At 61.2% G+C, this 57,671-nt stretch carries 50 protein-coding genes, 1 tRNA gene, 3 pseudogenes and 2 riboswitches (2 of these 56 only partly in view); of the genes and pseudogenes, 20 read left to right on the top strand and 34 right to left on the bottom strand.

Annotation, left to right across the window (positions count from 1 at the left end; translation table 11 throughout):
• Positions 1–81: the final stretch of a replication protein RepA gene (locus tag PWM43_RS08330; protein ID WP_289842025.1), read on the top strand. It extends 615 nt beyond the left edge of the window; only the last 81 of its 696 coding nucleotides appear in the window; its start codon lies off the left edge, out of view; the stop codon is at positions 79–81.
• A 110-nt stretch (positions 82–191) separates the two neighbouring features.
• On the opposite strand, the gene PWM43_RS08325 is transcribed toward PWM43_RS08330, so the two are convergent.
• The 3 genes and pseudogenes from PWM43_RS08325 to PWM43_RS08315 all read right to left on the bottom strand — a co-directional run bounded on the left by PWM43_RS08325 (position 192) and on the right by PWM43_RS08315 (position 2,105).
• Complete coding sequence (locus tag PWM43_RS08325) at positions 192–1,271, bottom strand: IS5 family transposase (protein WP_116704383.1); 1,080 nt, start codon at positions 1,269–1,271, stop codon at positions 192–194.
• A 36-nt stretch (positions 1,272–1,307) separates the two neighbouring features.
• Positions 1,308–1,472 (bottom strand): annotated as a pseudogene (locus tag PWM43_RS08320) (DUF4142 domain-containing protein); the annotation flags it as partial.
• Positions 1,473–1,820: 348 nt separating this feature from the next.
• Complete coding sequence (locus tag PWM43_RS08315; protein ID WP_289842024.1) at positions 1,821–2,105, bottom strand: hypothetical protein; 285 nt, start codon at positions 2,103–2,105, stop codon at positions 1,821–1,823.
• 197 nt (positions 2,106–2,302) lie between these two features.
• On the opposite strand from PWM43_RS08315, the gene PWM43_RS08310 reads away from it, so the two are divergent.
• Both PWM43_RS08310 and PWM43_RS08305 read left to right on the top strand, forming a co-directional pair.
• A complete protein-coding gene (locus PWM43_RS08310) occupies positions 2,303–3,262 on the top strand; it encodes an IS481 family transposase (protein ID WP_289842023.1) in 960 nt (319 codons plus the stop codon).
• An 81-nt stretch (positions 3,263–3,343) separates the two neighbouring features.
• A pseudogene (locus tag PWM43_RS08305) lies at positions 3,344–4,603 on the top strand (IS701 family transposase); the annotation flags it as partial.
• Positions 4,604–4,686: 83 nt separating this feature from the next.
• Here PWM43_RS08305 and PWM43_RS08300 read toward each other — a convergent pair.
• The 10 genes and pseudogenes from PWM43_RS08300 to PWM43_RS08255 form a co-directional block, all read right to left on the bottom strand.
• Positions 4,687–5,082, bottom strand: a pseudogene (locus tag PWM43_RS08300) (transposase); the annotation flags it as partial.
• A gap of 173 nt (positions 5,083–5,255) precedes the next feature.
• A complete protein-coding gene (locus tag PWM43_RS08295) occupies positions 5,256–7,112 on the bottom strand; it encodes a replication initiation protein (protein WP_289842021.1) in 1,857 nt (618 codons plus the stop codon).
• A gap of 245 nt (positions 7,113–7,357) precedes the next feature.
• Complete coding sequence (locus tag PWM43_RS08290) at positions 7,358–7,720, bottom strand: helix-turn-helix domain-containing protein (RefSeq protein WP_289842043.1); 363 nt, start codon at positions 7,718–7,720, stop codon at positions 7,358–7,360.
• 260 nt (positions 7,721–7,980) lie between these two features.
• Complete coding sequence (locus tag PWM43_RS08285; protein WP_289842020.1) at positions 7,981–9,162, bottom strand: site-specific integrase; 1,182 nt, start codon at positions 9,160–9,162, stop codon at positions 7,981–7,983.
• 125 nt (positions 9,163–9,287) lie between these two features.
• Positions 9,288–9,363, bottom strand: a tRNA-Glu gene (locus PWM43_RS08280).
• 47 nt (positions 9,364–9,410) lie between these two features.
• On the bottom strand, positions 9,411–11,222 hold the full coding sequence (recJ, locus tag PWM43_RS08275) for a single-stranded-DNA-specific exonuclease RecJ (RefSeq protein WP_289842019.1): 1,812 nt from the start codon (positions 11,220–11,222) through the stop codon (positions 9,411–9,413).
• 60 nt (positions 11,223–11,282) lie between these two features.
• A complete protein-coding gene (gene glpX / locus PWM43_RS08270; protein WP_289842018.1) occupies positions 11,283–12,281 on the bottom strand; it encodes a class II fructose-bisphosphatase in 999 nt (332 codons plus the stop codon).
• 100 nt (positions 12,282–12,381) lie between these two features.
• Positions 12,382–13,692, bottom strand: coding sequence for a homoserine dehydrogenase (locus PWM43_RS08265; RefSeq protein ID WP_289842017.1), 1,311 nt, complete (start codon positions 13,690–13,692; stop codon positions 12,382–12,384).
• 11 nt (positions 13,693–13,703) lie between these two features.
• The gene (locus PWM43_RS08260) at positions 13,704–14,945 is read right to left on the bottom strand and encodes an LL-diaminopimelate aminotransferase (protein ID WP_289842016.1); all 1,242 of its coding nucleotides are present in this window, start codon (positions 14,943–14,945) and stop codon (positions 13,704–13,706) included.
• A 152-nt stretch (positions 14,946–15,097) separates the two neighbouring features.
• Complete coding sequence (locus PWM43_RS08255) at positions 15,098–16,051, bottom strand: OmpA family protein (RefSeq protein ID WP_289842015.1); 954 nt, start codon at positions 16,049–16,051, stop codon at positions 15,098–15,100.
• A gap of 183 nt (positions 16,052–16,234) precedes the next feature.
• Between PWM43_RS08255 and PWM43_RS08250 the strand changes: the two genes are divergently transcribed.
• Both PWM43_RS08250 and PWM43_RS08245 read left to right on the top strand, forming a co-directional pair.
• Positions 16,235–16,927, top strand: a complete 693-nt coding sequence (locus PWM43_RS08250; protein WP_289842042.1) for an ATP-dependent Clp protease proteolytic subunit — start codon at positions 16,235–16,237, stop codon at positions 16,925–16,927.
• 157 nt (positions 16,928–17,084) lie between these two features.
• Positions 17,085–18,074: a ferritin-like domain-containing protein gene (locus tag PWM43_RS08245; RefSeq protein ID WP_289842014.1), complete on the top strand. Its 990-nt coding sequence runs from the start codon at positions 17,085–17,087 to the stop codon at positions 18,072–18,074.
• A gap of 328 nt (positions 18,075–18,402) precedes the next feature.
• Here PWM43_RS08245 and recA read toward each other — a convergent pair whose 3' ends face one another.
• The 7 genes from recA to PWM43_RS08210 form a co-directional block, all read right to left on the bottom strand.
• Positions 18,403–19,449 carry a recombinase RecA gene (gene recA, locus PWM43_RS08240; RefSeq protein ID WP_289842013.1) on the bottom strand — a complete coding sequence of 349 codons (1,047 nt, stop codon included), beginning with the start codon at positions 19,447–19,449 and terminating at the stop codon, positions 18,403–18,405.
• A gap of 163 nt (positions 19,450–19,612) precedes the next feature.
• Positions 19,613–20,677 carry an EscU/YscU/HrcU family type III secretion system export apparatus switch protein gene (locus tag PWM43_RS08235; protein WP_289842012.1) on the bottom strand — a complete coding sequence of 355 codons (1,065 nt, stop codon included), beginning with the start codon at positions 20,675–20,677 and terminating at the stop codon, positions 19,613–19,615.
• A gap of 1 nt (position 20,678) precedes the next feature.
• Complete coding sequence (locus tag PWM43_RS08230) at positions 20,679–21,491, bottom strand: flagellar biosynthetic protein FliR (RefSeq protein ID WP_289842011.1); 813 nt, start codon at positions 21,489–21,491, stop codon at positions 20,679–20,681.
• Positions 21,488–21,760 (bottom strand): flagellar biosynthetic protein FliQ, encoded by a 273-nt coding sequence (locus PWM43_RS08225; RefSeq protein WP_289842010.1) that lies wholly within the window; start codon positions 21,758–21,760, stop codon positions 21,488–21,490. The genes PWM43_RS08230 and PWM43_RS08225 overlap by 4 nt, the downstream gene beginning before the upstream one ends.
• Before the next feature lie 6 nt (positions 21,761–21,766).
• The gene (locus PWM43_RS08220) at positions 21,767–22,090 is read right to left on the bottom strand and encodes a flagellar hook-basal body complex protein FliE (RefSeq protein ID WP_289842009.1); all 324 of its coding nucleotides are present in this window, start codon (positions 22,088–22,090) and stop codon (positions 21,767–21,769) included.
• Positions 22,087–22,509 (bottom strand): flagellar basal body rod protein FlgC, encoded by a 423-nt coding sequence (gene flgC, locus PWM43_RS08215; RefSeq protein ID WP_289842008.1) that lies wholly within the window; start codon positions 22,507–22,509, stop codon positions 22,087–22,089. Before flgC ends, PWM43_RS08220 begins: the two co-directional genes overlap by 4 nt.
• A gap of 30 nt (positions 22,510–22,539) precedes the next feature.
• Positions 22,540–22,965, bottom strand: a complete 426-nt coding sequence (locus PWM43_RS08210) for a flagellar basal body rod protein FlgB (protein ID WP_289842007.1) — start codon at positions 22,963–22,965, stop codon at positions 22,540–22,542.
• A gap of 211 nt (positions 22,966–23,176) precedes the next feature.
• Here PWM43_RS08210 and PWM43_RS08205 point away from each other — a divergent pair, with 211 nt between their 5' ends.
• Positions 23,177–23,443: a hypothetical protein gene (locus PWM43_RS08205; RefSeq protein WP_289842006.1), complete on the top strand. Its 267-nt coding sequence runs from the start codon at positions 23,177–23,179 to the stop codon at positions 23,441–23,443.
• Positions 23,440–24,189, top strand: a complete 750-nt coding sequence (fliP, locus tag PWM43_RS08200) for a flagellar type III secretion system pore protein FliP (protein WP_289842005.1) — start codon at positions 23,440–23,442, stop codon at positions 24,187–24,189. Before PWM43_RS08205 ends, fliP begins: the two co-directional genes overlap by 4 nt.
• Positions 24,190–24,352: 163 nt before the next feature.
• Here fliP and PWM43_RS08195 read toward each other — a convergent pair whose 3' ends face one another.
• Positions 24,353–25,801 (bottom strand): gamma-glutamyltransferase, encoded by a 1,449-nt coding sequence (locus tag PWM43_RS08195; protein WP_289842004.1) that lies wholly within the window; start codon positions 25,799–25,801, stop codon positions 24,353–24,355.
• A gap of 232 nt (positions 25,802–26,033) precedes the next feature.
• On the opposite strand from PWM43_RS08195, the gene PWM43_RS08190 reads away from it, so the two are divergent.
• Entirely contained in the window at positions 26,034–26,816 is a 783-nt protein-coding gene (locus PWM43_RS08190) for a DsbA family protein (protein ID WP_289842003.1), read from the top strand.
• A gap of 13 nt (positions 26,817–26,829) precedes the next feature.
• On the opposite strand, the gene PWM43_RS08185 is transcribed toward PWM43_RS08190, so the two are convergent.
• Entirely contained in the window at positions 26,830–27,768 is a 939-nt protein-coding gene (locus PWM43_RS08185; protein ID WP_289842002.1) for a ribokinase, read from the bottom strand.
• 83 nt (positions 27,769–27,851) lie between these two features.
• On the opposite strand from PWM43_RS08185, the gene PWM43_RS08180 reads away from it, so the two are divergent.
• On the top strand, positions 27,852–28,826 hold the full coding sequence (locus PWM43_RS08180; protein WP_289842001.1) for a glycosyltransferase family 9 protein: 975 nt from the start codon (positions 27,852–27,854) through the stop codon (positions 28,824–28,826).
• Here PWM43_RS08180 and PWM43_RS08175 read toward each other — a convergent pair.
• Positions 28,782–29,765, bottom strand: a complete 984-nt coding sequence (locus PWM43_RS08175) for a zinc-dependent alcohol dehydrogenase family protein (protein ID WP_289842000.1) — start codon at positions 29,763–29,765, stop codon at positions 28,782–28,784. The two genes, PWM43_RS08180 and PWM43_RS08175, sit on opposite strands and share 45 nt — an antisense overlap.
• Before the next feature lie 69 nt (positions 29,766–29,834).
• Positions 29,835–30,548, bottom strand: a complete 714-nt coding sequence (locus tag PWM43_RS08170) for a DNA-3-methyladenine glycosylase family protein (protein ID WP_289841999.1) — start codon at positions 30,546–30,548, stop codon at positions 29,835–29,837.
• Positions 30,549–30,783: 235 nt separating this feature from the next.
• On the opposite strand from PWM43_RS08170, the gene PWM43_RS08165 reads away from it, so the two are divergent.
• The gene (locus PWM43_RS08165; protein WP_289841998.1) at positions 30,784–31,911 is read left to right on the top strand and encodes an energy transducer TonB; all 1,128 of its coding nucleotides are present in this window, start codon (positions 30,784–30,786) and stop codon (positions 31,909–31,911) included.
• A 102-nt stretch (positions 31,912–32,013) separates the two neighbouring features.
• On the opposite strand, the gene PWM43_RS08160 is transcribed toward PWM43_RS08165, so the two are convergent.
• The 4 genes from PWM43_RS08160 to gcvT all read right to left on the bottom strand — a co-directional run bounded on the left by PWM43_RS08160 (position 32,014) and on the right by gcvT (position 37,865).
• The gene (locus tag PWM43_RS08160; protein WP_289841997.1) at positions 32,014–33,045 is read right to left on the bottom strand and encodes a fatty acid desaturase family protein; all 1,032 of its coding nucleotides are present in this window, start codon (positions 33,043–33,045) and stop codon (positions 32,014–32,016) included.
• A gap of 341 nt (positions 33,046–33,386) precedes the next feature.
• Positions 33,387–36,257, bottom strand: a complete 2,871-nt coding sequence (gene gcvP / locus PWM43_RS08155; protein ID WP_289841996.1) for an aminomethyl-transferring glycine dehydrogenase — start codon at positions 36,255–36,257, stop codon at positions 33,387–33,389.
• A 65-nt stretch (positions 36,258–36,322) separates the two neighbouring features.
• Entirely contained in the window at positions 36,323–36,688 is a 366-nt protein-coding gene (gene gcvH / locus PWM43_RS08150; RefSeq protein ID WP_289841995.1) for a glycine cleavage system protein GcvH, read from the bottom strand.
• Positions 36,689–36,728: 40 nt separating this feature from the next.
• Positions 36,729–37,865, bottom strand: a complete 1,137-nt coding sequence (gcvT, locus tag PWM43_RS08145) for a glycine cleavage system aminomethyltransferase GcvT (protein ID WP_289841994.1) — start codon at positions 37,863–37,865, stop codon at positions 36,729–36,731.
• A 38-nt stretch (positions 37,866–37,903) separates the two neighbouring features.
• Positions 37,904–37,973, bottom strand: a riboswitch (glycine riboswitch).
• 2 nt (positions 37,974–37,975) lie between these two features.
• Positions 37,976–38,067, bottom strand: a riboswitch (glycine riboswitch).
• Positions 38,068–38,182: 115 nt separating this feature from the next.
• On the opposite strand from gcvT, the gene PWM43_RS08140 reads away from it, so the two are divergent.
• Positions 38,183–38,485 (top strand): putative quinol monooxygenase, encoded by a 303-nt coding sequence (locus tag PWM43_RS08140; RefSeq protein WP_289841993.1) that lies wholly within the window; start codon positions 38,183–38,185, stop codon positions 38,483–38,485.
• Positions 38,482–38,721, top strand: coding sequence for a putative hemolysin (locus PWM43_RS08135; RefSeq protein WP_289841992.1), 240 nt, complete (start codon positions 38,482–38,484; stop codon positions 38,719–38,721). The genes PWM43_RS08140 and PWM43_RS08135 overlap by 4 nt, the downstream gene beginning before the upstream one ends.
• A 14-nt stretch (positions 38,722–38,735) precedes the next feature.
• Here the strand turns inward: PWM43_RS08135 and PWM43_RS08130 are convergent, their stop codons facing one another.
• The 3 genes from PWM43_RS08130 to speD all read right to left on the bottom strand — a co-directional run bounded on the left by PWM43_RS08130 (position 38,736) and on the right by speD (position 42,268).
• Complete coding sequence (locus PWM43_RS08130) at positions 38,736–40,562, bottom strand: Hint domain-containing protein (RefSeq protein WP_289841991.1); 1,827 nt, start codon at positions 40,560–40,562, stop codon at positions 38,736–38,738.
• A 251-nt stretch (positions 40,563–40,813) separates the two neighbouring features.
• Complete coding sequence (gene speE / locus PWM43_RS08125) at positions 40,814–41,698, bottom strand: polyamine aminopropyltransferase (protein ID WP_289841990.1); 885 nt, start codon at positions 41,696–41,698, stop codon at positions 40,814–40,816.
• Between the two features lie 93 nt (positions 41,699–41,791).
• Positions 41,792–42,268 (bottom strand): adenosylmethionine decarboxylase, encoded by a 477-nt coding sequence (gene speD, locus PWM43_RS08120; RefSeq protein WP_289842041.1) that lies wholly within the window; start codon positions 42,266–42,268, stop codon positions 41,792–41,794.
• 517 nt (positions 42,269–42,785) lie between these two features.
• Here speD and PWM43_RS08115 point away from each other — a divergent pair.
• The 5 genes from PWM43_RS08115 (at position 42,786) to PWM43_RS08095 (ending at position 51,466) form a co-directional block, all read left to right on the top strand.
• Positions 42,786–43,901: an AI-2E family transporter gene (locus tag PWM43_RS08115; protein ID WP_289842040.1), complete on the top strand. Its 1,116-nt coding sequence runs from the start codon at positions 42,786–42,788 to the stop codon at positions 43,899–43,901.
• A gap of 202 nt (positions 43,902–44,103) precedes the next feature.
• Positions 44,104–45,246 carry an efflux RND transporter periplasmic adaptor subunit gene (locus PWM43_RS08110; RefSeq protein WP_289841989.1) on the top strand — a complete coding sequence of 381 codons (1,143 nt, stop codon included), beginning with the start codon at positions 44,104–44,106 and terminating at the stop codon, positions 45,244–45,246.
• A 39-nt stretch (positions 45,247–45,285) separates the two neighbouring features.
• The gene (locus tag PWM43_RS08105; RefSeq protein WP_289841988.1) at positions 45,286–48,378 is read left to right on the top strand and encodes an efflux RND transporter permease subunit; all 3,093 of its coding nucleotides are present in this window, start codon (positions 45,286–45,288) and stop codon (positions 48,376–48,378) included.
• Complete coding sequence (locus tag PWM43_RS08100) at positions 48,375–49,919, top strand: efflux transporter outer membrane subunit (protein WP_289841987.1); 1,545 nt, start codon at positions 48,375–48,377, stop codon at positions 49,917–49,919. Before PWM43_RS08105 ends, PWM43_RS08100 begins: the two co-directional genes overlap by 4 nt.
• Positions 49,920–49,987: 68 nt before the next feature.
• Positions 49,988–51,466: a mannitol dehydrogenase family protein gene (locus PWM43_RS08095; protein ID WP_289841986.1), complete on the top strand. Its 1,479-nt coding sequence runs from the start codon at positions 49,988–49,990 to the stop codon at positions 51,464–51,466.
• 43 nt (positions 51,467–51,509) lie between these two features.
• Here PWM43_RS08095 and PWM43_RS08090 read toward each other — a convergent pair whose 3' ends face one another.
• Positions 51,510–52,214 carry an HAD family hydrolase gene (locus PWM43_RS08090; RefSeq protein WP_289841985.1) on the bottom strand — a complete coding sequence of 235 codons (705 nt, stop codon included), beginning with the start codon at positions 52,212–52,214 and terminating at the stop codon, positions 51,510–51,512.
• 134 nt (positions 52,215–52,348) lie between these two features.
• On the opposite strand from PWM43_RS08090, the gene PWM43_RS08085 reads away from it, so the two are divergent.
• On the top strand, positions 52,349–53,611 hold the full coding sequence (locus PWM43_RS08085; RefSeq protein ID WP_289841984.1) for an MFS transporter: 1,263 nt from the start codon (positions 52,349–52,351) through the stop codon (positions 53,609–53,611).
• Between the two features lie 269 nt (positions 53,612–53,880).
• Positions 53,881–54,885, top strand: coding sequence for a bifunctional enoyl-CoA hydratase/phosphate acetyltransferase (locus PWM43_RS08080; protein WP_289841983.1), 1,005 nt, complete (start codon positions 53,881–53,883; stop codon positions 54,883–54,885).
• Positions 54,886–54,994: 109 nt separating this feature from the next.
• On the opposite strand, the gene PWM43_RS08075 is transcribed toward PWM43_RS08080, so the two are convergent.
• Together PWM43_RS08075 and PWM43_RS08070 are read right to left on the bottom strand one after the other, a co-directional pair.
• Entirely contained in the window at positions 54,995–55,882 is an 888-nt protein-coding gene (locus tag PWM43_RS08075; RefSeq protein ID WP_289841982.1) for a prephenate dehydrogenase/arogenate dehydrogenase family protein, read from the bottom strand.
• On the bottom strand, positions 55,879–56,979 hold the full coding sequence (locus PWM43_RS08070; protein ID WP_289841981.1) for a lysylphosphatidylglycerol synthase domain-containing protein: 1,101 nt from the start codon (positions 56,977–56,979) through the stop codon (positions 55,879–55,881). The genes PWM43_RS08075 and PWM43_RS08070 overlap by 4 nt, the downstream gene beginning before the upstream one ends.
• A gap of 262 nt (positions 56,980–57,241) precedes the next feature.
• Between PWM43_RS08070 and hpnA the strand changes: the two genes are divergently transcribed.
• Positions 57,242–57,671: the 5' portion of a hopanoid-associated sugar epimerase gene (gene hpnA / locus PWM43_RS08065; protein ID WP_289841980.1), read on the top strand. The gene runs 566 nt beyond the window's last position; the window shows 430 of its 996 coding nt (coding positions 1–430); it begins with the start codon at positions 57,242–57,244; its stop codon lies off the right edge, out of view.

Raw genomic sequence — 57,671 nt, 5'->3', positions numbered from 1 at the left:
CTTCCGGTCGAGGATGCCGCCATTCGTCAAATTTCGAACAATTCCATGGCCATCGATCTGGAGGGATCGAAGAACCGTTGATTGATGTTCTTGGCTGGTGATTTAAGGCTTTTGGCGCTTTGATTGATGGTTTTTGGTTGGCTTTTGATCTGCGCTTTGAGCAGATCGGGGACTGCGGTCCGGCTGGATGACTACGCGCTCGCGTTCATCCGCTCCAAGAAGAGGAAGCGGCGCATATTATAGACGATATTGGCCAGGCCGATCCTCATGGTGGCCCGGGTGATACCGATAGTTCGGACGAACAAACCCATTTGCGATTTCTGATCGGCAAAGACATGCTCGACACGCGAGCGGATGACCGACTTTCCAGCATTCGATTTCTGGATATGTTGGGGCATAGGCTTGAGATGCGGCTTTTTTCTGTGAACCTTTGAGACAAAACCCTGCTTTTCCATGAAGTCTTCGTTGGCTTTGGAGCGGTACGCCGTGTCGGCCCAAACGCTTGAGGCCGTATTGGTTTTATCCAGCAGCCCTTCTCTCAATCGCGCACCATCACTGGCGGCGGCATCCGTCGTCTTCCATTTTCGGATGAACCGGAATTTTCGATCGATGGAAATGTGCGATTTATAGCCAAAGAACGGGATGGCGAGATCGCTGGATGGCATGGTTCCATCATCCTGCCGCTTTGCTTTGGTGAACTTCAGTGTCCAGCGCGCATGACGGTCCTTGTGCGACAGCTTTGCGGGTTTGTCCTGCCAGTCTTCAGGAATACGCCCTTCCCGAAGATCGGCTTTCTCAGCGTTCGTATTGCGCTGCTTGGGAGCAGCTACCAGTGTGGCATCCAGGATCTGGCCGGACATCGGGAGATAACCGGCGTTCCGCAGAGTTGCATCAAACCGGCCAAACAGTCTTTCAATGGCTCCCGCCTGGGTCAGGCGTTCACGGAACAGCCAGACCGTTTTGGCATCCGGCACACGGTCCGACAGCCCCAGGCCAAGGAAACGCATGAACGACAGGCGGTCATTGATCAGATACTCTGTCCGCTCATCAGACAAATTATTCAGCGTCTGGATCATCAGGATCTTGAACATCAGTACCGGATCAAACGGCGGACGCCCGCCTTTACTGCCGTCTGAATACGCCAAAGCCTGCTCCAGATCAGGGCGGAAGACTTCAAAATCCACAGTCCGGGAAAACGCTTCGAGCTGATCGCCAAGCCCGCTCAATCGGGCAAGCCGCTCTTCAACGTCAAAGAAACCAGACTGCTTCATAGCGCTATTCCCTCAATCAACGCAGAAGAAATGGAATCACAGAGAAAGCCGCAAAACCAGAGGGTTTTTCGAACCCTCCATGTTGTTACTGCTGAGGAGCTGTTTCAGTTCATGCGAGGTTTTCTGATGATCACTGATCATTCTGGTTGCGTAGGTATTCAGTGAGGGATGGGAAAGCGCCATGTGGCTGGACTGAATTTCAAACTGATCGCTTCACGCGACGCTCTGGATGAAATCATCTGTTTTCGGTGCAATGCCCATCATGGAATTTACGCCTGTCCGTTCGGGAAGAGACTGTGCCAATGTCGGCGCGGAGAAACATAAGGCTGCAGCAAGAAGAAGTGATTTTTTCATTGTTATTTCCTTGCAGATGAATTGCCGTTTTCAGCTTCTGCCTGATCTTCAGCGATACAGCTCAACGGTCACAAAGCCCGCTGCACGAGGCATGTAGTATAATTTTCTGCCTCAGACTTTGGCGTGATTACAGTATTCTTAAGAATTCGCCCTGATATCTCCTGAAAAGGAGTTACCAGAGCGAGATCTGTGTATTCAGCTGTTTTTGTGGCTCTGCTGACCAGCTTTTACGTGCTGCTCATGCGTACCGCCCCGTGTTCCGGAGCTGTGCTCGCCTTCGCTTTTGCCACTATGTGAGGAAGAACCAGTATTTTTGTGGCTCTGCTCGCCAGCCTTCACGTGCTGCTCGTGCGTGCCGCCCCGCGTACCGGTGCTGTGCTCGCTGTCACTTTTCCCGGTGTGAGAAGAAGAACCGGTATTTTTGTGGCTCTGCTCACCAGCTTTCACATGCTGTTCATGCGTGCCGCCCTGATTTGTCATTTTCTGTTCCTTTCGGAGTTTCTACGACGGTCGACGATACGGCCATCGTAATCCCAAACCCCCGGCGAACAGAAAAGTTGTGAAAATATAAGTAATGTTAATTTGTTTTAAGCACTCAGGCATGATGCGTTCATGTCTAGGTGTTTAGTCGCGGGGTTTGATGGTGTGATATTTTCACGAGAGTGGAAGGAAGCATTATGGGACAGATACGTCATGGGGGCGCCACGACCACGCACGCCGTGCGAGCAGCAATACAGCGATCGCAGGCTTCGCTCGCGGCGCTGAGCGAGGAGTTCGGGATCAACCCGAAGACAGTGGCTAAATGGCGGAAGCGACAGAGTGTCGAAGATCAGAAGACAGGTCCTAAAGAGCCGCGCTCAACGGTCCTGTCCGAGACGGACGAAGCGATGATCGTGGCCTTTCGCCGGCATACGTTGCTGCCGCTGGATGACTGCCTTTATGCCCTGCAGGCCAGCATTCCCTATCTGACACGCTCGGCCCTGCATCGCTGCCTTCAGCGTCACGGGATTTCACGACTGCCGGACATAGAGGGGGACAAAGCCAAACGCCAGCGCTTCAAACGCTACCCGATCGGGTTCTTTCATCTCGACATAGCGGAAGTCCAGACCGCTGAAGGCAAGCTGTACCTCTTCGTTGCCATTGACCGGACAAGCAAATTCGCTGTCACACAACTGGTCGAGAAAGCTGATCGGAGGACGGCCTGGGAATTCCTCGAACATCTCCTGAGCATCATCCCTTACCGGATCCACACCATCCTGACCGACAATGGGATCCAGTTCGCTGACCAACCCCGTAATCGCAATACGGCCTGGTCGCGTCCCATGCGCTTCGACATGATCTGCGAAGCCCACGGGATCGAACATCGTCTGACGAAACCCAATCATCCCTGGACCAATGGTCAGGTTGAACGGATGAACCGGACAATCAAAGAGGCAACCGTCAAACGCTTCCATTACGACAGTCATGAGCAGTTGAGGACACACCTCAACGACTTCATGGCAGCTTATAATTTCGGGCGAAGGCTCAAGACGCTGAGTGGCCTCACGCCTTACGAATACGTCTGCAAAATATGGACTTCAGAGCCAGAAAGATTCATCATCAATCCAACCCATCAAACCCCGGGACCAAACACCTAGCACTACTTTGGCAGAAGCATGATTTTTAGGATTCCCATGGCGCAGATTGCGTGATTCATGGGGAGCCAGCTTTGACGGAGGCTGGCATTGGAAGAAGACTGGCAAGCGGATCTTGAGCAATGGCTCGCCCCATATCTGGATGGTCTGGGCAACAAGACGCGGCGTAAAATGTGCCCCGCCTATATCGCAGGTCTGATTGGGCCAGGAGATCGCAAGAGCATCCAACCCATGGCCGCACGCTCGGATGCGGTCCCCTATGACCGGCTGCATCATTTCATCGGAGCCGGGCTTTGGGACAAAGCTCCACTGGAAGCGACCTTGTGGAAACAGGCGGATGACCTGGTTGGTGGCGACGGATCCGGGCTGATCATCGATGACACTGCCCTGCCGAAGAAGGGCAAAGCCTCTGTTGGCGTTGCGCCCCAATACGCAACCGCACTAGGCAAGAATGCGAACTGCCAGACAATGGTCTCTGTGACACTGGCTTCGGGTGAAGTTCCCCTGATGCTGAGTCTGCGGTTGTTCCTGCCAGAAAGCTGGACAAGCGATGTCGCGCGCATGGACAAGGCGGGCGTACCTCATGCCTTACAGGACTACCGCACGAAGCCTGAAATCGCGCTTGAGGAAATTGATCGCGTCATCGCAGCAGGTGTCCGCTTCGGCTGCGTGCTGGCCGATGCGGGTTACGGGTTGTCAGCTCCGTTTCGGCAGGCATTGACCGCACGGAGTCTTTGCTGGGCTGTCGGTATTCCCCGACACCAAAAGGTCTACCCCGCCGATGTTCAACTGATCTTCCCGGTTACAGGTCGCGGCCGTCCACGAGTGCGCCACGTCCCTAATGTCACGTCCGTGGCGGCGCACACCATGCTCGAAGGGACGAAGTGGCGGCAGGTCAGTTGGCGTAAGGGAACGAAGGGACGCCTGACGGCTCGTTTTGCGGCCATACGCGTACGCATCGCAGATGGTGCACCCCAGCGGATCGGCTCTGCTGGAGCCCAGCACATGCCAGGCGAAGAAGCCTGGCTGGTGGGGGAGCATCGCTCGAATGGCGAACGAAAATACTACCTTTCGAACTTACCGACCGAGACACCAATCAAGGTTCTGGCTGGCGCGATCAAAGCGCGCTGGATATGCGAACAGGCCCATCAGCAACTCAAAGAGGAGTTGGGGCTGGATCACTTCGAGGGACGATCCTGGACCGGACTTCACCGCCATGCCTTGATGTCGATGATGGCCTACGCCTTCCTGCAGTCCCGCAGACTCGCTCAGGCGGGACGAAAAAAAAAGAGCCTCCGGACCGCCACCGCAACCCAGTCTGCCAGCAGTGCGCCAGGCCATTCTTGACCGCATAGCTCGTTCACAACCAACACATTGCCCTCATTGCCGATGGATATTCAACAGACACCCTAACTCAATTCTGCCAAAGTAGTGCTAGCGATATCTTCCTCTTCGGGGATCTGAGCCAGGAGCACCGGCAGGATCGGGGCGTCACCGACATCGTTCCCCGTCATTTCAACGGCCCTGATTTCCAGAGACCCTTCGTCGATAGCAATATGAAGCTTGCGCCATATCCTGTGCTTTGACGCCCCGTGCTTGCGGGCGTGCCATTCACCTTCTCCCTCGACCTTGATCCCGGTGCTGTCGATAAGGAGGTGGAGCGGCCCATTCGAACCCCGATAGGGGATGTCGACTATCAGGGATTTCCGCCGACGGCTGAGCGTACTGAAATCCGGCACCAACCAGGTGAGGTCTGCCAGCCGCAGGGTGCCCTGGAACAGGTGGTAGAGGATTACCCCTTTCCATTTTCCGTCGATGAGCAGAAGTGTCGCCTCAACAGTACAGCCGGGACTGCAATCAAGTGATTTATGGCGGATATGATATTACGAAGGCTTGCTTGGTCCGTTCATTACGGCGGCTTGTCATAGGGTCCGTGAGACTTGCATAGAGGTATGCGGCTGAGACACTCAGTCCTGTCCGCAGGCAGTACACGGCGCTACCTGCGGTCGGGCTGCTGACGCCACCGCCGGTGATCTCGGGTTAACGAAGCAGGGCGACGTCGAGAGGTGCTCCGTCGCGTCTTACAGAGCAACTGCGAACTGTCTCTGAGGAGTGACCGTGTTGTGGCGCCAATCCGCAGTGCCTCGACAATCTTTTTCCTGAGAAGTGCCACACCATGGACATCGAAACCGCAGGCATGAACGAGGTGGTGCATGAGTTTTTTGCAAAAACGAGTATGACCACCGTTCTCGCCCGGATCAACGCCGGATGCAGGTTTTCGAAGAACACGAAACATAGCGGACAGGTACTGGTCGAGCGGTTTCGGGCGATGGACCACGCGAAAGCGCCTTGCCGCGATTGGTGATGGCAAAGCTTCGCGGAGTGTTCTCGTCATGACGCCTATACGATAATCAGCCTCGATTTTGTTCACCATATTCGCTCTGATTATCTTCAGCAGAACGGGAATACGTTGCGGCGGGTATTCTTTCTCAAGGTAGGGTTGAAGCGCTGCAAGCCGTGCCGGGACGGCGCTGAGAGCGCGCTCCCTTACTGAGGTGTCGTTCCTCATGCCAGCCTGTCGCAACAGTTGTTGCCGGGCTGCCTTCAGCCTGGACCGGCGCTTCCTGGAAGCCGTTTTCCAGAACCGTTTTCTGGCTTTCTCGAGAGCAATCTCGGCGTCACGATAAGCGAGGGCGATCTCCGGATTATCCCAACCCGAAGCGGGCGTGTCTGGAAAATTCAGAACAGTAGGAAAACGCCTGAGATCTCGCTTGTAACTTTCATAGTACGCCAGATCTCCCAGTTCGGTCTTCCGATATGAGACAAGATCGCAAAGGGTTTTTCCATTAAATAATATCTCTGTCCTCGTGAGATGCTTTGTACTACCAGACACAGGGAGCGAACTGCCGGTCAGGATTATCTGATTCCAGTGCGTTCGGATCGTTCGTTCGGAGACACCTGCTGCGATGGCCAGAGCTGTTTGCGTCAGCTCTCGATCACGGGGCCACTCTGCCACAAGACGCACCAGTCGACGCGATGTGGCTTCAAATCGGATTTTTCCGGTCTCGCGTCCCGCACGTGCCTGCGCCTGTCGGGGCGTTTCGCTGGGGTCTCTGCGTCTGGTGGGACGTGTGGCGCGAGATGCGAGTTTTTTCTGGAAATAATTATGAATACGCTTGCACATTTCATCGACAGTCAGGCGAGCGACGGGGCGCGGAAACTGTTTATTGACCGCGAGAGCATAGGCGAGAATATCTTTGAGACCAGGCGACGGATGATTTCTGAAATGCTTCCGGACCTCGTCGAACAGGTGCCGGTTGGTGGTCCAGATCGCTCTCGGAGTGTTGTAGAACTCAGTAGTTTTGTCGCAGTCCTCACCGAAGTCCGGGCCTGCTTGCGGCGAAAGCAGCTTGATGACAGCGCGTAGTTCAACCGGCCCCGCCCCTGGCAGGATCTTCCAGGCAGGCTGAGCATCTGTAGCGCTGTCCTGGAGATCCTTTCTGGTTGCCCATGGTGACCCGACCAGACTCAGCGCAGCAAGGCGCGATGCTCCGAGAGCTTCCGCCATCAGATTTTCAGCCTGATCGGCGAGGGCCTGAGGGGCGGTACGTCCCTTGGCGCTGGTGATGACGGGCGTAGTCAGCCACAGGATTGCGAACCCGCCTGGCCGGACGGCATCAGTGACGATCATCGGACGGATCATGTCAGGCAGCGCTAACCACCGTTCCTTCCAGCCAGGGCCAAGCCTGAAGAGCAGGGCGTTGCGAGCGCTCGGGCTGTTCGGGGAGACGTAACGCTGTGAAATCGCCTCTACGAGGTCCATGATCTGCGCTGCCGTCTCGTCTTCGGTCATCGACGCGCGCACACGGCAGGGCATTCGCGGCAGACAGGCTTGTGCGATGGCAGAAATCGCGGGTGAAGAACTCCTTCCAATCCGCGCCAGGGCGCCCTTTAAGTACTCCGGGCGCCGGACATGCCATGCAGGAAGTGCAGTGATGTCATGGTCTGCAGACGCTGTCAGCGCTTCTGCCAGAACTGAATCCTTGCGCAACAAAAATTCCGCTTTATCAGGCATGACACAGGCTTGCAGCGGCTCTTTCAGAATAATGAAAGGCTGAGGAGATACACAGCAATGATCAGGGCCAGAAAGGCAGCGGCCCGTACGTAAACGGAGACGGGCATGACCACGATCTGGCCTGTGGAGCGCGGACGGCCCCTTTTACGCTTTGCCAGGACGATGGTCTGGTCAGGTGCAGCAGAAGTACCTTTGATCTGGCCCGGGTCGGAAACGCGAGCGTCGCACTGAACTCGCGATGCCAGAAAAGCGTCCAGATCCCGCTTGCGAAAGCGAAGCCGTCGACCGATCGCAATAAAGACGGTCGGCCCCTGATTGCGGGATCGCATTGTGCGAAAGGCATCGTATGATAGTCGCAGGTATTCCGCCGCTTCTCTCGAAGTCATGACCTCGCAGGCGCTGCCGTTATTCCGGTGATCCACACGTCCGTCCTCACTGCTTCCCTGTGCCGCATTCAGGATAGTCGGAAGTATCCAGTAAAATTCAATGCGAAACCGATGGCAGTAATTCCGCTTTCGTTCCGAATATTATTTTTGCGGGGCGTTTCCGGTTTCTGGGCAGAGAGAATTTCCGCAGCAGCAAGAACGATAACAAAATATTTCAAGACGGGTTTTGTTATGCTCACATACGTATCTGTGGGGCGCATCTACATGGTCGCGCTTTCGTCGCTGTCATAAATGAAGCCAAGCACACGGGCGCGCTCTTCCGCATCCTCAGCAAGGGTCGTGAGCACGGGCTGGTAGTAGCGATCCAGACTTTTGAGGTCGCGATGCCCGGTGACCCTGCACAGGTCCAGAGGGTTGGGAAACAGACGGGCCAGTCGCGAGGTTGCCTCGTGCCTCAGGTCGTGGAAGGTCAGGTCGTGAAGACCGGCCCGTTTCACCATCCGGCCATAGCGGACCGAAAAAGCGCGTTCGTCGCCGACATCGAAAATCAGATCTTCGGGTAGTGGCGGAGTGTCGAACGACGCGAGTTTCTCACGAAGCAGGGCCCGCGCGCCGGGCATCAGGGGCCGGATTTCGGGGCCTCGCTCTTCCGCGAGATGGATGGTTTTGGTGTGCGCCAGACTGATGGTTCTTCCTGTGAGGTCGACGTCACACCAGCGCAGAGAGGTGGCTTCGCTCAGGCGGGTGGCCTGCTCGACGGACCACCTGACGAGCCAGACATCATCAGGATGGGTGTCTGATCTCACAGCGTCCAGCAGACGCTCATACTCTCCGGAAGGCTCGTGCTCCCCCGGCGAGACGCTCCCTGCGGAACAGGCTGCCTCTTCCAGCCTGCGATTGCGCTTCCGGTCTGCCCCCGCCGGTCGCTTGATCAGGCGCCCTGAAGCCGGATTTTGCGGCAGCGGCACGTCCCACTCAGACATTGCATGCTGCAGAATGGATGCGAGAAGGTTGAGGCGTTTCACAACGGTCGCGGGGGCCAGATCTTTCGCCTGTCTGTCCCTGAAACCTCTGACAGCCGGGATCGTCAGGCGGGAGAGCTTCAGGTCAGCGATCGTGTCGCGGAGCAGGGCTGGAATATGACCAGTGCGATCGCGCTCGCGATGAGCCATGCACTCATCGCGATATCTTTCGATCAGCGTTCGAAGCACGATGTTGTCCAGGGTACGGACATCGATATTGCGGCCCTCACGAACCTTGACCGACGTCTCTTCAAGCCACGCGCGGGCGAGACGGGCTGTATCGAATGTTCTGACGATCCGCTCGCCGTTGACCAGTTTGCGTGCCCGATACTGCTTTGGACCCCGGCAACTCACACCATCGGGCAGCGGACGTCCCGTGGCGGGATCGTTAGCATTCTCGGCGGATTTTGTGCGGGCCATGAGACGAACTCCGAAAAGGGGACGGAATCGTCATTGGTCCAGAATTGGTCCAAAATCGCTACTTAATTTTTGGATGGGATAGGGCGATTTACCCGTAAACCGCTGATAACATTGCCAAATAAATTTGGCGTCCCGTACGGGATTCGAACCCGTGTTGCCGCCGTGAAAGGGCGGTGTCCTAGGCCTCTAGACGAACGGGACTGGAGGCGTGAGCGCTGGATATCCCGCTGCCCCGTACGGGTCAAGGGCTAAAGTGTCGCAATATCGCAGACGAAGAGTGTCAGTGAGTGACGGTCCTGCCACGTCTCGCTTCGAAGGTTTCCGGCGACATGCAGAAGGGGGGCGTCCAAATCCTCAAGAACCGGAGTGAATGCTTTGTCATCGGCCCTGAAAACCAGTCCTTTCAGGCGTCCTCCGTCCTCTCCCTGCAGGATGACCCGAAGTGTATTGCCATCGCGTCCGATTCGTTCGCTCTTGACGCAGCGGACGCGCGTGACGACTAAAACCGGTTCAGGATTTCCTGCGCCGAAGGGGGCCAGTCTGGCGATCTGCTCCACAACGTCGTGATTCGCGCCTCGAATCGTCAATACGCCGTCCAGCAGGAGATCCTCGTGCTTTGGCAGGGCTCGGGCGGCATCCAGTCTCTCATCAAGGAAAATATGGAAACTTTGGGCGGCTTCCACAGGCAGCGAAAATCCGGCCGCCATGGCGTGACCGCCTCCCGTCTGGAGAAGGCCCGCCTGTCTCGCCGCGATGATGGCTGCGCCGAGATCAATTCCCGGCACGGATCGAGCCGAGCCTTTGATGATCCCGTCAGCTTCCGCCCCGACGAGCGTCGGACGGTTGAAACGCTCACGGATGCGGCCGGCAACAATCCCGACAACACCCGGATGCCAGGCTTCACCATGCAGGAAAAGAACCGCGTGACCGGCATCCGCCTGGATCTCGGCTTCCGCCATGGCCGCGGAAAGGATGTCGGCCTCGACGGTCTGGCGCTGCCGGTTCACCTCATCCAGCTTTTCGGAAAGCTGACGGGCCTCGAACGCGTCCTCGGCCAGCAGCAGACGCAACCCCAGCCCTGATTGCGCGATGCGTCCTCCCGCGTTGATCCGTGGGCCGAACGCAAAGCCGCACGCGGTCGGGCTGGCCGTGTCGCGCACCATTGCAACCGACGCCAGCGTGGCAAGGCCAAGCCGCTCGCCGCGCCCGAGCACGCGCAATCCCTGCGCGACCAGGGCGCGGTTCAGGCCCTGAAGAGGCATGACATCGCAGATCGTCGCCAGAGCCACGAGATCGAGATGGCGCATCAGGTCCGGAGCCGGACGGTCGTTGAACCAGCCGGACAGTCGCAATTCGCGCAGGACGGCGACGAGCGTCAGGAACGCCACGCCGGTGGCGCAGAGCGTGCCCAGTTGCGACGTACAGTCCACGCGATTGGGATTGACCACGATGGCATCGGGCAGGATGCCGCCATCCGGCTTGTGGTGATCGAGCACGATGAGGTCCGTCCGTGTCGCGAACGGGTTCAACACATCGACCGCCGCCGTGCCGCAATCGATGCAGACAAGGAGAGTGGAGCCCTTGTCCAGCATCGCGTCCAGAGCCGCGGCGTTGGGTCCGTAACCCTCTTTCTGGCGGTCGGGAATGTGGATTTCGACGGTGCAGCCCAGTTCCTTGAGCACGCTGGCGACAAGGGCCGTGCCGCAGGCGCCGTCAACGTCATAGTCACCGAACAGCCCGACACAGGCCTGTTCCCGAATGGCTTGGGCGAGCCGCGCGGCGGCGCGGTCCATGTCGCGCAGGCACGCCGGATCGGGCATCCAGTCCCGCAGGCGTGGGTCCAGAAAGGCCAGTGCTTTCTCTGAGGAGACGTCTCGAGACACGAGGATGCGCCCCAGAAGTTCGGGCACTCCGGCGCGCTGGGCTATGGCCAGACCCTGGCGCAACTCGAGATCGGCAAGAGATGCCGCGCGCCAGACCCAGCGGCGACCGCTGGCGCTCTGGCGGACATTCAGGACGGGACTGGACAGGGGATCAGGGCAGGAAGCGTCATCGGACATGACGTTACTATAGGCCCCGATCCCACGATGGTCAGGTCCAGAAAACGAGGCGCCTGATGATCAGACCGCCGTCCAGGTTTTCATGGAGAAATCGTGACGACCTTCGATAAACCGGATCGTCGCTGATTTGGAACGCATCACGATGGAGTGGGTTCTCACGCTCGTCGGGCCCAGCCGCGTCACACCGCGCAGAAGCGCGCCACTGGTCACACCCGTCGCGGAAAACAGGACGTCGCCCCGCGCCATATCATGGAGACCCAGCTTGCGTGTCGGATCCTTGCCGGGATCCATCTTCTGGGCGCGTGCGACCTGTTCTTCATTTTCGAACATCAGGCGGCCCTGCATCTGGCCACCCATGGAGCGCACGGCCGCCGCAGCCAGAACACCCTCCGGAGCGCCTCCCGAACCCGCGTAAAGATCGACGTGGCTCTCGTCGAGACAGGCGGCGATCGCAGCCGCCACGTCTCCGTCGCTGAGCAGGGAGACACGGGCGCCAGCCTCGCGGGCACGGGCGATCAGTTCCTCGTGACGCTCACGATCAAGTGCGCACACGACAACCTCGTTGACCGATTTGCCCTTGGCCGCCGCGATGTCGCGAATCGTTTTCTCGATCGGAGCGTCGAGATCGATCAGGTCGGCGGGAAGGTTCGGACCGACGACCAGTTTTTCCATATAAACGTCGGGGGCATGCAGAAAATGACCCTTCTCCGCCAGCGCGACCATCGTCATCGCATTGGGCATGTCCTTGGCGCAGAGATTGGTCCCTTCGAGCGGGTCGACGGCGATATCCATGGCCGGGCCACCGGCGCCGACTTTCTCGCCGATATACAGCATGGGCGCTTCGTCCATCTCGCCTTCGCCGATAACGACGGTCCCGTCGATGGCGACGGTGTCGAAAGCCAGACGCATCGCCTCGACAGCGGCATTGTCCGCCTCGTTCTTCTTGCCCCGTCCCGTCCAGGATGAGCAAGCGACGGCCGCCGCTTCCGTGACGCGCACAAGCTCGAGCGCCAGGTTGCGGTCCGTGACGCGATAATTGGGCGTTTTTGAATTCGGCATGTCTTACAAATCTCCTGAAGGGCGTGTGTCCACCCCGAGATAGGGGATGAAATCAGAGGACAGAACGCGGAACCGCGCTATCAGTGCACGGAAAATGTGATCACACCGTCTCGATCTTGAGCAGGAGCGGCGTGCCGATAACAGATGCGAGACCGTTGATGGCGGTCATGACCTGCATCATCGAGGCTTCGGTCGTCTCATGGGTCACCAGGGCGAGGGGCACCGTCGAGTCGGTTGCGCGACCGGCGTCATGTTGCGACAGCCCCCGCATCGACACGCCGGCATCGCGAAGGGCGGCGGCGATTTCGGCCACCACACCGGGCCGGTCATGTACGTTGACGCGCAGATAATACGCGCCGCTCAACAGGGCGCGCGGTGCGCAGGTTGCGGGAGACTGCGGGCTGACCCCCCAGACAGGGAGCGCTTTGCCACGTGCGAGATCGATCACGTCGGCGATGACCGCGCTGGCGGTCGGCCCGGCACCCGCGCCTCGGCCTTCGATCATCATCGGGCCACTGAAAGTCCCTTCGGTCACGACGGCGTTGAAAACACCCTCGACATGCGCCAGCGCGGTCTGCTGGGCGATGAGACACGGTCGCATGAAGGCCTCGATGCGTCCATCTTCGAGCTGTCGGGCCATTCCCAGAAGTTTGATCCGGTAACCCATTTCGCGGGCGAAGTGCTGGTCGCAGGCTTGTACGCCGCGAATGCCTTCGACATGCATTTCATCGAACGCCACCGGTCTGCCGAAAGCGAGCGCGGCGAGAATGGCGAGCTTGTGGGCCGCGTCCCAGCCATCCACGTCTGTCGTCGGATCGGCCTCCGCGTAACCCAGGGCCTGAGCTTCCGCAAGAACGTCCGCGAAGTCGCGTCCCGTGTCACGCATCGTCGTCAGGATATAATTGCATGTGCCGTTGAGGATGCCGCCGACGCGGAGCAGGCGATCCGCCGCCAGTCCCTCCCGCACGAACTTGATGGCGGGGATGCCGCCCGCGACCGACGCCTCAAACAGCAGGGCCGCGCCGTTGTCATGGGCGCATCGGGCGAGACGCGCGCCGTGCGTGGCCAGAAGCGCCTTGTTGGCCGTGATGACATCGCGACCGTGCGACAATGCCGCTTCGACGAGTTCCCGCGCGACGCCTTCCGCGCCTCCAATCAACTCGACGACAATGTCGATGCCGGAAGCCGTAGCCAGAGAGCGCGCATCCGCAAACCAGCGGATACCGGAAAGATCGACGCCGCGATTCCGGCCGGGATCGCGCGCCGAGACCGCGGCGACTTCGATCGCGCAACCGGCGCGGGCGTATATGGCGTCACGGTTTTCATGCAGTTGTTGCACGACGCCGACGCCAACGGTTCCCAGTCCCGCAATGCCCAGACGCAGCACGCGTTTTTCGCTGTTCTCGCTCAATGTGCCTAACCTTACGATACGATCTCGCTGGCCGGTTGCGAGGCGGCGCTGGCCTCGTGACCCGAACCCGCCACGCCCTGACGCTGGAAAAACGATTTGATGGCCCGCGTCGCCTGACGCAGACGCTGCGTGTTCTCGACCAGTCCGATCCGCACGAAACCTTCGCCATATTCGCCGAAGCCCAGCCCGGGCGCCACGGCGACGCCCGCTTCACGCAGCAGCAGCTTGCTGAACGCGACACTGCCCATGTCCGCGAAGGGGGCCGGGATCGGAGCCCATGCGAACATCGAACCCTGCGGCGATGGCACGTCCCAACCGGCGGCGTGCAGACCCTTGATCAGGACGTCGCGTCGGTCCTTGTAAAGCTGGCGCACTTCCGCGACGCAGTCCTGCGGGCCGCTGAGCGCTGCGACGGCTGCGACCTGAATGGGCGTGAAGGCGCCGTAATCGAGATAGGACTTGATGCGTGTCAGCGCCTGGATCAGCCGGGGATTGCCCGCGGCGAAACCCATGCGCCAGCCGGCCATGGAGTAGGTCTTGGACAGGGATGTAAATTCGACGGCGATATCTTTCGCGCCGGGAACTTCGAGAATGGAGGGCGGCGGCACGTCGCCGAAATAGATCTCGCAATAGGCGAGATCGGACATGATCCAGATATCTTCCCGCCGGGCGAAGGCCACGAGTTCCTTGTAAAAATCGAGAGACGCCGTGAACGCTGTCGGATTGGACGGAAAGTTGACGATCAGAGCGGTCGGCTTCGGGACGGAATGGCGAACCGCGCGCTCCAGTGCGCGCAGCATGTCCTCGTCCGGTGTCGCCGGGATGGAGCGTACCGATGCACCCGCGATGATGAAGCCAAACTGATGGATGGGATAGGACGGATTCGGGACGAGGATGGTGTCGCCGGGGCTGGTGATGGCCGAAGCGAGATTGGCCAGACCCTCCTTGGAGCCGAGCGTTGCGATCACTTCGGTCTCGGGGTCCAGATGAACGCCGAAGCGCCGCTCATAATAACCGGCGAGCGCTTTCCTCAGGCCGGGGATGCCACGGCTGACCGAATAGCGATGCGAGCGCGGGTCGGCGACCGTCTCGACCAGCTTTTTGACGATATGTGGGGGCGTCGCGCTGTCCGGATTGCCCATGCCCAGATCGATGATGTCCTCACCGTGAGCCCGGGCCGCGGCCTTGGCCTTGTTGACCTCGGCGAAGACGTAAGGCGGCAGGCGGCGGATGCGGTGGAACTCTTCGGTCATGATGGTATCGAAGCTCGTTGTGGGAAGGACAGGACGCTCCGGCTCTGGCGAGCCAGGAACGCCGCGGATACGTTAGCGGCGTTCCGTCGAGTGGGAAACACTCTAAAAGCGCGAGCCTGCAAGGGCGCTTGTGAGGGCGCTTATGAGGGCGATCAAGGCGTGAGCGAGAGCCTCGCCCCGTGGCCGTAGGCACGGGCGGCGATATGAATGCTGTCGGCGGGAACGCCACGCAGTATGATGGTCTGGGCGAGAACCCGTGCCCGCAGCAGGGCGAGACGCAGGCTGGCGGCCTGATCGTCCGGCGTCAGGGATGCGGCATCGCCGAAACCCGTAACGTAAACGGCGCCGTGCCTGGTACGATTTTTCAGGGCGTCCGAGATGGTGCCGTCCTGACCCGGCATCAACTGATCGGATGACTGCGCAAAGCGGATCAGCGTGCCGTGCGGCTCGGACAGGTCGAAGGCAGGCCCTGGCCTGTCAGGCAGGAGCGCGTCCTCCGGAATATCGAAACCCGGGAAGCGGGGAGCCGGAGGAGGGCGCGTGCCGATCTGCGGTAGCTCACCAGGGCGAATCGGTGGCGGCGCGAACTCCGTCACGGCCGGCATGCCGATTTCACGTGTCGAGGGCTGGGTGCTCGGGGCCGAGACATTCATCGACGACCCATTCCCGGATGCGTCGTGGTCTGGCGGCTGCTTCGGAGATGCGGTCGGCGTGGTGTCGTGCGATGCTGCGGCGGATGGCGCGGATGGGTTGGCGCTTTTCGTCGCCGGAGCGGATTTCGCCGACGCCCCGCCGGGCAGAACGCCGTCCTGCGCGGCCATGAGCTGCCCATAATTACGCTGGGCCTGAAGCCGTTCGGTCAGAGCGGTCCGCGCGGCCGGGCTGGGCATTTCGGGATTCGTCGTGGGCGTCAGGCCAACATGAGGATAAGGCGCGTGCGCGCCGGGCGGTGGTGGCCGTTCCCTGGCGATCACGCCGCCTTCAAAACCATGCCACCAGTCCACCGTCGTATCGACGGCGTCCTTGTGGGCGCAGCCCGTCAGGCCGCATAGCACGGCGGCGAGAATGGCCTTGTGGCCTCGATGGTCTGGCCCGTGCGCGCGCAAATCCGGTCTATCCCTGCTGCGGTGATCCAAGGGGGCAACCTAGCTCCTGCACGCTCCGATGGCGAGGGGAGCCGGGCAACCGACGGTCTCCGCATGTGAAAAACGCGGTTGGCTCTTGTGAGCGGCGCGCGTCCGGCGCAGGATAACACCATGACCATGCTGTCCCGACATAGGAATACGCCCATGCGCGGCACGACGCCCAACGGCATCTCCGGACGTGCGATCCGCCTTGAAGATGACGAACCCGATCCCCGTGATCCCGATGTGCCCGAGCCGGAAGGCCCGGAACCGTCGGAGCCCGGTGACAACAAGACACTGAATGCACCGGTAGAGGAACTTGAAGGCAAGCTTTTCAAGCAGCGCAAGGTTCTGATCTTCGGCGGCATCAACGACAAGATCGCGCGCGACGTGACGGGGCGCCTTCTCGCGCTGGCCGGAGCGTCGGACAAGCCGATTGATATCTATGTCAATTCTCCCGGCGGTCACGTCGAGAGCGGCGACACGATCCATGACATGATTCGCTTCGTCGATTCGGTGGCACCCGTGAACATGATCGGCACGGGCTGGGTCGCTTCGGCGGGTGCGCTGATCTTCGCCGCGGGCCGTCCCGAACGTCGTTACTGTCTGCCGAACACCCGCTTCCTTCTGCATCAGCCGATGGGCGGAGTGCGCGGTCCGGCGACGGACATCGACATCGAGGCGCGCGAAATCATCAAGATGCGCGAGCGCCTGAACCGTCTGTTCGCCCGCGAAACCGGACAGACGTACGAAAAGATCGCCAAAGACACCGACCGCAACTACTGGATGTCTGCGGATGAGGCGATCGAGTATGGTCTCGTCAAGCGCGTCATTCACGCGATGACCGACATTACCTGACTTTCCCTTCTGGGAAGTCCTGGGTCCAGGTCGCCTGCTTCGCTTTGCGGCGGGGCAGGCCGGTCTTTCCCGATGGGAAGGCGACCTCGACCTCCAACAGCGCGCTCAGGCCCTGTGGACCGTAACGACGCGCTAAGCTTTGCAGGGCGCAACGATCATGAGCAAACTTTCCGACATCTATAGCCAGCTTCCGGACCAGCCGTCAGAGAAGACGTTGGCCCGCGCCGATTACGAGGCGCGTCACTGGAGCAGCCCGGTTCCCGGTCCGCTGAAGCCCGGCAGCGACGAACACAAGCGTGCCATGGCCGCGATGTTCAGGGAGACGTTCAATCCGTACAAGCCTTCGGTGATTGCCTGGCCGGAACTTGATCCTCAGACGCTTCATCGGATCACCTCCCTGCCGATCTGGGACATCGCTGTCCAGACCGAAGGCAAGGCGCGCCTGCGCATGGCGGCCTATGCTTCGATGGTGGGCGACCCGGATATCAAGGACGCGCTATCGCGCAATGCGTGGGAGGAAAACCGGCACAAGGAGGTTCTGTCCAAGCTTGTTGAAGCGTACGGCATCAAGATGGCGCCGGAGCCGCCCTATATCGAGCCGAAAGATACCGAGTGGGCCTATCTCGTCACGGGTTTTTCGGAGTGCGTCGACAGCTTTTTTGCGTTCGGCCTGTTCGCCCTGACCGAGCGCACGGGGCTTTTCCCGCCGGAATTGATCGAGACCTTCGAGCCGGTCATGCAGGAGGAATGTCGCCATATTCTCCTGTTCGCCAACTGGCTCGCCTGGCATCGCGCGACAATGCCGTGGTGGCAGCGCCCGTGGTTCGAACTGCGGGTTCTCGCCGTGTGGGTATTCCTGGCCTACGAGCGCGTCGGCCTCGTGCGCACGATGGACGCGGATGGCAACGAGCACACGCAGGACAACAACTTCACGGTCAGCGGCACGAAAGACGTGGCGGACATCGATCTGTCCCTGCCGGAATTCATGCAGGTTTGCCTGACCGAGAATGAGCGTCGTTTTTCGGGATACGATCATCGGCTGCTGCGTCCCAGACTGGCTCCCAACATGGCGAAAGCGGTCATTGCAGGCTCGAAAATCTGGGGCTGTGTGGCGGGGGGCGTCAGGAAGCTGAGGAAGTCCGCCTGATGAACGCCTGAAAACCGGGTATGGAGTCGGAGAGCCGTATCGATTCGATAGCGCATTGATATATATAAGGTTTTCGACCCTTCCGATCTTCATCAGCGCGAATTTCCTGCCCGCGCAATTGTGGAGCATCTCTCTCCGACAGGTTATCTGACGCGTCGCGGGACCTTCAGGCACAATTGTGAACGGCCGCGTCTATGCCCGGTCTGATTGTTTTGCTCAGCGCGGTTCTGGAAAGCCCGAAACAGGACGATCCAGATCTCCGCGATACGGTGACTACGGCGGAGATCGGGTCGCGAAACAAGACAACCCGATCTCCGATCTAAGTCGTTTATTCGCCGTCGAGCGCGGCTTCGTCAGCTTCGGTCGCCGTGGGCTCCGTCATCAGTGCATCGGCGACAACGCCGGACTGGTCACGAATGCGACGTTCGATATCCGCTGCCATCTCGACATGATCACGCAGAAACTGCTTGGCGTTTTCACGTCCCTGTCCGATGCGCTGGCTGTCGTAGGAAAACCAGGCTCCCGATTTGTCGACGATGTTGGCTTTGACGCCAAGATCAATCAGTTCGCCGACCTTGCTGATGCCCTCGCCATAGATGATGTCGAATTCGACCTGACGGAACGGGGGGGCCATCTTGTTTTTGACCACTTTAACGCGCGTCTGGTTGCCGACCACCTCGTCGCGGTCCTTGATGGCACCGATACGGCGGATATCCAGCCGGACGGACGCGTAGAATTTCAGGGCATTGCCCCCGGTGGTCGTCTCCGGACTGCCGAACATCACGCCGATTTTCATGCGGATCTGGTTCAGGAAGATCACCAGCGTGTTCGAACGGGACACCGTGCCGGTCAGCTTGCGCAGCGCCTGACTCATCAGACGGGCGTGCAATCCGACATGGCTGTCGCCCATGTCGCCTTCAAGTTCCGCCCTGGGAACAAGAGCCGCGACGCTATCCACCACGAGAACGTCAACGGCACCGGAGCGGACGAGCGTGTCGGCGATTTCAAGGCCCTGCTCGCCGGCGTCGGGCTGGCTGAGCAGCAGGTTGTCGACGTCGACGCCGAGTTTGCGCGCATAAATCGGGTCCAGTGCATGTTCGGCGTCGATGAACGCGCATGTCCCGCCCTTTTTCTGGGCTTCGGCAATGACATGCAGAGCGAGTGTCGTTTTACCCGAACTCTCAGGCCCGTAGACTTCCACGATGCGACCGCGAGGCAGACCGCCGATACCGAGAGCGATATCCAGTCCCAGAGAACCTGTGGAAATGACGGCGACCTGTTCCTTGGTACGTTGCCCCATCCGCATGATCGAACCCTTGCCGAACGCTCGTTCGATCTGCGAGAGCGCGCCTTCCAGGGCCTTCGTCTTGTCCATGGTCATTCCTTGTTTCTACCTTTTCCACTCTGGTCGATGCCGGGGCTGGCAGCAATGGCGGTTTTCAATGCGCGATATCGCCGTTAACCATTCGTTCGCATTTGTTCTTTTGAGAACATATCATGATCATGGTGGAGGATGCCAAGAGATTCGTGAATGTTTTTCAACCGATCCTGCGTGCTTCCTGCTCGCGTTTCAGGCGCCATACATACGCGATAATCGAGGCGACGACCTTGAAATGTTCGACGGGCACTTCCGTTTCAAGAGGAAGGACGAAAAGCGCACGCGCGAGGGGAGGATTGGAGAGAACGGGAATTTGATGGTGCCGCGCGACTTCCCGGATCCGGGCCGCCAGTTCGTCAGCACCTTTCGCGACGATTTTCGGTGCTCCCCCGCCATCGCGCTCATAGAATAGCGCCACGGCGTAATGGGTCGGATTTGTGACGACGACTGTAGCCGTCTTTACGGCTTCCATCATCCTCTGGCGCGCGCGTCTTGCGCGTATCTGACGGATTTTACCCTTGATGTGAGGGTCGCCCTCCATCTCCTTGTATTCGTCGCGAAGTTCCTGCTTGCTCATGCGCAGTTTCGACATCCGGCGGCGGTGGGTCCAGAAATAATCCAGTCCCGCGATGACGATCTGCACGCCGATGAACACACCCGTCAACCGTATCAGAGCACCCATAATGAGAGTCAGCGTCTGATACATGCCGAGACCGACCATGCCGTGCCCTGTCAGCAGGACCCTCTGGCCTTCATAGTAAAGCGCGAGAGCGAAGACAGAGCATTTGAGAACCGCTTTTACGCCCTCGAACAACGAATCCGGGCCGATGACGCGCTTGATCCCCTTGAGCGGTGACAGTCGTGACAGATCAGGCATCAATCCTGCCGGTCGTAGCAGAAAGGTCGTTTGAAGAAGACCCGCTGCGAAGATCGCGAACGCCACCATGCCGCATAGCGGCGCGGCCAGCGTTATGAAGATACGAAGCGCCATCCCGGCGATCTCATGCGGGGCGACCGCCGTGTCCCCCGCATGAAACATAATGGCGCGCATGCCTGGCAAGGCCGCACTGAGCGACGTCGGTAGAGTGACTGCCAGGGCGGCCAGACCGCTGATCAGTCCGACCGCGGTCAAGACATCGCGTGATAAGGCGACATTCCCTTCCTCCCGCGCTTTTTCGAGACGGCGGGCGGACGGGGCTTCTGTCTGGTCTTCCGCGTCGGCCATCCTAGAGGCTTGGCATGCTCTGAAGGATGTCTGTGGCCTGATGTAGCCATACGGTCAGCATACGATGGATAAGAATGGCGGCCAGTGCGATACCGCCGAAAATTTGCAGCGGCATCGCCAGATTATAAACCTGCAAATTCGGAATGACGCGGCTCATGATGCCGAGCGCGACCTGCCAGAACAGTGAGAGAAGCAGGAATGGTGCGACCAGCTGGAGAGCCAGTGTAAATATGCGTTGTGTGAGCATGACGATGCTGTGGCTCGAATCCGCGATCATCGGGACATGCCCGTGTCCCATCAGAACAGCGCCTGGTGGGAAAAGAGTATAGCTCCCGACGAGGGCCTGGATGGGGTATATGTAGCTTCCCGACGTCAGAAGAATGACCGGAGCGAGCAGAGAAAATGCGCGTCCGAAAATGGCGGCTTCAGCGCCCAGAGTTGCGTCTGGTTGCAAAACGCTGGACAGACCTGTCAGGAGAGACACGACCTGTCCGGCAACCGGCAGGATCATGGCGGCGAGACGCGCGATCCATCCCAGCAGGCCACCTGCCAGCAGTTCTATCGCCGCGAGGGCGAGTACCCGTATCGGGCCAGCATCCGTAAGAAGGGCTTTTTCGAATGAGGCCTGTGCGACCGGCATGACCATGAAGGTCAGTCCGACCGCGATACCAGCCCGCACAGTCGTGGGGATTTCGGACTCTCCGGGGCCCGGCATCAGCATCACGACCGCGCCGACACGACACAGAATCAGGGCGAAGCACAGAGCCAGCATGGGCAGCGCCGCGAGCAGGGCATCGGGGTGCGCGGGGCTCATGTTCCTCCGATCAGGATCACCTGATCGAACAGACCGCGTGCGAAGATCATGAGAGTGCGCCCCATGAAAGAGCCGGTAAACAGGAGCGCGAGACCGATTGCGATCAGCTTGGGCACGAAAGCCAGAGTGGCCTCGTTGATTTGCGTGACCGCCTGAATAAGAGAAATGATCAGACCCACCACCAGCGCGGCCCCTAGGGCTGGAGCACTCAGCTTCAGCGTGACGATGAACGTCTGGAGAAGCACATGGGCGATGTCGAGATGCTGCATATCCCGTCAGATCGACATGCGCATGACGTCTTGATAAGCCTGAACGAAGCGGTCACGCAGGGCTGTCGTCGTCTGAAGAGCCAGCTGTGCGTTGGAAACGGCCGTTACGATTTTCGTCATGTCACCGGAGCCGTTGAGGCCTTCCGCCGTCATGTTTTCCGCATCGTGACCGTTCTGGATCGCGTTTCCGACCATATTTTTCATCATGGCCGCGAAATCACCGCCGGAAGCCGACACGCCGGTGGCGGAATCGAGTTCGTCGGTTGTCGTATCAAGCGCGTTGACCGTGCGGGCGTACGCGTTGCTGGCCTGGGAAACCGCATTGATCATTTCAGAAGGTCCAGAGTTCGGGTGAGCATGGATCGTGTGATCTGCATGGTGTTGAGGTTGGCTTCGTAGGACCGTTCCGCTTCGCGCATGTCCATCACTTCAACCATGGTGTTGACGTTCGAAACCTTGACATAACCTTTGGCATCGGCAGCGGGGTGAGACGGGTCGTAACGTGTCTGAAAGTCGCTCTCATCGCGCCCGATTTCCTTGACAGAGACTCCGTTCGCGGCGTTTTCGTCGTCATCCGCCTCGGCATCGACGGCTTCCTGAAAGCTGATGGTCTTGCGACGATAGGGATCCGCTCCGGCGGTCGAGCCCGTCGTGTCCTGGTTGGCCAGATTTTCCGCGATGATCCGCAGACGCTGTCCCTGGGCGTCCATGCCACTGGCCGAGATGCCGAGGGTGCTCGTGAAATCCATGGTCGTTTCCCTGCAATGCTTTCTCGGGCGTTACTTGCCCAGCGCGGTCTGGAACATGCTCGTGTAACGTGCATAAACATTCACGGCGAAATGCTGCTGGTCATTCACGTTGGCCACTTCTTCCATTTCGTGCTCGATCGACACGCTGTTTCCGTTGATGGAGTGTTCTGACGTGGCGCGTGTATTGGTTTCGATATCGTCATCACCGACGCCGAAATGAGCAGGATCCGTGCGGACCGGCGTGATCTCCTGAGCAGCCAGAGCACTTTGGAAGGGAGAAATATCGTGCGGGGCATAGTCCGGCGTGTCCGCATTGGCCAGGTTTCCGGCGAGAACCTGCTGGCGTTTTTCAAGCCACGAAAGCCGTCTGTCTCCGAGAGAAAGAAGATCGGTCCCGTTGACTGGCGCGCTGGAACCCGTTGTTCTCAAGGGCAGAGTGGTGTCCGCATTCAGCATGATCGAGCTTGCCTGACCTGGAGTGAGCCTGCCGCGACAACGGTGTCATACCGTGGTCAACGAAACAGGAGGATGGCCGCTGGAGGTTAATGTTTCGTTGCTTCGGCCGGGTGGATAGAAAATTTTTCCTGTCGGCGAAGATGTGGTTGTTAACCGGTTGTTTTCTAAAATCTCATTACCTTGCCCGCGAATTCGACTCCGCAGGCTAATAATGATGACATCTTTCCAGCTGGCACAGTCGCTGGTCGTGCTTATGGTGGTTTTAGGGGCGATCGTCGCTGCGCGTCCGCTCATCCTCCGATGGGGAAACATGCGGACGGGGGCGAGCGCGAGTCCGTTCAGGATACGCGGAAACCTGCAACTCGATCGAGCGCGTCGCCTGATGTTGATCGATTGCGAAGGGCAGTCGGTGCTGCTTGTGGTCGGCGGCCATAACGACGTCATCATGCCGTGGCCGGAAAAAGGCGCCTCGTCATGATTCGTTTTTCGGCGCGTTTACTGACCGTCCTTGCTTTCGGACTGGCTCTCTGCTCTCCGCAGGACGCTTTGGCCCAGTCGCTGAACGTGGATTTCGGGCAGGGCGGGTCGGGCACGACGAGTCATCTCGTGCAACTGACCGCGCTCGTGACGATGCTGTCGCTCGCGCCCAGCCTCCTTGTGATGGTCACCGCCTTCACGCGGATCATTATCGTGCTGTCACTGGTGCGAAGCGCGCTGGGTGCACAGGGGACGCCGCCGAATACAGTTCTGATCGGTCTGGCGCTGTTTCTGACCCTCTTTGTCATGCAGCCGGTCTTCGACCGATCATGGACCGAGGGACTTGCGCCGATGATGGCGGGAAAGATCGGGGAACTGGATGGACTACAGGCCGCTGCCGAGCCCTTCCGCGCCTTTATGCTGGCTCACGTTCGAACCGCAGATCTGTCCACATTTCTGGATCTCGCGCATCTGCCGCATCCCCTTCATCCGTCGGAGACGCCCTGGCGCGCGCTTATGCCCGCTTTCATGATCGGAGAGTTGCGGCGTGGTTTCGAGATGGGTTTTCTTCTCTATCTGCCGTTTCTGATCATCGATCTGGTCGTATCAAGCGTATTGATGAGCCTGGGCATGATGATGCTTCCGCCCAGTACGGTTTCCCTGCCGTTCAAATTGATTTTCTTCGTCATGGTCGACGGATGGCAACTGGTTTCGGGAAGTCTCGTGCGCAGTTTCGGCATGGGTTGAGCGCGCTCGATCTCCGATACCGCGCCTCTCGCCCGATGGAAGGCACCTTCGTTCCGGCGCTCTTCACTATCCGATCGCCGGTTTTCCTCTCATCGGGCGACGTCTTTCCACGTGGCCGCGCGAGCCTTCGGGACGAAGCCGCACGGCGTCGAAATTTATGGGATCAGCGGGTGCCGCGACCCGTCGCCAGACCGGCACCGCGCTCGTCAACTTCGCCGACACATTCATTGGCGTTGCGACCGGAACAGATGGCGGCATTGACACGACCCTGCCCGGTGTGGGGGATGGATGTGCCTGTCACCAGAGCGTCGGCCGCGGCGCCCAGAGCATCGGCGGCGTCATTTTGCCCCGAACTGGCCAGGGCTCCCACAAGCCGTTTGCCGGACTGCACGATGGCTGCGCCCAGGAGTGGCTGCGGCGTGGCCGCGGCCGAGGCTCCGAGAATGATGCCAGTTCCTTTGGCGATGCGGCCCGTACCGAAAAGATTACCATCAGTCAGCGCACAGGCCACTGCGTTGCCCATGCGATCCACGGCGACGAAGGACGTCGAGGCCGGAAGGGAGGGAAGCGTGCCCGCGCCTCGCGAACCCGAATCGAGCGCCGCCTGCGCGGCACTTACCAGAGCGTCTTCGGGGCTCGTGCCCGCATGTGCCGAACGCCAGGCCGCGGCAGCTCCCTGAGCCGAGCCGCCATTCCGGATCATGGCTGCGGCGGCGAATCCGCCATCGGCCGGAGGGGCCACGAAATACAGGTCGTCCGCTCCACGAGAAACACGCAGAGCTTCGGATTCGAGGGGGAGCGCCGCCCGGAGATCGGCCGGTCCCAATGCGCCGCCGCTTGCCGTGGCTGCATTGGCGTAAAGCTGCGCCAGAGCGCCGTTATAAAGATCGCCCACGCCAATATGCCCGAGACGTTCGAGAATGGCCGCAAGCTGGGGCTGCGTCAGGGAATCGCCGTTTTGAAGCGGGTTGCCGTCCCCGCGCGAGAAAATCTCTCGCGTTTCTTCATCCGCGAAAAGCGCGCCGTGAACCGGTACCAGGTCACGTTCGAAGGCTCGGCTGACCGTCATGCCTCGGCGCGCCAGATCGATGGCGGGCCGCAGAACGTCCGAAAACTCCACGCTGCCATAGCGAAGCTGCATCATGTAGATGCCACGCGGCGTCATGGGGACGGAGGCCGGGCGAGCGTCCGGGGCTCGTGTGGCGGTTGCGGAACCTGCGGTGGGAAGGAAGACGAAGCTCCGAGGCGCTTCACCGGTGCGGGAGGCGATGCAGGCGCCTCCGCCTCCCAGCGAGGCGCGCGACGGCAATGTCACGGCCAGGGCCATCGCCGTGGCGGCGGCGGCGTCTGCGGCGTTGCCGCCATGGGCCAGAACGTCCTGACCGACCAGAGCGGCCTGCGGCTCATCAGCAACAACCGTGCCGACATACCCTTCGACGAGATGGGAGGTCCGGCCAAAAAGATCCGAACCCAGCGTGGAGAGGCCCGTGCTGACGGTGCTGCATCCGGTCAGGGAAGCCGCCAGCACGCCAGCGCAGATCCGGGTCGCCTGCTTCCTGGTGGATACAGGGCGGCGGGGACGTTTGATGGCATCCGTTCGGCGTTGCACCACGTGCGGTCTCTCCATGGCCCGCCCATGAGCGGCGGTCCGTTGACGTGTTTATCGAGCGGCGCCCGCTTGAAAAAGCGCCTGCTCGTTGCATCTAACCATGATCCAGCCGCGCGGCAACAGACCCTCATGCTGATCCCCGGCATATGAGTTTGCGGAATTTGCAGGTTTTGCGTGAGCGGCCGTGATCGCCTAAGGGTGCCGGAGCCAGTGACTGATGCCGGAGACGCGTCCCATGTTCCGTTCTTTCCATGCCCGTCTGATGGCGGCTCTTTGCTGCGGCGTGATCTCGGGCGCCGCCGTGATGCCCATGCAGGCCCATTCGGCGCCCGCCGACGCCAATGGGTTCACGCCCGATCAGCGCAGGCAGATCGTCGATATCGTCCGTGATGCCCTGAAGACCGACCCGACGATCCTCAGCGACGCACTGGTGGCGTTACGCAAGGGTGCCCAGCAGCAGGCGCAGGATGACGCCCTCAAATCCGTGAGAGACGATCGCAAGGCGCTGCAGAGTGCTCCGGATTATGCGGTTCGCGGCAATATCAACGGTGATATCACCGTGGTGGAGTTTTTCGATCCCCGCTGCGGCTATTGCAAGAGCGTCGTGCCGCTCATGGACAAACTTCTTGCATCCGACAGCAAGATCCGCCTCGTGGAAAAAGTGATTCCCGTCCTGAGCGAAAAGAGCGTTCTCGACGCGCAGGCGATTTATGCGGCCGCTCTTCAGGGCGGCTATGAAAAAATGAAGCGCGCGCTGATGCAGGATACGGCGGCGCCCAGCCTGGATCGGGTACGCGCTCTGGCGACCGCCAACCAGCTCGATGCCGCGAAGCTGGTGAGCGACATGCACGACCCGTCCGTCAGCAAGCTGATCAACGCCAATCTGGCGGAAGCCCGCGAAATCGGTCTCGACGGGACGCCGACCTTCATTTTCGGCACCGCGTCCGTCGTGCCGGGCGCTGTGAGCTACGAAGACCTGCAAGGTTACGTGGCGCAGGCCCGGCACGCCAAAGGCTGATCCGCGTCTCGGTTCAGCCCAGCAGGGCCGCGACCTCGGTCCAGAACGGGGCCGCGTCCGCCGCGCCGCGCTTCGTGACGGCGAGCGCCCCGCAGGCGGCCGCGATACGGGCGGATTGTTCGAGCGTTTCCCCGCGCGCCAGAGCCGTGGCCAGCCCCGCGTTGAAGCAGTCTCCCGCCGCGACCGTGTCTATGGCGTTGACCGCGAAGGGGGCGATGAAGCCGCCATCAGCGCCGTCCTGCCACCACACGCCGCGACCTCCCATCTTTACGACGGCCATGCGTGCGCCGCGTTCGACGAGGTGTTCCGCCGCCTGTGCGGCCTCGGCCTTGTCCCGCGGATTGATCCCCGTCAGGGCGCAGGTCTCGCTTTCATTGGGCGTGATGACGTCAACAAGCTCCCAAAGGGCGGCGGGGAGTCCTTCGCTCGGCGCGGGGGCCGGGTCCATGAGGACGAGACCGCCGCTGGCCCTGGCTTTCGCGGCGGCGGCGATGACCGAATCCATCGGAATTTCGAGCTGGAGCATCAGGACCCGCGCGGCGCGGAACAGGGAGGCGGCGCGCTCGATATCCGCGTCTCCGACGGCCATGTTCGCGCCGCCCGCCACCGTGATGCAGTTCTCGCCACTGTCATCGACGCCGATCAGCGCCAGCCCCGTCGGGTTTTCAGGGTCCTGATGGAGCGCATCGAGCAGAACGCCGAATGTTTCGAGCTTTTCCCGGGCGAGCGTGCCGAAGGCATCGTTGCCGATGCGCCCGACGAGTGCTGCGCGCAGACCAAGATCTTGGGCAAGGCGCGCGCATGCGGCGGCCTGATTGCTGCCCTTGCCGCCTAGCCCGATCGTGTAGCCATCGGCATGAACGGTTTCGCCGGGCCGGGGCAGGCGATGGGGACGGGCTGTGACGTCGATATTGACGCTGCCGAACGAAAGAATGAGGGGCGATGCTGACATGGTGCCGCTTTCCGTGACCAGATAGGATATCGATCAAACGCGCAGGCGTATCATCAGGACGCCGCTCACGCTAGAAAGACACCATGTTTCGCATTCTCGTGATCAGGCTTGGCGCGCTCGGCGATTTTGTTCTGTCCTTCGGGCCGTTCGCGTCGATCCGCGCGGCGTATCCGGGCGCGGAAATCACGCTCCTGACGACGGAGCCCTTTCGCGCGCTGGCCGAGGCCGCGCCCTGGTTCGATCGTGTTCTGTGCGACGAACGGCCGCGCATGAGCCAGCCCGTCGCCCTGTGGCGGCTGCTGAACGGCCTGAAGAGTTACGATCTCGTTTTCGACCTTCAGACATCCCGGCGTTCCGCGCGTTACTTCGCGCTGGCAGGACGTCCGTGCTGGTCCGGCGCAGCGCCCGGATGCGCCCATCCGCATGACAACCCATGGCGCAACCACATGCATACGATCGTGCGTCAGAGGGATCAGTTACGTCGGGCGCGCGTGGCGTCGATCGCGCCCGACCTGTCGTGGCTCGCAGCACAGGGGCCAGTCCTGCATGAAGGTTATGCCGTCCTGGTGCCGGGCGCTTCTCCGCATCGACCCACGAAGCGCTGGTCGACGACGCATTTCGGACGGCTGGCGTCTCATCTGCGCGAGACCGGCCTGCGAACGGTCGTCGTCGGCGCGCAGGCTGACCGACATCTCGCCCGCGAGATCATGCGGGAGTGCCCGGAAACCCTGGACCTGACGGGGCAAACCAGTCTGCCTGAACTGGCGGGCCTGCTGTCCCGCGCGACGCTGGCCTGCGGCAATGATACAGGCCCGATGCATCTGGCCGCGGCGATGGGGTGCCGCGCGCTCGTCCTGTTTTCGGGCGACAGCGACCCCCGCCTGACCGCGCCCGTCGGACGTGTCGCGGGGGCGGTCAGGGTGCTTGCCGAAGAGAACCTTGCCGATCTGCCTGTCGCGCGCGTCGCGGCGCTTGCGGATGAATTGGCCGTTTTTTCAGGGAACCAGGACTTTTCAGGGAACCAGAACGGCGGCACCCTCGAAACGGCCGTGGCGTAAATCATCGAGCGCCTGATTGGCGTCTTTCAGCGCATAGGTCGTCGTTTTGACCTGGATGCCGATCTTCGGCGCGAGGGCCAGGAAATCGAGGCCATCCTGCCGGGTGAGATTGGCCACGGACACGATTTCCCGCTCCTCCCACAGGCTGTCGTAGGAGAAGGCCGGGATTTCGCTCATGTGAATGCCCGCGCAGACTACACGCCCCCCTTTGCGAACGGCTTTCAGCGCTGCCGGAACGAGCGGTCCGGCGGGCGCGAAAATAATGGCGGCGTCAAGCGGCTCCGGCGGCACTTCTCCCGAGCCGCCCGCCCATCGCGCGCCGAGCGAGCGGGCGAAGTCCTGGGTGCGGGTGTCGCCATCGCGGGTGAAGGCGTAGACCTCACGCTTCTGGTAACGCAGCACCTGCGCGATGATATGGGCGGCCGCCCCGAACCCGTAGAGTCCGACTTTCTGCGCGTCGCCCGCCTTGACGAGAGAGCGCCAGCCGATGAGGCCCGCGCAGAGTAGGGGCGCGAGGGAGACATCATCGCCCTCGTCCCCCAGCGGGAAGGCGTAACGTGCGTCGGCGACGGTCATCGTCGCGTAGCCGCCGTTGCGCGTATAGCCGGTGAAGATCGGATGGTCGCAGAGGTTCTCGGCTTCGTGCTCGCAGAACCAGCAATGGCCGCATGTATGGCCCAGCCAGGGGATCCCGACGCGTTGCCCCATGGAAAGGCCGGTCACGCCGGACCCGATCCGGTCGATCCGGCCCACGATCTCATGGCCCGGGATGATGGGCAGTGCCGGGTGGGTGAGATCGCCGTCCACCACGTGCAGGTCGGTCCGGCATACCCCGCAGGCGCCGATCCGGACGCGGATCTCGCCGGGGCCGGGCTCAGGGTCCGGCAGTGTGACCGGTTCGAGCGGCGTATGGGGGGTGCTCAGGCGCATCGCAAACATCGGGGCGGTCTCCTTGCTTCTGGATCGCGCATTCTGGCGCGGACCGGACATGTCTCGCCATGACCTGCGTCAAGGCGAGGTTGGCGGTGACGCAGAGACGTCGCCCGTCAGGGGATTGGTCCAGTTCCTGCCCTCCCCGGCCACGCGCCACAGATACCATGCCAGAGCCGAGCGATGGGGAGCGAATCGTTCCGTGGCCGCGGCCAATGTCTTTGGCGTCGGCGGCACATGGAGTTTTTTGACTGTCTTCCAGCCGGCCCGCACGCCGAAATCGTCTATAGGCATGACGTCGGGCCGCCCGAGAGTGAACATCAGAATCATCTGAACGGTCCAGCGTCCGACCCCGCGCAGGGTGATGAGGCGCGCGATCAGCTCTTCATCGGTGAGGCGCGCGGCTTCTTCGCGGCCCGGCACGATCCCGTCAAGCCGCGCCTGTGCGACACCGCGCATGGCCAGAATCTTGGCCGCCGAGAGGCCGCAGGCGCGCAGTGTCGGGTCCGGATAGGAGAGCAGGACTTCAGGGGGCGGGAAGTCCCCGTCTGAAAGGGCCTTGAAGCGCCCGAGAATGGCTTCTGCCGCCCTTCCGTGAAGCTGCTGGCCCGTGATGGCGCGCAGCAGTGCCTGATAAGGCGTCGCGCCATCCTGGCCGCGCAGCCGACATGGCCCGATGCGCTTGATGACGTCGGCGATATCTGGATCGATGCCCAGGGTGTCGGAGACGTTATGGATCTCTGGAAACGGAGAAGGCCGTGTGTGTGACAATCCGGCAGCTTTCGGAAACATCGTGTTGCGCCGCACTTGCTTGGCAAGAGGGTTGGTTCAATGCCATGATAGCACGAGTGACAAATCATGACGCGGCATACTCCGGAGCGGAATCTGTGGATGGGTACGCCCGCGCCACCGGGGCTCGGACCTGCCGTGAGAAGGCCTGGATAGTGAACGCGCAGGTGCCATTCTGAAACGCGCCCAGGCCACCAACACGGCCGCCCCCCCTCTGGACGAAGCCACCGGGGACGACGTGAAGGCCCGAAACGGCGCACGGCGTGAGCCGCGGCTGTTCGGGCCGCGCGCCGTGCCCGAAGTCGCGCAGCCGAGCGGGCCGGAGGGGCGTGAGCGTCTTGCGACGGGATTCGTCCCGCGTTTTCTCGGCTATCATAACCTGAAGTCCAGCACGGCGCGGCTCATGAAGCCGCAGATCATGGAAGATCAGGGGGTTGCGACGGTATTGGCCGTCTCGTCGGCCGCCCATGTCGCCCTGATCGCCATGCTGCTGGCGACGGCTTCGCATCGCGCGCATGGTTCGCCTTCGGGACAGGATCAGCCGGTCGAGATGGTGTTCGATGCGCCGCCCGCGCGCAGCGGCATGGAAGGCCCCAAGGTTGATAATCCGGGCGGCCAGTCGAACCCGGTCAAAACCACCGCGCCATCGTCTGCGCAGAAGCAGAGCAGCGAGAGCGAAGACAAGCAGGAGCAGAACGAGGAGGATTCGCGGCCGACACCCGCCGTGCCGACGCCGGAAGCGCCGAGCGCCCCGCCGGTTCCCGAAGCGACTTCATCGGAGCTTCCGCAGCCCAATACGGTGCAGTCACCGCCTACGCCTGCGACCGCGCCGCCCGGTCATAGTACGGTTGCGCACAGCCACGCCCGTCATTCCGCCTCCCGTCACAGTCAGGCGAGCAGCAACAATCCTTTCGCCAATCCGATGGATCTGTCCTTTGGGCAGTCACCGGCGCCTGTCCGGAATCACCGTGGTCGCCGAGGCGGCTCGGGTGGGCCGATCGACATGTCGATGGGACCGCTGGTAACCAACGGTCAGATCAACGCGCCTTACATGACGCGGAACAGCGTGCGCGGCGTCAGCGAGGATTACGGCAATGAGATCGATCGCTGGATCCGTTCGCACATGTACTATCCGGAAGACGCGATCAGGAACGGTGACGAAGGGCCGTCATCCGTGCATGTGGTTCTGGATCGCAACGGTCGCGTGAAATCGGTGCGTCTGACCGGGCAGTCCGGTTCATATGCGCTCGACGCCGCCACCACGGGCATGTTCCAGAGCGCCAAGCTGCCGCCGGTGCCGCCGGACATGAAGGGCGATCACTTCGATATCGACCTGACGATCAATTATATCCTGATCCGACGCTAGAGCCGCCATGCCGGGATTATTTTGCCCCGGTACGGCTTTCCGTTCCTATCTAAATATGAAGGCGCGCATCCGCCGGTCGCGGGAGAATGAGCGGAGGAGGCCTTAACAGACCTGGCGCAACTCGATCATCGTGCGACTCTCTTCGTCCCAGATCACGTTGCTTTGGGCCTCCCGCATGCCATCGCGAAAATTCAGAATTTTTACTTTCTGAAAGACCGGATGCGCGTTGTGACAATCCACGAGGCGATAATTGGGAATGCCAGGTGCGGCGTGATGAACATGATGAGCGCCGATATCGCCCGAGAACCAGCGAAGGACGCGGGGAAGGCGGAGGAAGGAACATCCGGTTCCCGAGGCCTCCAGATTGTTCCACTGCGCATGTTCAGCCCGATGAACCCCTTCAAACTTATGTTGGACAATAAAAAGCCAGACGCCAGACACGGCCGCAGGATAAATCACGAGGAAGCTGACAAGCGCCACGGTCTTCCAGCCCATGAACCAGATCAGAGCACTGTAGGTTAGAAATAGGCATAGATTGGTCAGGTAGACGCCCATCCTCTCACGTATCCAGGAGCGAGGGGTATCGAATGCAATTCTGTAGACAATAAAAAATATGAATGGAGGCATGATCAGAATAGTGAGGATCGGATTTATACTGATCCTGTAGAAAATTTTCCTCAGGCTTTTCATCTTTTTGTATTCAGACGTCGTGATGCAGTCTGAATACATGTCTGAAATCCTTCCCCGTGTTCCCATGTTGTTCCATGAGCCATGGTGAAGGGCATGATGTCTTCTCCAATGATCGTAGGGAGTCAGTGTCAGAAGGGAGCAGATACGCCCCGTCAGATCGTTGAGCCATTGTTTTTTGAAGAGCGACCCATGCCCGCAGTCATGCTGCAAAACGAATGTGCGGATGGAGAGCCCCGCCGCAAGCGGCGTCAGCACCAGGGCAGCCCACCAGCCATGCGAAACGCCAGCGTAGATCATGACACAGCACGTCAGGAGGGCGCCAATGGTCGTCGTGACCTGAAACAGACTGCGTTTCAGATCAGAACGCTGATACTGTTTTATAGACGCAACGACATCATCGGAAAAATCAGAGCGGGTGGCATCAAGAAGCGGGGAATGAATCATGGCATTTCATGACAGCCTGTCCACATTTCGAATATCAAATATTTATTAAATAGCACCTGCGGTTAAGGGCGCTAACAAAGTGTTACATACGGGAATACATAGAATTTTTTTAAAGTAGGAAAGTTTGGATAGCGGATTGTATTTGGATTTATTGTCCATTCCATGAGAGGTTTTTAAATTTATTGGGATGATAAGGTTTTCCATGCATGGGTGGAGTGCGGAAGTGCTCGGTTATGATATATCCGCGTTCGAATTTTTTCTGCCATATGTATAGTAACGCTCATCGCAAATAAAAAAAGCGTCCCCGAAGGAACGCTTTTTCCGTTGTCCAGAAGAGCGGTTTATTCTGCCGCGTCAGCGTATTCCGAAATATCGGGGCAGGAACAGACCAGATTGCGATCGCCCCAGGCATTGTCGATGCGATTGACCGGGGTCCAGTATTTCGCGGTCGTCTCGCCGTTGGGAAAACAGCCGGTCGCGCGATCATAGGCGCGCTCCCAGGCGCCCAGCAAATCGGCCACGGTATGGGGCGCGAAATGCAGCGGGCTCTCATCCATTGCGATCTCTCCCGCCTCGACGGCGGCGATCTCGCGGCGGATGGCGATCATGGCGTCGCAGAACCGGTCGAGTTCGACCTTGCCCTCGGATTCGGTCGGCTCGATCATGAAGGTGCCCGCGACAGGGAAGCTTACGGTCGGCGCATGGAAGCCATGATCGATGAGGCGCTTGGCGATGTCGTCCACGGTCACGCCGACCTTATCCTTCAGCGGCCGCAGATCCACGATGCACTCATGGGCTGTACGACCGTTGGTGCCGCGATACAGCACCGGATAATGCTCGCCGAGGCGGGCTGCGATGTAGTTCGCGTTGAGAATGGCGATCTCGGTGGCGCGGCGTAGACCGGCATCACCCATCATCATGATATAGGCGACCGAAATTGGCAGGATCGAGGCCGAGCCATAAGGCGCGGCTGACACGCAGTGCTCGCCTCCGGTTTCGGGACGGCCGGGCAGATAAGGCGCGAGATGCGACTTGACGCCGATCGGTCCCATCCCCGGTCCACCGCCCCCATGCGGGATGCAGAAGGTCTTGTGCAGGTTGAAATGTGAGACATCCGCGCCGTAATGGCCGGGGCGCGACAGCCCGACCTGCGCGTTCATGTTCGCACCGTCGAGATAGACCTGACCGCCCGCCGCATGAACCTTGTTGCAGAGTTCCACCACACCTTCCTCGAACACGCCATGCGTCGACGGGTAGGTGATCATGATGGCCGCGACCCGGCCTTCGTTCTGGGCAAGTTTGGCGTCCAGATCCGCCATATCGACATTGCCCGACGCATCGCAGGCGACGACGACGACGCGCATGGCCGCCATCTGGGCCGATGCCGGGTTGGTGCCGTGGGCCGAAGCGGGAATCAGGCAGACATCGCGTTCAAAATCGCCGCGGGCCCGGTGATAGGCGCGGATGGCGAGGAGACCGGCATATTCGCCCTGAGCCCCCGAGTTCGGCTGGAGCGAGACGGCGTCATAGCCCGAGAGCAGGCACAGCGCGCGCTCGAGATAAGCGAAGAGTTCCGCATAGCCCCGGGTCTGGTCGGCGGGCGCGAAGGGGTGGATGCCGCCGAACTCGGGCCAGGTGATGGGGATCATCTCGGCTGTGGCGTTGAGCTTCATCGTGCACGAGCCCAGCGGGATCATGGTGCGGTCGAGCGCGAGATCGAAGTCCGACAGGCGACGCATGTAGCGCAGGAGATCCGTTTCCGAGCGATGCGCGTGAAACACCGCATGGCCGAGGATTTCATCCTGACGCAGAAGTGCCGCGGGCAGCGGTTCACGGACGCTCAGCCTGTCCGCCAGTGTCGCCAGACGCGCGTCATCCGGGCGGAAGCCGCGCCAGACGGCTTCGATATCGGCCTGTGTCGTCGTCTCGTCGCAGGCAATGCCGATCCGCCCTGCTCCGGCGTCCCGCAGGTTGACTCCGGCCTCGCGGACCCGATCCAGAATCAGAGCGGCGGATTCGCCCGCCTGGACAGTAATCGTGTCGAAGAACGCCGATGTTTCGACTGTGACATCAAGGGCGCGCAGACCGTCCGCGAGGATGGTGGCGAAGCGATGCGTGCGGCGCGCGATGGCGCGTAGACCGTCGGGACCGTGATAGACCGCATACATGGATGCGATGACGGCGAGCAGTACCTGCGCCGTGCAGATGTTCGACGTCGCCTTCTCGCGGCGGATATGCTGCTCGCGCGTCTGAAGCGCGAGGCGATAGGCGGGTTTGCCGTGGCTGTCCCGCGACACGCCGACCAACCGGCCCGGCATGTTGCGCTTATAGGCGTCGCGCGTGGCCATGAACCCGGCATGCGGGCCGCCGAAGCCCATCGGCACGCCGTAACGCTGCATCGAGCCGATCGCGATGTCCGCGCCGAGCTGGCCGGGGGATTCCAGCATCACGAGCGCCAGCGGATCGCATGTCATGGCCGCGATCGCGCCCGCCGCGTGGAGCGCCTCGATCACGTCGCGGAAATCGCGGACCTGACCCGAACTGCCGGGATAGGAGAACAGAGCGCCGAAGACGGAGGCCGCGTCCAGATCCTTTTCCGGGTCGCCGACGACGATCTCCCAGCCCAGCGGCTCCGCGCGCGTGCGCAGAACCGAAAGCGTCTGCGGGTGCGTGTCCGCGTCGACGAAGAAGCGTGTCGCCTTGGATTTCGAGACGCGCTGGGCCAGCGCCATGGCTTCGGCGCAGGCCGTGGCCTCGTCGAGCAGCGACGCGTTGGCGATGTCCATGCCCGTCAGATCACGCACCAGCGTCTGGAAGTTCAGCAGCGCTTCGAGACGGCCCTGGCTGATCTCGGGCTGATAGGGCGTGTAGGCCGTGTACCAGGCCGGGTTTTCGAGAATGTTGCGCTGGATCACCGGCGGCAGGATCGTGTCGGAATAACCCTGACCGATCATCGAGCGCATGACGACGTTCTTCGACGCCATGGCTTTCAGACGCGCCAGCGCCTCGGTTTCCGTCAGCCCTTCGCCGATGCCGCTATCGGCGCGATCGAGAATGGCGGCGGGAACCGTCTGGGCGATCAGCGCCTCAAGACTGTCCACGCCGAGCATTTCGAGCATGGACGCCACTTCGGCGGGCCGGGGACCGTTATGCCGGGTGGCGAAAGCGTCGGCGTCGTGCTGGGGCCAGATGGGCGCGGCAGAGGATGACACGTCAGATACTGTCCTTCATGAGGGGCCAGCCAGGATGCCGGCCTCCTGCCTTTGGTGCGGGAAACTTAGAGCGAGGCCTTGTAGGCGGCTTCGTCGAGCAGTCCCTCGAGCTGTGAGGAATCGCCGACCTTCAGCTTGAAGATCCAGCCTTCGCCTTCAGGGTCCTGGCCGATCAGGTTCGGTTCTTCCGACAGCTTCGCATTGAAGCCCGCGATCGCGCCCGCGATGGGAGCATAGATGTCCGATGCGGCCTTGACGGATTCGACGACCGCGGCGGGTTCTCCCTGGCCGATTTCCGTGCCTTCGTCCTTGGCTTCGACGAAGACCAGTTCACCCAGCTCATCGGCGGCGTGAGCGGTGATTCCAACGGTCGCGATGTCGCCATCGAGGCGGACCCATTCGTGGGACTTCGTGTAGTAAGTGGTGCTCATCGGGCGGCTTCCGTCCTGAGGGTTGAAATGAAATCCGGGATCAGCGCTTGAAACCGGGCTTGACGAAAGGCAGGGCGCTGACCGTCACGGGCACGAACTTGCCGCGCAGTTCAGCGAAAAGCGCCGTGCCGGTTTCGGAATGTTTCGTGTCGACATAGCCCATGGCGACCGGCGCGTTGATGCTGGGACCGAAGGCGCCCGACGTCACCACGCCTGCCGGGATCTGACCGTCGGCATCGGCAAAAAGTTTCGCGCCGGCGCGCACGGGCGCGCGGCCTTCGGGGGCCAGGCCGACACGCAGCCGCGAAACGCCACTGGCCGCCTGCTGCATGATCTGCGCGGCGCCGGGATAGCCCCCTTCGCGAGCGCCTCCGGCACGGCGGGCCTTTTGCATCGCCCAGACGAGATTGCCTTCGACGGGTGTAGTCGTCTCGTCGATATCGTTGCCATAGAGGCACAGCCCGGCTTCGAGACGCAGGCTGTCACGCGCACCGAGGCCGATCGGCAGCACACTCTCGTCTCTGAGCAGGGCACGGGCGACGGTATCGGCGTCCGACGCTTTCATGCCGAGTTCGTAGCCATCCTCGCCGGTGTACCCCGAGCGCGTCACGGTGCATGGCACACCCGCGACGTCGGTCTCGATGGCGTCCATGAAGCGCATGGACGCGGCTGCCGGACACAGTGGCGTCAGAACATCGACGGCCTGCGGCCCCTGAAGCGCAAGGAGCGCCCGGTCATCAAGGCGTTCGATATGCACGCGATCGCCGATCATGGCTGCGATATGGGCCGTATCACTGGCTTTGCAGGCCGCATTGACGACCACGAACAACCAGCCGCCCATGTTCGCGACCATCAGGTCGTCCATGATGCCGCCGCGATCGTTGGTCAGAAAACCATAGCGCTGGCGATGCGGCGCAAGGGTTGCGAGATCAACGGGGATGATTGTCTCGAGAGCGAGAGCGGCGTCGCTAAGATCGCCCGATTTCGCGGTGATGCGCAGCTGGCCCATGTGGGAGACGTCGAACAGCCCGGCCGCCTTGCGGGTATGCAGGTGTTCGGTCATCAGCCCCGCCGGGTATTGCAGCGGCATTTCGTATCCGGCGAAAGGAACGATCTTCGCACCCAGCTCGACATGGAGGTCATGGAGCGGCACGCGGGCCGTGGAGGCTTCAGACAAGGACGGACTCCGTCATGGGAGGTGAAACGTCGTTGCCCCTTCTGTCGATTTGCCTGAGATCGTTATCCCGTCGGCGGACGCATTCGAAGACGCGCCTCTTTCCAGAAGTTCAGCCGATGTCGGTCCTTTGGCCTGAGAGTTTCCGGGGCGGTTGCTCCTTCGGCGCCGGTCTGTTTCACCCGGTCTCTCCCGTCATCAGTGATGTCCCTCTGACAGGTTTAAGCGCCATCCGTCAATCGGGAAAACAATGTCGAGAACGGGCGTGCATTCGCGACGTTGAGTGTTATTCTCGCTCAAGTGCCTGAAGGAGAAAGATTATGGTCACACCGCTGACAGTCATTGCGGAATTCGCAACGACTTCCGAAACATTCGAACCGTTTCTGGAGATGTGTCGTTTCGATGCCGAGCGTTCCGTCGGAGACGAAGACGGCTGTCTGGAATTCGTCGTCCTGACTCCTGAGGATCAGCCGGACACGATCGTTCTCTATGAAGTCTACACCGGACGGCCCGCATTCGAAGCGCATTTGAAAACGCCGCATTTCGAGAAATTCGCGGCGGCCCTGCGTGATCTTAAAATCGAGGAACGGAGCGTGCGCTTTTTCGCGCGGCGCGCACCATGAAGCGGATCGCGCTGGTGGCTCTGGTTCTGGTCGCGGGCTGTGCCGCTAAGGCGGAGCCGCCCACACGAATTGGGATGCCCAATCCGGCTTCCGTCGCCTGTATCAAGGCTGGTGGTAAACTCGAAATTCGCACGGGCGCCGCGGGGCAATACGGCATGTGTCATCTGCCCGACGGACGTGTCTGCGAGGAGTGGGAACTCTTCCGCACGGGAAAATGCGTCGTCCCCACTCCGTGACATAAGGTTCGGCGTCAGGCGGCGATCGACGCCTTGCCCTCGTGGCGGGGTGCGGTCGCCGCGACGTCGATGACCAGCATGCCCATGACGCCAGGCGCGCGATCGCCAAGCTCGATCAGAGCGTCCCCCGAGGTCCAGCGCATCTCGCCCTCGACCGGATTCCAGCCCGCGAGGCTGCCCGACCTGAAGTCGATGCTGCGTGTCGAGTCCGCGTCCCACAGGGTGACACCGCTGACCAGCAGACCGAGTGTCCGGCGGTCGTCGACATACGGGCCGATGGCATCGGATGGGCGTGCTGCGTTGGAGACGAGTCGCACCATGCCGACCGTCGCCGGGATCGAGAACACGAACTGATTGCCGACATGACGCACCGCCGCGAGGCTGCGACCGTCGGGCAGGACGACATGCAGGTTCGTGCCATTCGTGGCCGTCGTATCCACGATCGCGGGCGCGAAGCCCAGTGTTTCCGCGCGTCTGTTGATGCGGTCGAAGATCGGCTCGACGATTTCACGCGCCGTAGTCAGCGGGGCCGCCGCGTCGTCGCGCCACGTGCGAACGAGTTTGCCGACGTCGTTGCCTTCGAACTGAGCACGGTTGCCGGTGTCGAGATAGCTCTCAGTTGGCATCGAGTCCGCCAGAATGATCGCATGATGCTCGGTCTCGACATGGAAGTAGTCAAACGACGTCCGTGATAGATCATAGGAGATCGAACGACCGTTCACGAGCATGCGCGCCGGAACGAATCCGCCGTCGATGAACAGGCAATGCTCGGCTGTGACCAGAAGGTCGCGTGAGGGAAGCCCCTCGGCAATGGCGTTGGCGCTGATTCGGACCGGATAGCCCGCATCTGTGATGGCCAGCCAGGGCTGGACACGCGCATGCTGACGACCTATCCAGACAACACGCTGTTCGGATCGCGCACCATCGCGACCCAGCGTTACCAGCACGTCATCTTCGGAAAGCGTTTCGACGGATTTTTCACCCGAGATGGTCAGGATCCGTGTGCCTGCGAGGAAGCAGACATGGGTTGTCGCCGTAACGACGCTCCAGCTTCCATCATCATTCTGTACAATTTTGGCGCTCGAAGGCGTTACGCCGGCGGCGAACGAAATATCCGTGAACGTGATGCCATAATTATAGGCATTGAGTGCAATGTAGAGCTTGTAGGTGCCATTACCGTTGGCCGAGAACGTCGCGTTGATCGGTGCCGTGCTGCCTGCGGCGACCGTGATCAGCGAGGAACTGTTGTAGCCCGTAATTTCGTTGGTGATCGGATTGCCACCGTTATCGGGGACAATCAACTGGTTGGATGCCGCGTGCGCATTCGCGGCACCAAACGCAAATTTCGCGCTTCCAGTGTCGTTCAAGTAGATCTTGGAGCCGTTGACAAGCGTGACGGTCTCCTTGTCGAGCGCGACCGCCTGGCTGAGTCCCACCGTCGAGCCGTCGAGAATGATCGAACCGCTTCCCGAAATCTTGTAGCCGAAATCGACGCTATTGTTGTTCACGATACGCAGCGTGCCGTTAACCGTGGCATTGGAACTGCCGAGGGTAACAGGGCTGGTGGTCGTCACATTGACCGTGGAGTCCGTGCCGATCGTGATGCCATTCACTTTGAAGACCGGAGATACGGATGTGGAAGACGCCGTGACATTCAGTGTCGCGCCGTGCTCAACGACGACTCCATTGGAGTAATCGGTGTTGTCCGCCTTGTCATAGTTGACCGTGTAGGTACCGGAAATATCTGGCACCTCGTAGGTCTTGTCCTGAGGAAGACCCGCAGCCCAGTTCGCTGCGGCAAACCAACTACCTGACGCGGGGCCGTTCCAAGAGTTCGCCATAGAAATTTGCGCTTTCCCAACGTGAATGACGGGCATGTCATCGACTCATGGCTTATCTAATCGGTTTTTCGCCCAATTCAATAAAAAGCAGCGATTCCGACAGATAAAAAGCAATTCACTAACTACAAATTAACCATTCAAATCGATACTACCGTTAATGAATCGTTATTTACGGCTTCCGTTAGATCGAAAAACCGCCCTTTCCGGGGCGGTCGACGCGATTCCGATCTGTCTTTCGCAGCATTGACCCATCAAGCGATGCCAGAGGGCAGGTTCTCGGCGATGTAGGGGGGCAGGTTGAAAGCGCCTGTATGAATTTCGGGCGTCCAGTAACGCGTCGTTCCCAGAACGCCGACTTTTTGGGCGCGTTCCGAGATCTCGGCAGAGGTCTGCGTATCTGGTTTCTGTCCTTTTGAGGCAATGCCCAGAGTCATGAAGCCCCCCACATAAGTCGGCACGGCGGCGACATAAGCCGAAACATGGGGAAAGAACCGGGCGCGGCGCACGGACGTCTCGCGCAATTCATCCGCCTGCATGAACGGAACGCCGCATTGATTGACGATCAGGCCATCGCTCGAAAGGATGCGGGCGCAATCCTTGTAGAAGGCGTCCGTGAACAGAACTTCGCCCACGCCGACCGGATCGGTGGAGTCGACGATAATCACGTCAAAGGATTCATCGGCGGCCTTTGCGACGTAATCGATGCCGTCTCCCACGATGACTTCGGCGCGCGGGTCGTTCCAGGCATCGCCCGCGATCGAGGGGAGGTGCGTTTTGGAGAGTTCGATGACCAGCCCGTCAATTTCGACCATAACGGCCTTCTCGACGGTCTTGTGCTGCAGGACGCGTCGAAGAACACCACCATCGCCAGCACCAATGATGAGCACGCGACGAGCGTCGGGGTGCGCCAGCATCGGAACGTGGGTCAGCATTTCCTGATAGACGAATTCATCGCGCTCGGTGATCTGAATGGCACCGTCCAGCACCAGTACACGGCCATGCGAATCGCTTTCAAACACGACGATGTCCTGAAAGTCGCTGCGAACGCGCGCGAGTTCTTTCGTGACGCGAAAGCGCTGTCCCCAGTCAGGGTAAAGCGTCTCGTTGATCCAGGTCTCGTCAGGTCGTTCGTTCATGGGCTCGGTTCTCTCTCATCGTCACGTTCATCACGAAAAAAAAGGCCGAACCCTTCGGTCCGGCCTCTTCAAATCGTACCGCATTCCGGTCAATCAGGCGGCGATCTTGGCGGGTTCGCGGCCGCGTCGTTCTTCCTGGGCAACCACGCGGTCTGCCTGAAAGAGGCGCTGCATGACCGGAATCGTAAGATTCGGGTCGCAGGCGCCGCACATGAACACGTCCACGGCTGCGAAATTACGTTCGGGCCAAGTGTGGATCGAGATGTGACTCTCGGCCAGCACGATAACCCCCGAAACCCCGCCATTCGGCGAGAAGTGGTGAAAGTGGCTATGCAGAATCGTAGCGCCTGCTGTTACGGCCGCTTCGCAAAGCGTCGCATCAATCTTCGCGGGATCGTCCAGATTGGTGGCGTCCCAGAAGTCAATTAGCAGATGATGGCCAGCATAACGCTCGCCATCCCGCTCGATAAAATAGTCCTTGCACTCCTCATGATGAGAAGAAGCCGGTGCGATCGTCTGGTTATCTCTCGGGTGTCCCGATACCATCCCCAGTTGAGCAAGTGCGTTCATCACGTACCCCCAAACCAGTAGACAGCCTGTTGGGCATTATTGCCCCCTTGGGCCAGGCCGCCGCTGATATCGGCCTGACACTCTTGTTGCAAGGGATTTTTGGAGTTTGACCGTTTTTTTTGAGGTGTGATCGCCATATTCGTCAATCTTCGGTCCGACCGGGACGTTGGTGTGGTCGACGCGGACCCATGTTTTTGTTGGGCCTTCCGGGGCAGGGGGTTCGGGTCGGTTGAGCGGGAGTCATTCGAGTGACGGCGGACCGGCTACGCCCGTTGGGCGAGATGCGGGGATGTCTTTTTGGATAAAGTCTTCACGTTGGCGCCAGTTTCGCAGGAACAGGACTCGCCACGGGGGCAGGATGAGCTACAAGCAGGCTCGCGGTATGCCGATCAGGGGGAGTAGTTTTTCGATGTCCGCCACAGGCTCCCGACCGGATCCAACGTCGCCCACGCCGACATCGGCGGCCCATGCGGGCGATCCTGAGGCGCCGACCCAGGAGCGGATCATCCGCCGTGTGATGCTGACGCACTCGCTGAGCGTGCGGGACGTGTGCATCATCATCCTGACGGTTCTTGCGGTTTTCTATTCTCTCTACTTCGCTGCGGAAATTGTTCTGCCCTTCGTGTTCGCGACCGTGGTGAACCTGCTCATGGTCACCCCCATGCGTATGCTGCATAACCGCTTCCATGTGCCGAAGCCTCTGGCGGCGCTGTTTCTGATCGCGGCGATGTTCGTTTTCGTGGCCGGTATCGGGACGGCGATTTCCGTGCCCGCCGCCGCATGGCTTTCCGAGGTGCCTCACAGCATTCCGGTCATCCAGAAGAAGCTTGCCTATCTGCACGGCCCCTTCGAGGCGGTGTATACGGCTTATGACCGCACGGTCGCGATGTTCTTCACCGGATCGTCACGACACGGCATCACGGCGCCCGCGGACTTCATGGCTTTCGGCCATATCGGCACCGCCGTACTGACGGGCACGCGCGCCTTCATGGGCGAATTCTTCACCATGCTGCTCATGTTGTTCTTCCTCATGACCGAGGGAGACAGCCTGTTGCGGCGTGTGGTCGAGATCATGCCGACCTACGCGGACAAGAGGCGCATGGTGCAGATCGTCTCGCAGATCGAGCGTAATGTGTCCCTCTACCTCGCGACGATCACGATCATGAACCTGCTGGTCGGTATCCTGAACTTCCTGCAGTGCTGGCTGACGGGGATGCCCAATCCGCTACTCTGGGGCGTGCTGGCGTTCCTGCTGAACTACGTGCCGATCATAGGCCCGCTCACCGGCGTCGTCGTCTATCTGTTCGTGGGCATGTTCACCTTCTCGTCCAGCCTTTACGCGCTTTTGCCGCCCGCGATCTATCTGTGCATCCACATCCTCGAGGGCGAAACCATCACGCCGATGCTCCTGGCGAAACGCTTCACGCTCAATCCCGTTCTCGTGATGGCGTCGCTCATGTTCTGGGACTGGATGTGGGGTATATCGGGCGTGTTCCTTTCCGTCCCCATGCTCGCGGTCTTCAAAATATTCTGCGACCATATCGATGCCCTGACGCCGATCGGACACCTTCTGGGCGGCCCCGTCCGCCCGCGATCCCTCAGGACCATCGGCGCGCCCGTGGAGGTCAAATAACGTCGTTTCCATGATATTTGTGTTGCGGGAGCCGAAACAGCACGCTCCGCATCTTGACTTCATGGGGCGCTTCCCCTGAAAGCCGTAATGCGCCTTGCCCACGCCATAATATCTCTGTTTCTACGTCAACCGTTTTCTGTTTTATTGCATAACGTTTCACCAGAAGCGGCCCGCCAACCGTTGAAGAGGCTCTACGTTCAGCATGCGTTCAATCAGCGTGCGCCATCAGGTGTCGGCGGGTCTTCTCGCTTTGATTCTATCGGCGGTTCTCTTCGCGGTCATCCGTTCCCACAAGCACCCGCTTCCTGGCGTTTCGGTGGCCATGATGCACAGGGAAGGCGATGCCATCGTCGTCACGGATGACTCTCCCCTCCTGGCCCGGCTGAAAGTCAACGCCGTCGAATTGCGCCGTCTGCCACATAATATGTCCGTGCCGGCCACGGTCCAGGCCGAGCCTCTGCGCAGCATCACTGTGAAGGCGCCGGTTACGGGGCATGTCATAGCGTCGGCTCTCAAGCCGGGTGACACTGTTCATCGTGGCGACATCGTCGCGGAAATTGCGTCTGGTGATTTCGCACAGGCATCGTCGGATCTGGACAAGGCGAAAGCCCAGTTGGCGTTTGAAGAGCGTGTGGTCCGGCGCGCACAGGGTGTCCTGAATGTCGGCGGCGCCGCGACGAAAGATCTTGATTCCGCCCGTAACGATTACGCGCAGGCAGAAGCCGAGTTCCGTCGCACGCAACAGCGGCTGGCCAGTATGGATGCCCGTCCCGATCTTGCGGCGCGTGGAATCGTCGCCCTCGTCTCCCCGGTTGATGGTGTCGTCGGGACGAATGAAATGGCGGTCGGCGAGTATGTGACCGACGTGACCGCCGAACAGATGACGCTGCTGGATCTTTCGGAGGTCTGGGTGGAGGCCCAGGTTCCCGAGGATCTGGTCAGCGCCCTCAAGGTGGGTGAAACCGCGCAGGCGAATTTCGACGCTTTTCCGGACGCGCCGTGTTTCTCTCCCCTCCTGTCCCTCGATCCGGTCCTGCGCGCCGAGACGCGACGCACGGTGGCGCGCATGGCCTGCCCCAATCCGGACGGCCATCTGCGGCCCAACATGTTCGGCGATGTCGTTGTGAGTGTTCCCCAGCCGCCTCAGATCGTGGTGCCGAAATCCGCAATTCTCATGAACAACGATCAGATGTCCGTCTTCGTCGAAGTCGCGCCCCGCAGCTTTTCGCGGCGTGTGGTGTCGGTCTCCTATGATGAAGGGGACGATGTGCGTGTCCTGTCGGGGCTGCGGCCCGATGACCGGATCGTCTCCAGCGGCGGCATCCTGCTCAATGACGGTCTGTGAGTCGCGCGCCATGAGCGAATGCGATCGGGGCGTGCTGACATGATCGGACGTCTTATCGAACTGTGTTTCCAGCGGCGCTGGATCGTGTTCTCGGCGGCGATACTGCTCGCCATACTGGGCGGCTATGTCTGGCGGATCATGCCCGTCGAAGCCTATCCGGACCTCGGCGCCGTCAACGTGCAGGTGACCACGCAGGTGGCCGGTCTGGCGGCTGAGGAAGTCGAACAGCAGATTACCACGCCGCTTGAGCGCGCACTGGCCGCGACACCCGGCGTGGTCGAGAGCCGGTCGAGCAGCACCTTCGGCCTTTCGCTGATCACTTTGATCTTCCGCGAGGGGACGAACGTCTATCTGGCGCGTCAGCTCTCCACGGAAATGATGAGTCAGGCGTCGCTGCCCGCAAATGTGACGCCGCAGCTTGGCCCGATTTCGGGCCCTTCCGGCGAAATCTATCGCTATACGCTGGAATCCGACACCAAGAACCTGATGGAACTGTCGGATATCCAGCGCTGGATCGTGCTGCCGACATTCCAGCGCATTCCCGGCGTTGTGAACGTCAATAATTTTGGTGGCCTGACCAAGGAATATCAGCTCGTTCTCGATCCGGCCGCCCTCATGCGCTACGGAATCGGATTCAACGATGTCGTGACGGCCATCGGCGCCAACAACGCCAACGCGGCGGGGGGGCGGATCACGCGCGGCCAGCAGTCCTACATCGTCCGCGGCGTTGGCATGATGCACACGCTCGACGATCTCGCCCATACCGTGGTCGGACAGCATGACGGCGTGCCGGTTCTGGTGCGTGACCTTGGCACCGTCGAGTTTGGACACAGGGTTCGGCAGGGCATCCTGGGCAAGGACAACAACCCCGATACGATCGAGGGCATTCTCACGATGCTCTCGGGCGAAAACCCCTCGATCGTCCTGAACAACGTCCATCAGGTCGTCGGGTCCCTGCAGGAGCGTCTCAAGCCGCTCGGCGTGAGGATCGTGCCTTATATCGATCGTGACGTTCTGGTTCAGGCGACGACGAACAAGGTGAGCGAGACGATGGTCGAGGGCATCGGCCTCGTACTCGTCATTCTCACCCTGTTTCTGGGCAGTCCGCGCAGCGCCATGGTCACGGCGGTCACCATCCCGCTCGCGCTCTCGACGGTCTTCGTTCTCATGCATGGGTTCGGCATGTCGGCGAACCTGTTTTCGCTGGGGGCCGTGGATTTCGGCGTCATCGTGGACGGCGCGATCGTCATAACGGAAGCCATCCTGCGCCTGCGCGAAGCGGCGCCGACCGTCGAGCTTTCCCCGGCCGGCGTTCTGCGTGTCGCACGCATTGCCGGGCGATCGATCTGCTCGTCCACGCTCATCATCATCGTGGCGTACAGCCCGCTTTTCGCGTTCGAGGGCAGTGAGGGCAAGCTCTTCCGTCCGATGGCGTTCACGGTCAGCTTCGCGCTGATCGGCGCGCTGACCTGCTCGCTCTGTCTCATTCCGGCGCTGACCTATCTGGCGCTGCGCAAGCCTCGCAAAATCTGGCACAATCGCCCGCTTGAAAAGCTCCATGCCGCCTATGAACGCGGATTGAGCTACATGCTCGTCCGCCCGACGGTGACGTATCTGGGCGGGGCCGCCGGGCTGGTGCTCGTCGTTGTGCTCGGTATGTCGATCGGGCGCGAATTCCTGCCAGATCTCGATGAAGGCGCGCTGTGGCTTCAGGTGCAGCTCCCTTCCGGCATTTCGCTGGACGCGGGCAGCAAGATCGCGGGTGAAATCCGCTCAGCCATTCGCGAATTCCCGGAGACGTCTTACGCCATCACACAGCTGGGTCGTAACGACGACGGCACGGATCCATGGACGCCGTCACATATCGAGATGCCGGTTGGCCTCAAGCCTTACGATCAATGGCCCGCAGGCGAGACGAAAGTACAGTTCGTCAATCGGCTGAGGCTCCGCCTCAACAAAATTCCGGGGATCAGTTTCGGAATCAGCCAGCCCATTCAGGACAATATGAGCGATCTGGTGGGGGGCGCGCATAGTCCGCTCGTGCTGCGCGTCTATGGCAACGACTTCCATGAGCTGCGCCGCATCGGCGACGAACTTGTCGCCGTGCTCGAAGATACTCCGGGAACGACCGTGGCGTCGATTTTCCAGGAGCCCCGCATTCCGCAGATCGCTATCACCGCCGACCGTCTTCGCGCGGCGCGTTACGGTGTCAGTGTCAGCGATATCGCGACCGTCGTGCAGAACGGGATCGGCGATGCCGCCATCACGCAGGTTTATGTCGATGACCGGTTCTACGACGCCACGCTGCATATGCCCCTCGCGGATGCCGAGAACATGCAGGATATCCGTCAGCTGCTCCTACGTTCCTCAACGGGGGCACCCATACCGCTGGCCGATGTGGCGGATGTGTCGATGCATATGGGCGAGAGCAACATCGCCCATGAAATGGGCATGAGACAGATCACCCTGCGCGTCGATAACGGTCAGCGCCCGCTGTCGCAGTATCTCGATGACGCGCAGGCGAGGATCAGGTCGCGCGTGCATTTCGATCCGCGCAGTTTCCATCTCGAATGGGCTGGCAGCTTCCAGCAGGAAGAGCGCGCGCAGAAGCGTCTCGCCTTTGCGCTGGCGGTCATGTTCGCGGTCATGCTGGTGTTGCTTTTCATCGAATTCGGCAAGCTTCGCCATGCGGTTCTGGTCCTGTCGGTCGTGCCCCTGGCGACTCTGGGTGGCCTCGTGGCGCTGCATCTGCGCGGTGACACGCTCAATATTGCGACGGCGGTCGGCTTCATCGCGCTCTTCGGCGTTGCGATCCAGAATGGCATCATCATGATCGCTTCCATCAATCGGCACCATGCCGAAGGACATACGATCCACGATGCCGTCGTTCTGGGCGCGGGCGAACGCTTCCGTCCCGTTCTGATGACCGCGACCGTCGCCAGCATGGGCATGCTGCCCGCCGCGCTCGCGACGGGCGTGGGCACGGATGTGCAGCGCGGGCTGGCGACGGTGGTCGTCGGTGGACTGGGGATCGCGACCCTTCTGACGCTCTTCGTGCTGCCGGTGTTCTTCTACGAAATGGAACATTTCGTGGAGCGCCATCGTAAGCGCGGTGCGGGAGGTGCGGCATGACCTCCGGATCAACGCTGCGGCTGGCGGCGCTGGGCACGATGACGGCGCTTTCGCTGTCGGCATGTTCCGTGGGCCCTGATTTTCATCGCCCGGCGCTGCCCGGGACGCCGCAATACCAGAGTGGCGCGGCGCCTCGGCAGGTTCATGGTTCGAGCGGTGCCGGTCAGGCCGGTATGGCGCAGACGCTCGTAACCGGCGGCGATGTGGCCGGGGCGTGGTGGAAGCTTTTCGGCGTGCCGGAACTCGATGCGCTTGTGGCGCGGGCTCAGGCGCAGAACCCGAGTTTGCAGAGCGCGCAGGCCACGTTGAAAGCCGCATGGGAACAGGCCAAGGTCCAGGCGTCGCCCATGTTTCCCAGTATCTCGGCGAGCTTCAACCCGACACGCAACAAGACGTCTCGCGCTCTTTCGCCTGTGCCGGGCAGCAATGCGTATCTCTACAACCTGCATACGCTGCAGTTGAACATCTCCTATCAGCCCGATCTCTGGGGAGGACTCCGCCGGCAGATCGAAGCCGCCGCCGCCCAGGCCGACGTGCAGCGCTTTCAGCTCGAAGCGCAGGTCAACACGCTCATCAACACACTGGTCGTCGCCGTGATCCAGCAGGCAGGCACCCGATCCCAGATCGACGCGCTGCTGACCTCGATCGCGAGTCAGAAAGACGTTCTGAGAATCGTGGAAGGGCGCCAGCGCCTCGGGGATGCTTCTCTGGGAGAGGTACTCGCCCAGAAAGCGTTGCTCAGTCAGACCGAAGCACTGCTGCCGCCTCTTCAGTTGACGCTTGAGCAGGCTCACGATCAGATCGCGACGCTCGTCGGCGCGACACCGGACGAGGCCCTGCCCGAGCCGAGACTGGAAGCGTTCCATCTTCCCGCGGAACTGCCGGTTTCCCTGCCGTCCCGGCTTCTGGAGCAGCGTCCCGACGTTCGGGCGGCCGAAGCGCAGATGCATATCAACAGCGCGCAGGTGGGTGTCGCGATCGCCAACCGTCTGCCCAATGTCCAGCTTTCGGCCACGCCCGGGCAGGCGATAAATGCGATGAGCCAGTTCTTTGCTCCGGGATACGGAAACTGGGAAATCGGAGCCATGCTGGCACAGCCGCTGTTTCAGGGGTTTCAGCTCTGGCACCTTGAGCGTGAGGCGCGTCAGACGCTGCTCGCCTCCGCGGACACGTATCGCGCGACCGTGCTGGGGGCGATCCAGAATGTGGCGGATACGCTTCATGCGCTTCATGACGATGCCGATGGCCTCTCCGCGAGTGCCGAGAACGATCAGGCCGCCGCGCGCAGCGTGAAAATCGCGCGTGCGCAGTTTGCACTCGGAGATGTGAGCATGGCGCTCGTCCAGAATGCCGAGCAGCAGGAACTGACCGCGCGCCAGACGCTCGTCCAGGCGCAGGCCGCGCGGTTTTCCGACACCGTAGCGCTGTTTCAGGCACTTGGCGGTGGTTGGTGGCACCGTAACGACAGCGGCATGAAAGATCCTCCGCCGACCTGGCAGGCGGCGTTCACGGCCGACCCAGGAGTCCCAAAACGCCCCTGACGAGGAAACGTCCCGCTGGTTCGGCAGTTAAAATTCCGTCGAGACCGAACTCACCGGGAGAATTTTTCTTGTTTTTGAACCGCAGCGCCCTGAATCGTATCCCTCCCACGGTCTATGGGCCGACCTTCGATCCGGGTTCGCTGCGGACGGGAATCGTGCATCTGGGCTGCGGCAATTTCCATCGCGCCCACCAGGTCACGGCGACACAGGCCGCCATCGGTGCCCAGGGTGACGAAGGGCTGGGGTGGGGCGTCACCTCGGTCGCCATGCGGCGTCCTGAGCTGGCTCGGGCGCTGTGCGAGCAGGACAATCTCTACACCCTGCTGACGCGCGAGCCGAGCGGCACCGTGGCCTCGGTCATGGCAGCGATTCACGAAGCCGTTTTCGCCGGTGACACGCATGTCGGGCTGGCGGCGCGCATCGCCGACCCCGCTGTGAAGATCGTGACGCTGACGGTTACGGCCAGCGGCTATCATCTGACCGCCGACGAGACGCTCGATCCGGATGCTCCCGAGATCCGGGCGGATCTGAAGGGGGCGACGCCCCGTACGGCCGCCGGAATCCTGGCGGCCGGACTGTCGCTCGTGCGACAGCGCGGCACCGTGCCGCCGGTGATCCTGTGTTGCGACAATGTGAGCCGGAACGGGAGGACGCTGCGTCAGGCCGTGATGGATTTCGTCGCGCTGGATGGGGATGACGGCCTCGCGGCATGGATTGGCGAACATGTCCGGTTTCCCGACACGATGGTGGATCGCATCGTGCCGGTGCCCAACGCGGATGATCGGCACGATGCCACCCGACTGCTCGGAGGGATCGAAGATCGTATCCCGCTCTCGGCGGAACCATGGTTCCAATGGATCATCGAGCGGTTCGACGGTCCGCGTCCGATGTGGGAAGCCCATCCCGGCACCCGGTTCGTCGGCGATGTCGAGGTTTTCGAGCGCGCCAAGCTGCAAATGCTCAACGGCACGCATATGATCCTTGCATATGTCGGCGCTCTGGCGGGGGTGAATACGATTTCCGATGCGGCCTGCGATGCGGCGCTTGGGACGATCGCGGCCCGGTTCATGCGCTACGAGCAGACGGCGGGGGTCAATCTTCCTGAAGACGAGATGGATCGCTACGCGCGGGATCTGATGAAACGGTTCCGCAATCCGGGGATCGTGCATGAAGTCGAGCGCATCGGTCGCAACGGCTCGGCCAAGATGGCGGCGCGCATCATCCGGCCCATGCGCGAAAACCTCGAAGCGGGACGTTCGGTCGAAGGCGCCACATTACTGATCGCCAGCTGGATCCGGTGGTTTGCGCTGCATGAGCAGGAGGCGCTGGAGATCGCACTGGCCGATCCGCGCGCCGACGTGCTGCGTCGCATATGCGCCGATGCGCGTGACGATCACGGGGCGCAGGTCGAGGCTTTCATGGCCATGGAATCCGTGTTCGGGCCCCCGCTTCCCGATCATGCCGCACAGGTCGCAAGAATCAGCCGGATGCTGAAGCGCCTGACGGATGAAAGCGTGCCCGCGCTGCTGCACGAACTGGCGCGCTGAAGGGACGATCCCTTTCAGCGCGGCGCGGGGTCAACCGGCTGGATCAGCCCGCATGATGTTCGACATAGACGCGTGCGATCGTCAGGTCCTTGACGATTGCCAGCGCGTTGTCACGAATCTCTTCGGTGGGGGCGAGAAGGTCCGGCACCACGATGACGCGAATCCCGGCGGCGATCGCCGCGCGCGCGCCGGTGTGGGAGTCTTCGAGCGCCAGACAGTATTCCGGCGGGATGCCGATTTTTGTCGCGGCCGTCAGGTAGGGCTCCGCATCGGGCTTGCCGCGTGACACGTCGTCGCGGGTGACGATGGCATCGAAGCGGTCAAACAGTCCGACCAGCTTGAGGTGATGATCCGTCCGGTAACGGCTCGACGATGTGGCGACCGCGCGGGGAATCTGGTGGCGGTCGAGAAGGTCGAGAAGCGGCTCGACGCCTTTTTTCAGGATAAGGCGACCGGTATCCACGAACTCCCGGAGATGCGCCTCCTGAAGCTTGAAGAAGCGTTCGAGCGGGAAGTCGCTGCCATAGGTTTCGTGCACCATCTGGCGGCATCCATCGGCGGGGACGCCGATCATGCCGCGGCAGAAGGAAAGCGGAACGTCATAGCCCAGATCGTTTCCTGCCGCGACCAGCGCGTCCATGGCAAGGGATTCGCTGTCGAGGAGAAGACCGTCCATGTCGAAGATGACGCCCCGAACGGGTTCCTGAGGCGTTGAAAGAAGATGATCAGGAAGGGCGTTCAACGGCATGCTGTATCCTTTGTCGAGTTTCAGTGGCGGCGTAACGCCGTTTCATAGTTCATAAAGCAGCGCGCGAAGCCCGGTTCATTTCGCTCCCCTTTCGGGACCGTCCTGCGGATTCGCCACGAAGGAAATGCCTGCCCATGCAAGACGAGACGAGGCAGGCCCCGCCGCCCGGCCCGCAAGCCTCTTCGCTGACCATCCTCCTGCCATACTGGCGTGTCACGCTGGCCGCGTTTCTCGGATGGTTTCTGGACGCCTTCGATCAGGTCGCATTGCTGTTATGCCTGCCCGATATGGGGCACAGTTTCGGCGTCGACCTCGAGGCGATGGGCGTGGTGGTTACGGCCCAGAGCATCGGTCGGGCGTTTGGGAACACGGGCTGGGGCTGGCTCGCCGATCGCTATGGGCGACGCCTTACCTTCATGCTGGGCATCATCTGGTTCGCGGCGTTTTCCGGCGCCACGGCGGTGGCCTGGTCCTACGTCATGCTGGTGGTGATCCAGTTCCTGTTCGGAATCGGATTCGGCGGAGAGTGGACGGCTTCGGCGGCCCTGCTGATGGAGAGCGTGCCCGCCCGTGCGCGTTCCCTGGCCTCGGCCCTGATGATGTCGGGTTATGAGGTCGGCTTTTTCGTCGCTGCCGGGGCGCAGGCGATCATTCTGCCCCATTATGGCTGGCGCGCGATGTTTCTGCTGGGCATCCTGCCCGCCATTCTCGCCATTTTCATACGGATTGGCGTGCCGGAAAGTCCCGTCTGGCTGAAGATGCGCCGCTCTCCGGAAGCCCGGATGGCGCGGGTCTCCGGCGGCATGTTCCGGCTTGACGGGGCGGCCATTCAGGCCATCGCTTTCATGGCGGTGCTGCAGTTCCAGAACGCTGCGCTCTACGCGTTTTATCCCACGTTGCTGCGCACCGAACATCACCTGACGCCAGGACAGCTTTTCCCGATGATCGCGGCTTACTGCGTGGGCTCTCTGATGGGGAAGCCGATCTGTGGCGCGCTGGCGGCCCGGTTCGGAGATCGACGTGTGCTACTTGGATATCTCGTGCTGACCCTGGTCGTGTTTGTGCCCTTCGTGAGAGCCGCAAGCCCCATGCTCATGGTCGTGACCGCTTTTGCGGTCGGTGGCGTGGGTGCCGCGGTATGGGCGGTCGTGCCGCACTTCCTGTCGCAGCGCTTCCCGTCTGCGACGCGTTCGTTCGGGATGGGTACGAGCTACGCCGCCGCCGCCGGGGGGCAGGCTCTTTCTGGCCTGGTCATTCCCTGGCTGGCGCTCCGGCTCGATCTGGGCACGGCGATGATCGCAAGCGTTTTCGCAGGAACGGCTGTGGTTGCGGCAATCCTGCTCTACAGGCCTTCCACGCTGCCCGGGCTGCACATGGAAGGCGAAGTTACGGAATAGGCATCCATCGGGCGATGATCCGCGCGTCAAGGTTCATGGCCTTGCCACGCTTGAGACGGAGGACTTCGCGGGCGTGCGTCATCAAGCGTGAGAGCAGTCCCATAGGGAGGAAAACGGCCAAGGGGTTGTCGCCGGGTGCTGTGTGGCGATCCGCCGGGAAAAGTCTATTGGGAGTCGGAACGAGGGAATTCAGCCGGATTGCGGGTTCACAATGATGTTTGATCGCGTCGTTTGAAATCTGCGTCTGCGAACGAATATGCTGTCCCATCATGCAGGATCACCCTTCTTCTCAGGATGTGTCACTCAGTGATGCGGGAACGATCGCCGATGTCGTGTCACCGTCTGGTCGATGCGGGCGTGTTGGGTTCGAGGCCCTGATCGATCGTGCCGCCACGTTGTCGCCGTCCGTCAACGCCGTCGTGTGGCCGTGCGAGGCGCATGCGCTCCTCGGCGCCATCGAAGGGGCCGCGCGCGGTTTGATGCGTCCTGTGCTGGTGGGTGATCGAGAGCGGATCGCCGCAACGGCAGCGGACGGGGATATCAACATAGGTGGCGTCGAAATCGTTTCGGCGGATTCCCCGCGGGACGCCGCCCGGCTGGCGGTTCTCATGGCGCATGAGGGTCGCGTGCAGGGGCTCATCAAGGGCAACCTGCATACGGATGTCCTGATGCGCGAGATTCTGAGACCCGAGCAGGGGCTGACAGGAGCGCGTCGCGTCAGCCACGTCTTCGTCCTTGCCGTGCCCGGCTACGAGGATCTGCTTTTTGTCACCGACGCGGCCATCAATATCTTTCCTGACCTCGATGCCAAGCGCGACATCGTCCAGAACGCCATCGACCTGCATCATGCCCTGGGCCTCGGCGAGCCGCGCGTGGCGATCCTCTCGGCGGTCGAAACCGTTAATTCCCGCATTCCCGGCACGATCGACGCCGCGTGCCTGTGCAAGATGGCGGATCGCGGCCAGATCACCGGCGCGGTTCTCGACGGGCCCCTGGCGATGGACAACGCCATCAGCCGCGATGCAGCGCGGATCAAGGGTATCGTCTCTCCGGTCGCCGGAAGCGCTCAGATCCTGGTCGCGCCCGACCTCGAAGCCGGCAACATGCTGGCCAAGAATCTGATTTTTATGGGCGGCGCCGAATCCGCGGGGATCGTGTTGGGCGCAAGCGTGCCCGTCATGCTGAGCAGCCGGGCGGACAGTGCACGGGCTCGCCTCGCATCACTGGCCGTCGGTGCGCTTTATGCGCGTTATCACACGGCGATCCACGAATAGGATCGGCGCGTCTCCCCGTTGGGCGAGCCGCCGCTGTCACGACTTTGTTCTGCTACGCCCTTCAGTTTCGTCGGAACAGGGCGAGTTCCGGTCGTCCGGGATCCTCGTTTCAGGCCTGTCTGTTCTCGATGAGGCTGCGACGAATGGCGCGACCCCGTTCCACGCTGGAGACGATGGTCGCTTCGTCGCCCTCGCGGATGGCGGTCGCCATCTTCTGCGCGTCCTGTGCGAACCGTTCGAGCATCTCCAGGATGGCCTCACGGTTGTTGAGGAAAATGTCACGCCACATGATCGGGTCCGAAGCGGCGATGCGTGTGAAATCTCGGAAACCGGAAGCCGCGAAGTCGAGAACCTCGGAACGCAGTTCATCCGCCAGCGTGTCGGCTGTGTGGCAGATCGAAAACGCCAGCAGGTGCGGCACATGGCTTACGATGGCGCAGATGCGGTCGTGATGGTCGATATCCATGACGCGCGTGCGCGCGCCCATCGCATGCCAGAGCGCTTCGATGGTCGCAATCGCCTTGGACGACGTGTTTTCAAGCGGCGTCAGCAGACACCAGCGGTTCTCGAAGAGCGTCGCGAATCCGGCATCGGGGCCCGAATGTTCGGTGCCCGCCATCGGATGGGCGGGAACATAGGCCACGTCGGGGCGCAGATGGGGCGCGATGGCGTCCACGACGCTACGGCGCGTGGAGCCGACATCGGTCAGGATGGCTCCGGGTTTCATCACCGGAAGGATTTCGGCTGCGACGGTCGCGATCGCGCCGACCGGTACGCAGAGCATGACCACATCCGCTTCCGCCGCGCCGCGGAGCGCATCCGTGGTGATGATGTCGGCGAGATCGAGTTCACAAACGCGGGCGCAGACCTGTTCGTCACGGTCGACGGCAATGGTTTCGCGCGCGATGGCCGAATCGAGCCGGGCGCGACGCAGAACCGAGGAGCCGATCAGGCCTGGCCCGATGACGCAGAGTGTATCGACGATGGGTTGGGTCATGAGGCCTTGCGCGTTGCGGCGGCGTCGGTTGCGGCGGGCTCGGCCGGGACAGCGTAGTCGGCCTGGCGCGCTGTCCTCAGACGACGCATTTCGAGGCCCTGCCAGACGAGCAGCATCGGAATACCCAGTGCGATGTCACGCCCGCGACGCAGGAGCGAGAGGCCGAGCGCGATCTTGGGATCGATGTTGAAGATGACGCCCAGCGCGACATAGGCGGCTTCCTGCACGCCGAGCGAAGCGGGAACCAGGAAACCCGCCGACATCACGCCGCAGACGACACCTTCGACGGCGACGGCGCCGGTATAGGAGAGCTGCGCGCCAAGCAGGCGAAAGGCGAGCAAAGTCAGTCCCGCGCTGGCAAGCCAGCCGACGAGATGCATGCCCGCGCCACGCGCCACGCGCGCAGGATGGCTCCAGAGCGCGTCGAGATGAGTCTGGAAGGCGTCCATGTTGTCGACGAGCGAGTCGCGCCATGAATCAGCGATATGCCTGCCGAAGAATTCGGCGATGCGGTGGATGAACGTGCCGCTCTTTTGCTGGGTGTAGATGAAACCAGCAATTCCCAACGACAGGATCGCCATCCCGCCAATGACCGGCCAGATGAATTTTCCGCCGCCCTGATGCCCGATCAGGCAGAATACGGCGAGGAGGATGAAGACGATCTGGCCGAGAACCTCCGTCGTGATGTCGACGAGGTTCGTGGCGACGGCTTCGGGCCAGTCCACGGGATGTCGACGCGGCCGGCGACCGGGGCGTGGCGTGGGCTCGAAACAGGTCGCGCGAATGCCGACGAGCATTCCCCCGAGCTGGGAGAAGGGCAGGCAGTTGCCAGCGGCGTCCCGCAGGGCGCGTGCGGCGGTCGTGCGCATCAGACCCAGTTCCGGACAGGCGAGATACCAGGCGAAGCCCAGCATGCCGTCAACAAGCAGTTGACCCAGCAGAAGCGCTGCGAAGCCGCTGAAGCCGATTTTCTGCATGGCGTCGAGGACTGCGCCAAAGCCCAGCCAGGCCGTGATGGCCGTGAGGGCGGCAATGCCCAGAAACGTAAGAAGGATGGTCAGTTTCTTCAAAACAGCTTCGCAATCCGGATCGGACACAGGGACCGGGGCCTATGGAAAGCAGCCGACCGGTGAAATCACGGGCCGGGTGCGGGCATTTTCACTGGGGCGTCTAGGCGCGGTGTCATGCCTGAAGGCGGCTTACACCACCGTGGGGGTTTCCGCCACCTTCTCGCCGTTTGAATGGTAGTCTCGCCATGCGGGTTTGCGTCGGCTGGCGGGCGCATTATGGTGCGCCCCTGACACGCGGTTTATGGGTGTAAATCAGGACGCGCGTGCATGAGGGGAGTGGAACCGCGAAATGTCTGAGTACACGCTAGTGACCGGCGCAACCGGGTTCGTGGGTTCTGCTGTGGCCCGTGTTCTTCTGGAGAGGGGGCACCGGCTGCGCCTGATGGTGCGCGCGGGTGCGGACGGCTCCAATCTGAAAGGGCTGGATGCCGAAATCGTCAACGGTGATCTGACCTCGCCGGAAACGTTCGCCCCGGCTCTCAAGGGGTGCCGTTATCTTTTCCATGTCGCCGCGGATTACCGGCTTTGGGTGCCGGATCCGGCGACCATGATGGCAGCCAATGTCGAGGGCACGCGGCGTCTGATGCTGGCGGCTCTGGAGGCCGGGTGCGAAAAGATCGTGTACTGCTCCTCCGTTGCGGCGCTGGGGCTGCGCAAGGACGGCAGGCCTGCCGACGAAACGACGCCCGTCACCGAACATGATGTGATCGGCGTCTACA

The sequence above is a fragment of the Brytella acorum genome (genome assembly GCF_029309905.1).
Classification (GTDB): Bacteria; Pseudomonadota; Alphaproteobacteria; order Acetobacterales; family Acetobacteraceae; genus Brytella; species Brytella acorum.
The sequence above is the reverse complement of the archived record's forward strand: the minus strand, read 5'-3'. Positions and strand labels throughout refer to the sequence as shown.

Coding starts and splice junctions, on each gene's coding strand:
- PWM43_RS08325 (WP_116704383.1), bottom strand. CDS start 1,271: ATGAAGCAGTCTGGTTTCTTTGACGTTGAAGAGCGGCTTGCCCGATTG.
- PWM43_RS08315 (WP_289842024.1), bottom strand. CDS start 2,105: ATGACAAATCAGGGCGGCACGCATGAACAGCATGTGAAAGCTGGTGAG.
- PWM43_RS08310 (WP_289842023.1), top strand. CDS start 2,303: ATGGGACAGATACGTCATGGGGGCGCCACGACCACGCACGCCGTGCGA.
- PWM43_RS08295 (WP_289842021.1), bottom strand. CDS start 7,112: ATGACCGAAGACGAGACGGCAGCGCAGATCATGGACCTCGTAGAGGCG.
- PWM43_RS08290 (WP_289842043.1), bottom strand. CDS start 7,720: ATGACTTCGAGAGAAGCGGCGGAATACCTGCGACTATCATACGATGCC.
- PWM43_RS08285 (WP_289842020.1), bottom strand. CDS start 9,162: ATGGCCCGCACAAAATCCGCCGAGAATGCTAACGATCCCGCCACGGGA.
- recJ (WP_289842019.1), bottom strand. CDS start 11,222: ATGTCCGATGACGCTTCCTGCCCTGATCCCCTGTCCAGTCCCGTCCTG.
- glpX (WP_289842018.1), bottom strand. CDS start 12,281: ATGCCGAATTCAAAAACGCCCAATTATCGCGTCACGGACCGCAACCTG.
- PWM43_RS08260 (WP_289842016.1), bottom strand. CDS start 14,945: ATGACCGAAGAGTTCCACCGCATCCGCCGCCTGCCGCCTTACGTCTTC.
- PWM43_RS08250 (WP_289842042.1), top strand. CDS start 16,235: ATGCGCGGCACGACGCCCAACGGCATCTCCGGACGTGCGATCCGCCTT.
- PWM43_RS08245 (WP_289842014.1), top strand. CDS start 17,085: ATGAGCAAACTTTCCGACATCTATAGCCAGCTTCCGGACCAGCCGTCA.
- recA (WP_289842013.1), bottom strand. CDS start 19,449: ATGGACAAGACGAAGGCCCTGGAAGGCGCGCTCTCGCAGATCGAACGA.
- PWM43_RS08235 (WP_289842012.1), bottom strand. CDS start 20,677: ATGGCCGACGCGGAAGACCAGACAGAAGCCCCGTCCGCCCGCCGTCTC.
- PWM43_RS08230 (WP_289842011.1), bottom strand. CDS start 21,491: ATGAGCCCCGCGCACCCCGATGCCCTGCTCGCGGCGCTGCCCATGCTG.
- PWM43_RS08225 (WP_289842010.1), bottom strand. CDS start 21,760: ATGCAGCATCTCGACATCGCCCATGTGCTTCTCCAGACGTTCATCGTC.
- PWM43_RS08220 (WP_289842009.1), bottom strand. CDS start 22,090: ATGATCAATGCGGTTTCCCAGGCCAGCAACGCGTACGCCCGCACGGTC.
- flgC (WP_289842008.1), bottom strand. CDS start 22,509: ATGGATTTCACGAGCACCCTCGGCATCTCGGCCAGTGGCATGGACGCC.
- PWM43_RS08210 (WP_289842007.1), bottom strand. CDS start 22,965: ATGCTGAATGCGGACACCACTCTGCCCTTGAGAACAACGGGTTCCAGC.
- PWM43_RS08205 (WP_289842006.1), top strand. CDS start 23,177: ATGATGACATCTTTCCAGCTGGCACAGTCGCTGGTCGTGCTTATGGTG.
- fliP (WP_289842005.1), top strand. CDS start 23,440: ATGATTCGTTTTTCGGCGCGTTTACTGACCGTCCTTGCTTTCGGACTG.
- PWM43_RS08190 (WP_289842003.1), top strand. CDS start 26,034: ATGTTCCGTTCTTTCCATGCCCGTCTGATGGCGGCTCTTTGCTGCGGC.
- PWM43_RS08185 (WP_289842002.1), bottom strand. CDS start 27,768: ATGTCAGCATCGCCCCTCATTCTTTCGTTCGGCAGCGTCAATATCGAC.
- PWM43_RS08180 (WP_289842001.1), top strand. CDS start 27,852: ATGTTTCGCATTCTCGTGATCAGGCTTGGCGCGCTCGGCGATTTTGTT.
- PWM43_RS08175 (WP_289842000.1), bottom strand. CDS start 29,765: ATGTTTGCGATGCGCCTGAGCACCCCCCATACGCCGCTCGAACCGGTC.
- PWM43_RS08170 (WP_289841999.1), bottom strand. CDS start 30,548: ATGTTTCCGAAAGCTGCCGGATTGTCACACACACGGCCTTCTCCGTTT.
- PWM43_RS08160 (WP_289841997.1), bottom strand. CDS start 33,045: ATGATTCATTCCCCGCTTCTTGATGCCACCCGCTCTGATTTTTCCGAT.
- gcvH (WP_289841995.1), bottom strand. CDS start 36,688: ATGAGCACCACTTACTACACGAAGTCCCACGAATGGGTCCGCCTCGAT.
- PWM43_RS08140 (WP_289841993.1), top strand. CDS start 38,183: ATGGTCACACCGCTGACAGTCATTGCGGAATTCGCAACGACTTCCGAA.
- PWM43_RS08135 (WP_289841992.1), top strand. CDS start 38,482: ATGAAGCGGATCGCGCTGGTGGCTCTGGTTCTGGTCGCGGGCTGTGCC.
- PWM43_RS08130 (WP_289841991.1), bottom strand. CDS start 40,562: ATGGCGAACTCTTGGAACGGCCCCGCGTCAGGTAGTTGGTTTGCCGCA.
- speE (WP_289841990.1), bottom strand. CDS start 41,698: ATGAACGAACGACCTGACGAGACCTGGATCAACGAGACGCTTTACCCT.
- speD (WP_289842041.1), bottom strand. CDS start 42,268: ATGAACGCACTTGCTCAACTGGGGATGGTATCGGGACACCCGAGAGAT.
- PWM43_RS08115 (WP_289842040.1), top strand. CDS start 42,786: ATGCTGACGCACTCGCTGAGCGTGCGGGACGTGTGCATCATCATCCTG.
- PWM43_RS08110 (WP_289841989.1), top strand. CDS start 44,104: ATGCGTTCAATCAGCGTGCGCCATCAGGTGTCGGCGGGTCTTCTCGCT.
- PWM43_RS08105 (WP_289841988.1), top strand. CDS start 45,286: ATGATCGGACGTCTTATCGAACTGTGTTTCCAGCGGCGCTGGATCGTG.
- PWM43_RS08100 (WP_289841987.1), top strand. CDS start 48,375: ATGACCTCCGGATCAACGCTGCGGCTGGCGGCGCTGGGCACGATGACG.
- PWM43_RS08090 (WP_289841985.1), bottom strand. CDS start 52,214: ATGCCGTTGAACGCCCTTCCTGATCATCTTCTTTCAACGCCTCAGGAA.
- PWM43_RS08085 (WP_289841984.1), top strand. CDS start 52,349: ATGCAAGACGAGACGAGGCAGGCCCCGCCGCCCGGCCCGCAAGCCTCT.
- PWM43_RS08080 (WP_289841983.1), top strand. CDS start 53,881: ATGCAGGATCACCCTTCTTCTCAGGATGTGTCACTCAGTGATGCGGGA.
- PWM43_RS08075 (WP_289841982.1), bottom strand. CDS start 55,882: ATGACCCAACCCATCGTCGATACACTCTGCGTCATCGGGCCAGGCCTG.